This is a genomic window from Vagococcus fluvialis, from assembly GCF_003337315.1.
Taxonomy (GTDB): Bacteria; Bacillota; Bacilli; order Lactobacillales; family Vagococcaceae; genus Vagococcus; species Vagococcus fluvialis.
Genome location: NZ_QPJV01000010.1, coordinates 1 through 57,671, shown reverse-complemented (window position 1 = coordinate 57,671; position 57,671 = coordinate 1). Strand labels below are relative to the sequence as shown.

Below are 57,671 nucleotides of genomic sequence, written 5' to 3'. Positions count from 1 at the left end.
CTCGGTACAATAAATTCAAATGATTTTGCATTGAAATAAATTTTGTCCAACCATTTTTTTCGGCTACAGCTTGAGCTTTTGCAAACTGCCAGGCATACATAGCTGATGCACCGATATATCTAACTTTTCCTTGCGTAACTAAATCGTGTAAAGCTCTCATAGTTTCTTCAATGGGTGTATTGTAATCCCAACGATGAATAATATACAAATCAACATAATCCATTTGCAGTCTTTCTAGACTTTGATCAAGTTGATGAATAATTTCTTTACGAGAAAGTCCACTTCCGTTAGGTCCTTTTCTCATTTCAGAATAAACCTTAGTTGCAATAACGACTTCATCTCGCTTGGCATATTTTTTAATACCAGAACCTAATATTTTTTCACTGTCACCATACGAGTAAACATTAGCCGTATCAAAAAAATTAATCCCTAAATCAAGTGCTTGTTTAATCACTTTATGGCTTTCTTCTTCTTCGATTACCCATTCATGAAAACCACTTTCTGGTTTACCAAAGCCCATTGTTCCTAAACATATTCTTGAAACATCTAATCCTGAATTACCTAATTTAACATAATCCATGTGAATTCCTCCTATAGTTTAATTTTACAAATACATGATTTCTTTGTAAAATTAGTATAGTACCTAAAGTGAACTTTAGGTCAATAGTAAGGAGAGAAATTTATGTATTCTATTGGAGAAGTCTCTAAACAAACAGGTATTAGTATTTCAGCGATTAGGTATTATGATAAAGAAGGATTACTACCTTTTTTAAAAAGAAATGAAAGTGGTATCCGGTTGTTTGATGACAAAGATTTAGATCACCTAGAATTAATTGAATGCTTAAAGAAAACAAATATGCCTATTAAAGATATCAAACAATTTTTTGATTGGTATTTGGCTGGAGACAGCACACTTAAAAATAGACAGGCTCTATTTCATCAAGGCAAAAAAACAATAGAAGAAGAAATTAATAAACTGAATCACGTTCTAGAAACACTAGAATATAAATGTTGGGTTTACGATATTGCTGTTGAAAATGGTTCTCTTGATACCTATAAAACAATAGATAATTCATTAATTCCAGATCATATAAAAGAATATATGCAAAAAAAGAACCTTCCTAAATAAGAAAGTTCTTTTTCTTTTATGCTAAATTTTCATCAATAAACAATTGATAATCTCTTTTATTAACTAAATTTTCATTATTTTGATACCAAGTCCATGATTCTTTTAGACCTTCTTTAAAATCAATAGTCGTTTTAATCATTTCCATTTGATGATCAACATTCAATAAATACTGATAATCAGCAAAACTAAAATATTTTAATGGAGAGATATCATCCATGACTTCTATAAACTCAGGTGTTTCTCCAACTATTTCATAGCACATACTTACCCATTCTTTAATGGATGGAGCCTCTTCATTTCCCACATTGTATATTTTTTGTTTTGGCTGATTTGTCAGTAAGCTATCAACTAAGCGGCAAATATCATGCATGTGAATAAATTGTAATTTCATTTCACCTGTTTTTGGTAAGTAGAAGGGACGTTTATTTTTTGCGCAATCAAAAACAAAAGCTTCGCGGTATGCATTATTATATGGACCGTAAATATAAGCTGGTCTTAAAATAAAAGCATCTGGAATTCTACTAGTTAAAATATCTTCTGCTTCAATTTTATTTGTTCCATAATTTGTCCAATAGTTATTAAAGCCTACCTCTGTCTTTTCCGTAAAGGGTTGTTTGCTAACATCTGGATACACAGCACTGGTACTAATAAACACATAATCTTTAACAGTTGGTAAAGCATCTAGTAAAAGTGTCATCTCTTCCCCTGTATAAGAGTTAGCATCAATCACAACATCAAAGTCATAATTTTTTAAAGACTCACCTAAATTATAACGGTCTGCCTCAATTAAAATAACTCCTTTAGATTGAGGTTTATTATTACGATTTAATACATAAACCTCGTCTCCTTTAGCCACAAAATATTCAGCTAAGGTTCGGCTAACAAAAACTGTTCCACCAGTTACTAATATTTTTTTCATCCTATCAGTTCCCTCCATTTTTTATTTTGTTTAATACTCTATCCCGAAAGCATTTTTATAATCTACTTTTGACATCTCGCATAATTCAATGCCACATGTTTTATAGGCTGTTTCCCAATTTGGTGTTCTTATATCTTTAAATCCTTTATCTGCTAACACATAATTTTCAGGTTTAACAAGCCAAACAATTGCTTGTTTTTTAACTAATTCTTCTACTTTTGAAAAGATTTCCTGATCAGATGCTTGACTACTACTTAAAGTATCAATCATCTCCATTATATCTTCATTAAACATTTTACCTGTGTAAGCATGCTCCCAATGTAGTAACACATTCGCATTTAATGCTTTATCTTCTTTTTTCAAAGCTTTATTTAATTTCGCTAAATCTTGATCATTTAAATTTTCAGCAATAGAAAGAAAGTCAGGTTCTTCGATTTTTTTAATGATTTCATTCATTCCAAATTTCAAACTATAATCATGATTTCGTAAGTCTTCGATTCCTAAGCTTTTCCCTAATTTGTCAGCTTCTTTAGAAACAAATAAATTAAATGGTAACGTGTTTCTCCAAGACGAAGTTAGCATAGTCACTGTCTCTAACACTAACATTGATTTTAATTCTTTGACTTGTTCACTTGATTCATTTTTTATCTCATTAGTTAGCCTCACAGCAACTTTAACTAACTCAGTAAAATAGCTAACTCTTCCGTTAACTAATACTTCTTTATTTTCTCTAATTGTTTCCATTGCTACTTCGTTGTTCTGTTTATTTTTATTCAAGTAATCCAGCTCCATTTTTTCTATTTTTAAATTTAATTCATTATATCATTAATAGTCGGATTAAACTTATGATTAAATGGAAATATAAAAGGACTAAATAGTAGAAAAACTACCCTTTAGTCCTTTACAATTATTTATAATTCTTCACCATTTGTAGCAATGACTTGTTTGTACCACTCAAATGATTTTTTCTTCGTTCTTTTTAGCGTTCCATTCCCTTGATCATCACGATCCACATAAATAAAACCATAACGTTTTTTCATTTCACCTGTTCCGGCACTAACTAAGTCAATACAGCCCCAAGTCGTATACCCAAGTAAATCAATGCCATCTAACTCCATAGCATCTCTCATTGCTTTAATATGAGCTCTTAAGTAATCAATACGATAGTCATCAACCACATAACCATTTTCATCAGGGATATCAACAGCACCTAAACCATTCTCTACAACAAATAAAGGTTTTTGGTAACGATCATAAAGTTCATTCATAGTAATACGTAAGCCTAATGGGTCAATTTGCCAACCCCACTCACTTGATTCTAAGTATGGGTTTTTAATAGAATCAAAGGCATTACCATCTGTTTTATTTTCTTCACTCATTTTCTCTGCTTGAACGTGTGAAGAGTAATAAGAAAATGAAATAAAGTCTACTGTATTTTCTTTTAGAATGTCTAAATCGCCATCTTCTATTGGTAGTTCAATCCCTTTTCTTTCAAGTTCTTTTAATGCATAAGCAGGATATTCACCTCTTGATTGCACATCGATAAAGAAATAATTTTCTCTGTCTGTCTTCTTAGCTGCCCAAACGTCTTCTGGCTTACACGTATAAGCATAGTTGGCACCAGCTGCTAGCATACATCCAACTTGATTCTCAGGATCAACTTCATGAGCAATTTTAGTGGCAATAGCACTGGCTAGTAACTCATGGTGAGCCGCAGTGTATTTAACTTGCTCTTTGTTTTCTCCTTCTTCAAAATAAATGCCTGCACCCATAAATGGTAAGTGAAGAAGCATGTTAATTTCATTAAATGTTAACCAATATTTTACTAAGCCTTTATAGCGAGTAAATAAAACGCGACATAAGTTTTCATAAAAACCGACTAACTCTCTACTTCTCCATGAACCATAATTTTCTACTAAATGCATTGGCACATCAAAATGAGTGATTGTTACTAAAGGCTCAATGTTATATTTACGACATTCTTTGAATAACTCTTCGTAAAATTTTAATCCTTCTTCATTTGGCTCACTCTCGTCCCCTTTAGGGAAAATACGACTCCATGCAATAGACAGTCGATATGTTTTAAATCCCATTTCTGCAAATAACGCAATATCCTCTTTAAAATGTGTATACATATCAATCGCATTTTGAGCTGGATAAAAATGTTCATCATCAAAATTAAACATTTTTTTCTCTCCAGCAATTACTTGATGACGATCCGGGCCGGCTGGTGCTAAATCAACGTTAGCTAAACCACGGCCTCCTTGATCAAAACCACCTTCACATTGATTGGCAGCAGTAGCTCCGCCCCATAAAAAATCTTTTCTAAAACCCATTCTTATATCCCCTCACTAATCGTTAATTGCAGAGACGTACATTTCTGTTAGTAAATAATGATGTAACACTCGAGAGATACTAAATAATTCGCCATTAGCTAAAAATATTTTTTCATTGTTGACTAAAGCAGGATCTCCTATAGATACTTCTAAAAGTTCGGCTTCTTCTTTATTTACTTTTTCGGCTGTAATGTAGCGATCTGCAAAACCGATTTTTTTATTTAAATCTTTTTCGATATATTCAAAAACTGATGCTTCTAATATTTCGCGTCCTAAATAAGGAATTACTTTTTTATTATAGTAACAATATTCAAGTAAAAAAGGTTTCCCATCCTTTACTCTTAATCGCTCAAATTGATAGACTGGCGAGCCTACTGGAACTTTAAATTGATTCGCTAAATCTTGATCCGCTTCAATTAGTTCGTGGTTTAGTACTTTAGTTTCAATTTTGTGGTGATCAAAACTATTAGGTACTGATTTAATTAAACTTAAATTAATGGCATCTTCTCTTTCAATTTCTCTAATATAAACACCAGATCCTTGAACTCGGTACAAAATAGCTTGATCCACTAACATATTAACGGCACTTCGAATCGTATTTCTACTAACTTCAAATTCCTTTAGTAAATCATCTTCTGTTGGAAGTTTCTCCACATACTCACCTGTGTTAATTTTTTGTTTAATGTTCTCTGCTACTTTTTTATAGATGGCCATTTTTCTTACTCGCTTTCTCTTATGCTTCTTCAGCTCTGTATTCTTTATCTAGTCGTTTTACAAATGGGAAGTAGATTGCAACACTAGATGCTACTACCATCAATTGTACTATAACTCCCTGAACTCCACCTAATAAAAATCCAGAAACTAGAACTGGTGTTGTCCAAGGTACAGTTGCCGCAGAAAAAGGAGCCATAAAGCCAGTAATAATTGAGAAATAACAAATCAATACACCAACAACAGGTGCTAACACAAATGGAATTAACATCGTTGGATTAAATACAATTGGTAAACCATAAATAACTGGTTCATTAATATTAAATAATCCTGGCGTTAATGATAATTTTGAAATTTCTTTCATACGAGAAGATTTTGCGACAAGTAACGCTGCAATTAAAAGACCAATAGTTAATCCTTGACCACCAAACTTAACAAAAACATCTAGCAATTGAATAGTCATAATTTTAGCATTTTCACCAACAATCAACTCTTTACCACTATTAATAATTTCTTGGTTTTGCATAGCATTAGCTGTTAAGATTGGTCCCATAATTCCCATAACAATATTCGGTCCATGAATCCCTGCCCAGAATAAAACTGACATAACCACAGTCATGATTAATCCACCTGCTAATGTATCAGATAGATTTTGAAGAGGTGTTTGTAAAACTTTAAAAATTAATTCTGTTAATGAAGCATCCGCAAAAACATTAGATAAAATAAAGACTGTCATTGATCCCGCCATAATTACAAATCCTGGGATTAAAGCAGAAAAGGCATTACTTACTCCAGCTGGTACTGTCTCTGGTAATTTAATTGTAATATTTCGTTTAAGGAAAAACGTGAAAATTTTCGCTGTAATAATAGCTACTAAAATAGCTGTAATGATACCATTTCCACCAGTCCAAGCTTTCGGAATGACACCACCAATTTTTTCTCCACTCTCAGTTAAAACAAATGAATTAGTTACAATTAAAAATGAAACTAAAGATAATATGGCACTACTGAATCCATCTTGCTTCTCATTTTTAGCATAAATATATGAAATCGAAATAACTGCAACAATAGCTAAAATATCAAAAGTTGCTCCTGACACTTGATAAAAAGGTGTTTTCCAAGCATCTCCAAAAATACCAATCATAAATGTGTTCCATGCTGGCACTGGAAACTCAGCAATTAATAAAAAAATCGAACCTACTAGAGAAACAGGCATAGTTAATAAGAAACCATCCTTAATCGCTGTAATTGACTTTGTGTTAACTGCCTGTAAAAATTTGTCTAAAAATTTATTCATAACATCTTTCATTCTTAACTCTCCTTTTTATACTTATAAAATATATTCATTGGTATGAATTCGATTTCATTATAGTCCCTTGATTTTAATTTGTAAAGTAAAAAAATGAAAAAAGACACGAAAAAAATTTCTTTCCGTGTCTCTTTTTTTAATTATTATCAATTTTTTGCTTGATTTGGTAGGTTGCTCCTAACATTCCTGCATCGTTTTTTAATTTTGCCATAATGATTGGTGTATCAATAACAGGTAATATTCTATTAAGTGCTTCATGTCTTTTTTTCAATTCATTTACTTTAGTTTGAAGTCGTTCTTGGAACTCCTTATTTTGACTAATTCCACCACCAATTAAAATCGCTTCTGGATCAAAAAAACTAATTAAATTAATCAAACCTAATCCTAAATCTTCATAAAATTGATTGACTATTGTTCTAGCTAATTCTTCGCCATCTTTTTCTCTGTTAAATATTTCTTTCGCATCTAAAATATCTTCGTGATTAGTGTCTGTTTTTCTTTTTTCAGTATTATAATTTTGGCATAAACCACTTACAACGGCTGCTTTTCTGTTTAATGAGTAATCTTCAATCAACCCAGTTTCAGGAATTCCTGAAATAATTCCCCAACCAATCTCTCCAGCCATACCATTTGCTCCAGAGTAAACTTCATTGTTAATAACAATTCCGCCACCCATACCTGTCCCTAAAACTAAACAAATGTAATTTTTCATATTTGTTGCATTACCTAGCCATTTTTCAGCAATCGCCGCTGCATTAGCATCATTATCAATTGTCACTGGTAAGTGGGTGTTTTCTTCAAGAAATGTTTTAATGTTTTCTCCGTATAAGGACATAATTGCACCTGCTGTGGTCATATGTCCATTTTTTTCTATAATTCCTGGAGCACTGATTCCGATGCCTTCAATTTCATAATCCTTTTTAACCTCATGATAAATAGTTAATAAACTAGCTAGAAAAACTTCTTTATTATCTTCTGTTTTAACAGCAGATTTTTTGAGTATATTTCCTTGTCGGTCTACAATGCCACACTTTATTGTTGTGCCACCAATATCAATACTTAAAAACATCTTTTTTCCTCCTATTATTAAGATAAAAGAGGTTGTGACAGAAGTGTTCAGCTTCAAGAAATAAGAAGGAAACCACGAAAATTGCTTTTCAAATTTTTGTGGTTTTCGGGTTATTTCCGTAGAAGCTACTTCTGTGACACCGTTTAGTTTATAAATCAGGGAGTGTGACTTAATTTTGTCACACTCCCTTCAAATCTTTTATAGTTCCGCTCCATTTGTTGCGATAACATTTTTATACCAATCAAAGGACATTTTTTTGCTTCTTTTTAGAGTTCCTTCACCTTTGTTATCTTTATCTACGTATATCATGCCGTAACGTTTTTCCATTTCGCCACTTCCAAAACTTACAATATCAATAATGCCCCACGGTGTATAACCAATAACATCTACTCCGTCTTCCACAATTGCAAGTTCCATTTGTTCGATGTGTTTACTTAAATAATCTATTCGGTAATCATCTTTAATAAAATTGTTTTCATCTAATTGGTCATAAGCACCAAAACCATTTTCAACGATAAATAGTGGCACATTATATCTTTGATAGACAGTATTTAAAATATATCTTAAACCTACAGGATCAATTGGCCAACCCCAATCAGATGACTCAATGTATGGATTTCTAACCATTTGAGTTCCTTTAAAATCTTTATTAGGTATGCCTTCGATTGTCATATCTGTTGAAACTGTTCCAGACATATAATAACTAAAACCAATGTAATCGACTGTTCCTTCTTTTAATACAGCTTTTTCTTCTTCACTGATTTCAATGTTATAGTTATTTCTTTCCCAGTATTTTTGTGTGTAACTAGGTACCTCGCCACGTACATGAACATCACTATAAAAATATCTTCTTTCATTGATTTTTAGTGACGCAATCATATCATTTGGATTACATGAGTGAGGGTAAATTGGTACATAAGCCATCATACAACCGATTTTAAAATTAGGATTAATTTTCTTTCCTTCTCTTACAGCATAAGCACTAGCAATCAGTTCATTCATTGCTGCTTGAAAAACAACTTCTTCCTTGTTATCTGTTTCCTTTAAAATCATGGCTGAGTTAGTCCAAACATGTAAATCTTCTTGTCCATCAGCTTGATTATTAATCTCGTTAAAAGTCATCCAATGAGTCACTTTGTCTTTATATCTTGTAAACACACACTTAGCAAATTTTACAAATAATGGGATAACGTCTTTATTACCAAACCCACCAAATTCCTTATATAAATTATAAGGCATCTCAAAGTGAGATAAGGTAATAACTGGTTCTATACCATTTTTGATTAACTCATCAAATAAATCATCATAAAACTGTAAACCAGCCTCATTTGGTTCTTGTTCTGTTCCATTTGGGAAGATACGACTCCATGAAATAGAAGTTCGTAAACATTTTAATCCCATTTCTTTAAATAATTGAATATCTTCTTTGTAATGATGGTAGAAATCAATCGCTTCGTGATTTGGATAATACTCATTCTCAAGAATTCCCTCAGTAATTTTACGAGAAATTCCATTTCCACCAGCTGTCATTACATCAGCAATACTCATGCCACGACCAGCTTCATTCCATGCTCCTTCTACTTGGTGAGCAGCAAGTGCCCCACCCCATAAAAAATTCTTTGGTAATTCTTTTGCCATGATTAATCTCTCCAGTATCTTTAAATTTCGATTTTTTGTGCTCTGTTAGAAGCAATAACAAATGGTAAGTAAATTAAGACAGAAACTGCTAAACATACAACTCCCACTACTGCTCCCATAATATTTCCGCCTGTTCCAAGGAATAAATTAATAATTCCTGGAGTTGTCCAAGGTACACCGATTGCAGGCGTTGGCATAATTTTAAAGACAACTGTTGCAAAATAACCAACTAAAATATTAGCCATTGGTGTTATGATAAACGGAATAATTAAAATTGGATTTAACACAATTGGTAAACCAAAAATCATTGGTTCATTGATTTGAAAAATCCCTGGTACTAATGACATTTTTGCCACTTCTCTTTGATCTGCTCTTTTTGAAGCTATAAAGATAGCAATAATTAAACCTAATGTCATACCTGTTCCACCCATATTGGCAAACATATCATTTAAAACTCCCCAAGTTTCTTTATATGGAACATCCCATAAAGAACCACCATTGTTGATAAATTCTAAGTTAGCTAAATCTTGTTCTGTAAAGATTGCTGAACGAACGGCATTTAATGTATTTGGACCATGAATCCCTACTGAGAATAATAAGGTTTGTAAAAATGCTAAGATAAGAACACCAAACACATTTCCACCTAAATCTCTTAAAGGTGCTTGTAAACTCTTGTAGATTAACTCATTAATTCCACCTGGTGCAACCATTGAAATTAAGAAACTAAAAATAGCAGCAACAGCTACAACAATAACAATTGGTAACATTCCTGAGAATGAACGAGAAACTGCTGGTGGAACCATATCTGGCATTTTAATTTGTAATTTTTTAAATTGGAATAATTTAGATAAAAATTCTCCGACTAAACACCCTACAATAATAGCTACAAATAAACCTTGAGCACCTAAATATTGAGTTGATAAAACATTCATATCATTAGCGCTAAATGGTGATGGATATAATATCATAAAGACTGCAACACTTGTTAAACCAACTAATGTATCATCTGCTTTAAAATGTTTTGCTAAAATTTGTGCGACTAAAAAAGTAATAAAAATACTCATAATATTAATCGTTCCATTAGCTACAGGTGTCAGCACTTTTTGAGCTGTATCTAAGTTAGGAAAGATTTTTGATAATCCAAATAATTGCACGATAAAGCTATCATGAGAAAATAGTAAGTTGTTTACCAAAATTACAATTGATGACGCAATTGTTAATGGGAAGATTAACATAAAGGCATCCCTAACTGCTGCCACATGTCTTTGATTATTTAATTTTGTTGCTAATGGTACCAGCGTACGATCTAAAAAACTATTCATTTTTTCCATTTTGAAACCCCTTTCGATTTATGACTTCATCATAATATATTTTTTATCATTTTAAAGCGTTTTTATGCATTCTGATTTCTATTCCATCAGATAGAAATATATTCCTAAAAAGGAACAAGCTGTTCCAAACTTAATTGAGTAAATAAAAAAGTTGTTAATTAAGCTTTTGAAACTTAACTAACAACTTTATTTTATTCGACAGCTTCATTAATTTCTTTGACTTTATGATCATAGACATACCCAAAAACAGATTCAATAATCAGCATCGCTGGTATTTGACTCGATAAATCATAAAATACGTTTTTTCGATCTTCTTCAGTAAAGTATTCAATTGAATAGTCACATAAACGCGATAAGTTACTATTTTTCCCAGCTGTAATAGCATAGGAATAAACTGAAGCTTGTTTTTCGATATTGGCTATAGCCTCAATCATTTCCTTAGTTTCACCAGAAACACTTAAAGCAATAATGACATTATTTTGATGGCTCTTTAAAATGCTATGAAAAGGGTATGTTAATTCATGGAAGCTAACTGAAAAGTAATCTAGATTTGCAAATTTTCTAGAAGCATACTCAGCAATAGCACCTGATGCACCTAAGCCTAAAAAAATTAAACAATCTGCTTCTTGAATTTTTTTAGCCATTTGCTCAATTTGATATTCAATATCTGGGTGGAAAATATTTAAATTCAAATCTTCCATTCTTTGAGCAATACTAATTTTATGGCTCTCTCCAGGAAATTGTCGTTTTGATAAATTATTTTTAATATAAAGTTTAAATTCTGGAAAAGAAGCAAACCCTAATTTTTTTATAAACCGAAAAACAGATGTTGAAGACACATTTGCATTTAAAGCAATATCTCTAACTCTCATAAAAATAACTTTATCCAAATTGTTAACAATGTACTTATAAATTTCTATCTCAACGCTTGATAAGTCATTCATATTTATCTTCTCAAATATTGACATCTTAATCTTCCTCTAGCTTTTATTTTGGCATAATAGAAGAGAAATCATGACGAATAATTTCTTTTAACACAAAAATACCATCATCATACTCATATTTAAAAATAGAACAATTTGGGATTGCTCCTTCTCTTCTTACTTGACTATAATTTTCCCATTTTCTGTAAAAATTAGCAATAGCACCACCGTGAGAAACAATCAAAATTTGTTCATTAGAGCTTTCAGCCGCTATTTTTGTAATAGCTTCATTAAGTCTTTTTTCAACCTCAAGTTGATCCTCTCCGCCAAATTGGACAAAAAAATCATTATAAGGTAAGGGCGGATTTAGATGTTCTCCTTCACCTTCAAAGGTTCCAAAATTCCATTCTTTTAATTTTTTATGAGTTTTAAAAGGAAGTTCTGTTAATATCTCCAGAGTATCAACCGCTCTTTCTGATGTAGAACTATGAGCTTCTTCTAATTTAATTCCTTCTCTAATAAAATATTCTTTGGCAATTTTTGCTTGATTAATTCCTAACTCAGTTAAAGGTGAATCACAAAAACCTTGAATTTTATGCTGTAAGTTAAATAATGTTTGACCATGACGAGTTAAATAAATTGTTTTCATCTTTCATCCTCCTTGTTTTCTCTATCATACCTTCTAAAGTGTACTTTAGGTAAAGAAAAACTTCCCAGTATTTTTTACTGGAAAGTTTTCTATAGTAATTATTATTTATTTCGTTTTATCTTTTGCTAAAGATAAGCAACCTATAATTCCGGCTTCATTGCCTAATTTTGGTGTTACTATGTAGCTATCAATGTCCGGATACATTGTGTAGTCGTTCATTTTTTTCTCAAATAATTGTCTTACTTTTTCAATCATATGATTTTGCTGCATCACGCCTCCACCAAAAACAATTATATCAGGAGATAACATTAAAGTTGTATTGTATGCACATTGAGCAATATAGTCTGCTTCTATAGACCAGTAAGGATGATCTTCAGATAAATCCTGACCTTTAATACCTAATCTTTTTTCGATTGCTGGACCTGCTGCCATACCTTCTAAACAAGAACTATGAAATGGACAAGCACCTTTAAAATCATCATCTGGATGCTGTTTAACTAACATGTGTCCCATTTCTGGATGGGAAAAACCTTGAATAAATTGATCATTTTGAATGGCTCCCCCACCTATCCCTGTACCGATTGTAAAATAAACCAAGCTTTTATTTCTAATTCCATTGCCATGACGATACTCACCATATGCAGCCGCATTCACATCTGTTGTCCAAATGATTGGTACAGAAAAATGCTCTTTTAAAGTACCGACAAAATCAAAATATTGCCAAGCTATTTTAGGAGTTGATGTTATCTTTCCATAATCAGCTGAAGTTTCATCTATATTGATAGGGCCGAAAGAACCGACACCAATAGCCTTCATATCTAATTGAAATGGCTTAAAGAAAGAAATCACCTCAGCCATTGTTTCTTCTGGTGTTGTCGTTTTAAAACTACTTTTTTTTATGATATTAAGCTCATCATCTGATACAGCACAAACAAATTTTGTACCGCCTGCTTCAATTCCACCAAACATCTGTTTGTCCTCCTAATTCACATTAATGTCGTAAATTTCTAACACTTCAATTAAGGCATCACCAGTTGAGGTGATTTCAATAATTTCTGTAAAATTTTCTTCAAAGAAAGTTGTCGATAGTGTTTGCCCATCATGAGTGAATAATTCAATAGAAGAGGTATCTCCATACAAATCTAAACCTAATTTCCCTTTATTTAGAGGAACATAAGCACTTCTCTTATTCAAGTTAGGTTTTTCAGCTCCCGTAATAGGCTGACCAATCAGCTCTCGACTAATAGTTAATAGGGAATCCAAAACATTGTAACTAATTTCAAAATAATTTTCTTCGTTTTTCCCATAATGAATCGTAAATAATTCACCTTTGCTCAAATCTACTTCTAAATTAATTCGATTAGCTTTCTTTATCGGCTCTACTACTACTCTTGAGTCATTCACTAAAACATCAACTAGTTTTCTTTTTGATATTAATTGCTCTTTACTAAATTTAACAGGCTGCTGGATCAACTTATTATTTTTTATAGAAAGTTTTCTAGGTAGCGTCATCGATCCTGCCCAACCATGTTTTAAATCATTAGTTGGCATATTTCTATCCCACATTTGCATCCACGCTGTTAAATAGCGTTCACCCTGTCCATTAATAACTGTTTGAGGAGCATAAAAATCTAATCCGCTATCTATTTCATGGTAGTTATCAACATGCATTTTTCCAGTTTCCCAATTAATTTCACCAATAAATGCTACTGTTGAGCTACGATTTGCATATTTATGATCTTCTTTTGGCATCTGAATCGGAGACATTATCAAAACATCTTTTCCGTTTAATTGAAATAAGTCTGGACACTCCCACATAATACCCTGAGTTGAATTCCCCTCTAATAAAACCGAGTAAAAAAACCAATCTTTCAAGTTTTTTGATCTAAACATCAGGATTTGACCTCTTGAATCAGCCGTTTGAGAGGCAACAAGCATAAAATATACATCCTCTCTTGCAAACACTTTAGGATCTCTAAAATCTTCAGGTGAAGCAATATTTTCTATGTGAGTTTCATCTACAAGTGGATTATTCATTGACTTTTCAAAGTGTATGCCATCATCTGAAACTGCCATACATTGGACTTCTCTTTTCAAGGTCTCATTTTCCACATGACCTGTATAAAATAAATATAATTTATCATCTTTTACTAATGCGGTTCCTGAAAAACAGCCGTCAATATCATAATCTTCACTAGGAGCTAATGCTACTGGCAAGTCTTCCCAATGAATCAAGTCTTTTGACTTTGCATGTCCCCAGTGCATTGGTCCCCAAACACTATCATAAGGATAGAACTGATAAAACAAATGATACTCTCCTCTGAAGTAAACAAAGCCATTCGGATCATTAATCCAACCAATTGGTCCCATTAAATGATATTGGTTTCGAAACATTGGATTAACAGTTTTTTTATTATTTAGTATAAATTCATTTGCTTTTGTTAATGACGTCATTTTTTTCTCTCCTAATTATTTTATTCCTGTTCCAGAACCACCTAGTCCTTGAACTATGTATTTTTGTGCAACGATATAGACAATGATTAATGGAATCGTTGAGATAGTTAACACTGCCATTACTTGATTAATATAAACTGGTTGAGTTGTATTAATTGCAGTAATTGCTACTTGCATTGAAAATTTACTCTTATCCGTTAAAACCATTAACGGCCAAATATAGTCATTCCAACTACCAATGAAAGATAAAACCCCTACAGTCGCAATAGCAGGTTTTGACATTGGTAACATGATTTTAAAGAAAATTTGTAAGGTACTTGCCCCATCTAATTTTGCTGATTCAATAATTTCTTCTGGAATAGCAATAAAGAAATTTCTAAATAGATAAATATTGAATGCACTAGCAATTCCCGGTAATATAACCGCTAATCGATTATTTACTAATCCTAATTTAGTGATTATTGTAAATTGAGGTATTAAAACTGTTTCCATTGGGATAATTAACAGAGCTAGTAGTAAACCAAATATGACCTTTTTACCTGAAAAATTTATTTTCGCAAAAGCAAATCCTGCTAATGAATTAACTAAAATCGATCCAAAAGCAAACGTTAAACCATAAAATAAACTATTAAAAAGATATGTACCAACACTAAATCTACTTACAACTGCTTGATATGTTTTAAACCAGTTAGCAGGATTTAAACTTGGTAAAAAAGCTTTAAAAGAAGTCAAATTATTAAACACATCAGCTTCAGGCTTCATTGAAGAAACAATCATCCAAATCATTGGAAATAAAAAGATCATCGCTAACAAAATGAGTAAGGTATATTCTACAATAGTTAGCATTCTTCTTTTTCTTTTCATTAGTCTTCATCCTCCTTCACTAGTTTTCGTTGCCCTATCGTTATTAAACCAATTAAAGTCGTAAATATTAAAGCAATTGAGCTAGAATAACCAACTAGTCTATCTGTGAATCCTGTTTGATAAATGTAGTAAACCATAGTCATAGTTGAGTTCATCGGACCACCTTGTGTCATAACCATTGGCTGAACAATCAACTTAAATGCTGAGATTAAAGTTGTTAATAATACGAAAATGGCTGTTGGTTTTAATAAAGGTAAGGTAATATACCAAAACTGTTGGAATTTAGAAAACCCATCAATTTCCGCTGCTTCATAAACATCTTGTGGAATATTTTGCATACCACCTAAAAGTAATAACATTTGATAACCAGCTCCTTGCCAAGCTGATACAAAAACAATTGTATACATTGCCTGTTTAGGACTTGTTAAAAATGGCATTGAGCTAATACCTACTTTATTTAAAAGAGCGTTAATTAGTCCCTCATTTGGATTTAATAAATACAACCATAGAATAGAAATAACAACTAAAGACATGACCACTGGTGCAAAGAAAGCAACTTTAAAAAACATGTTACCTTTTCTTTGTTTATTGATCAGGAGTGCCATTCCTAAAGCTGCACCTAGTTGAACTGGAATAATCCAAACAACAAATTTTACTGTATTCAAAATACTCTTTCTAAAAATCGGATCACTCATGAGGCGTTTAAAGTTTTCTAACCCTACAAATTGTCTAGCATCCGGTGTTAATAAATAGTAATCGGTAAAAGCGTAATAAAATACCATACCTACTGGCACTAGTAGAAAAATAGTTAATAAAATAAGTGCTGGGGATAAGAAACTATATCCTAGTATGTTATCTTTTAATGTTGGCTTCGATTTCATAGTTATCCCTTCCTTAAAGGCTGCCTATAAAGACAGCCATTATATTTATTTAATTGAGTTATCGATTGCTTGTTGCATTTCTTTTGTTCTTGCTTTCAACACTTTAGACACATCAGGATTTTCTTCAAAATATGAAATATCTTGAATAGCTTGTTGGAAAGCTCGTGAGACTTGAGGGTAAGCAACAACAACTGGTCTTGCTTGACCAGAAATTTGATTCTGTTCCATTAACATTTTCATGCCATCGTTTACATCATCTTTGATTAATTCAATTGTTGAATTTCTAATTGGTAAAACACTGTTACTTAAACTAATGATTTTACTTGATTCGGTGTTTGTTGCAAATTTAATAAATTCAGCTGATGCTTCTTTTTCTTTCGTACTAGTTGTCATACCAAGTTGCCAACTTCCAGTAGGTGAAACTAATTTTTTCGTTTTATCAGATACCGGATAAGGTAGAATTCCGTAATCCACATCTTTATAATTTTCTTCTAAATCCGCCATTGTCCAAGATCCACTTAGGTACATAGGATATTTTTCTGTTTCAAATCCTTTTTCAATAGGTGAAATCGGAACATAGTCTTTCTTCACTAAATTTTGAATAAATTCAAATGCTTCAATCGTTTCTTTCGAATCAAAATAGCCTTCAGCTTTTTTTCCATCTTCGTTTACAACATTTCCACCATTTGACCAAACAAAAGGTGTATAACCATATGTCAACATTTCATCCTTATTAGCAATTTGCATATCAAAAACAGGGCCGTCATATTTTTTTTGCAGTTTTTCTGCTATTTGGTTAAATTCACTCCATGTCCATGGTTTTTCTAAAGTTGGAATTTCAGCTTCACTAATTCCTGCCTCTTTAAACATCTTTTTATTATAATAAATACCTACGTTAGATTCTGAAAAACCAAATGCATACATTTTACCATCGTAAGTTCCTTGCTGTTTAATACTATCTAGTACGTCATCCATATCAGCATCTTCTAAATACTCATCAAGTGGAGCGATCACTTTTGATTGAGCATAAGCTGCTGTATTTGGCCCGTCTAAAGTGATAACATCTGGTAAACTATTTGTTGAAACAGCAGCATTTACTTTATCTTCATATCCACCGCCACTCCCGCTTCTTGGAATGTATTCTGTTGTTGCTTTGTACTTACCTTCATTTTCTTTATTAAAATTCTCAACAACTTCTTGCCATGCTTTACCTTCAGCCGTTTCATCTGAAAATTGAACCCAAACTTTAATCTCACCTGGATTGCTGCTCTCTTTTTTTCACTATTACCACAGCCAGCTAGTATCCCCAAACTTAAAACACCGACTGTAATTAATCCCATTGTTCTTCTTTTCATCATGTTTTCCTCCCTCATATTTGAAACGTTTCCAAATTGTTTTAATAAAAGAAACGCCTCACACTTTGGAAACGTTTCCCGTTTTTACAAATTAAGATTAACATGCTTATTTTTAATTGTCAAGAGTTTTAGTTGTAGCACTTTCTTTAAAATAAACCGGTAACACTTTACGCTCTGATTTTTCTTGGAATAAAACAATATTTAATAAAGTTTCAACAGATACTCTCGCCATTTCTTCAATAGGTTGAACAATTGTTGATAGTAAATACTCTTTATTTTCAGAGATTCTAATACCATCAAAACCAATAATCTGATAATCTTCAGGTGCTTTTTTTCCTTGTCGTTCCATTGATTTTATTACATCTAATCCCATAAAATCATTGATTGTAAAAATACCATCAATATTAGGATTTTCACTAATAAACTTGTCCAATTGCGACGGTAGATCATCAATAGGTTCTGGCATAACCAAGCTAGTGACATTCATATTTAAATTACGACATTCACTAAAAAATCCTTCCTTTCGATTATTCGTTTCATTAGGATATGGTGATATACCACCAATATAAGCTAACTCTTTACAATCACGTTTAATCAATTCTTGAGCAGCTATTTGGCCGCCTAAAAAATTATCTGCAGTTACATAAGAAATTGGTTCTGAGAAATGTCGATCAATACTTACAAAAGGAATCTTTGAGGAGACAAATTTATCAATATCAGAGTAAGTAACACCAATAATGCCATCTACTTTACTTTGCTTCACCATCTCAATGTACTCTTTTTCTTTTTCAGGACTACCATCTGCATTACAAATTAATAATTTATAATTTCTTTGACTAAGAGTTTCTTCCAAATAATAGGCAAATTCAGAAAAAAACGGGTGCCAAATTGTTGGAATGATTAAAGCGACAGTATTTGTTCTATTTGTTTTTAATCCCCTTGCGTACTCATCAGGTGTATAGTCAAGCTCTTTTATCGCAGCTAAAACTTTTTCTTTTGTTGTTTCCTTTACATTCACGCCATTTATTACTCGTGAGACGCTTCCAACACCCACTCCAGCCAAGGAAGCCACGTCTTTCATCGTTGCTTTCATTTTATCCCTCTTTATCATTTTTCTTTTATAGTACCATTTTTTTGAAACGATTCCAATCTTTTGATATAAAAAAACAAAGCATTGAAATCAATACTTTGTTTTTTCAAATGGTTGCGAATATCCACTTTATTTTTTCTTCAATATTAATTTAGTCACTTCCATTAAAACAATAGCAGCTAAAGCTAACCCAACCGAAATACCAATTTGCGTTAAACCAAAAGTAGCTGGAATAGAGAATACTGAACGTAAACCTGGAATTAATGTGACTGTATAAAGAACTGCACATAAACTAACAGCTAAAATGACCATTCTATTTGAGAAGAATCCAGCTTTAATTGCTGATTGGCTATTTGATCTTGCTGGGAATGTTTGTAATGTACGACTCCAGATTAATGTTGAGAATGCCATTGCAACACCCATTTCTGGTGAAGTTTGCATACCAATGTACTGAGCGATAATAACAGCAATACCAATTAAAGAACCACGGTAAATCACTGAAGTTAATGTATCCCCTGAGAAGATTCCTTCATTTGGATCTCTTGGTTTGCGGTTCATAATTGTTGGTTCTTCCTTTTCCATTCCTAAAGCAATTGCAGGTAGAGAATCATTTACTAAGTTAATAAATAGTAACTGTAACGCTGTAAATGGATTTGCCCAACCAACTACAAGAGCAAATAAGATGGCAATGATTGCTCCTAAGTTACCTGAGAATAGATAAGCAATCGCTTTTTTAATGTTATCAAAGACATTTCGTCCAACTTTTACAGCACTAATGATTGAAGCAAAGTTATCATCAGTTAAAATCATAGCTGAAGCATCTTTAGCAACGTCAGTACCTGTTCCCATTGCAATCCCAATATCTGCTTGTTTAAGAGCTGGTGCATCATTTACACCATCACCTGTCATAGCAGCAATATTACCTTTATCTTGCCATGCGCGGACAATACGGATTTTATTTTCTGGTGAGACACGAGCATAAACTGTAATTTTTTCTAAATCTCGTTTTAGTTCTTCTTCTGTTAGAGCATCTAATTCTGTTCCTGTTAAAGCCATATGTCCATCCTCAGAAATACCAATTTCACGAGCAATGGCAACAGCTGTCGTTTTGTGATCCCCTGTAATCATAACTGTTTTAATACCAGCACTTTTAGCATCACGAACAGCATCTTTTACTTGCTCTCTTGGCGGATCAATCATCGCCATTAAACCAACGAAAATCAGTTCATTTTCATCTTCTAATGATAACACACGATTTTCTGATACAGGTTTATATGCAAAAGCTAATACACGTAGAGCTCGTTTTGAGAAGCCCTCATTTTTTTCTTGAATTGTTGCTAATAACTCTTTAGTTAATGGTACTACTTCACCATCAATCAATACTTTTGAACTACGACCTAATAAAACATCTGGTCCACCTTTTGTCATCATTAAAAATTCGCCATCAATTTCATGTAGCGTTGACATTAATTTACGATCTGAATCGAATGGCAATTCTTGTAGACGTGGATATTTTTGTCTTGTTTCACGATACGGAGAATTTAGTTTTTCACTGTAATCAAGAAAAGCAATCTCAGTTGGATCACCGATTTTTTCACCATCTTCAGTAATAGCTGCATCATTAGCTAACAAACTAATTTCCATAATACGCTTAATTTCTTTGGTCCAAGTTGATGGGTCTTCTGAAATTGTTTCAGCACCACTACTTGGTAAATAATGATCCACAACAGTCATTTTATTTTGTGTTAAAGTACCAGTTTTGTCAGTACATACAACACTTGTTGAACCTAGAGTTTCTACAGCTGGTAAATGACGGATAATCGCGTGTTGATTAGCCATTCTTTTAGTTCCAAGAGATAAAACAATTGTAACGATAGATTGCAAAGCTTCTGGAATAGCAGCTACAGCTACGGCTACGGCAAACATAAAAGCATTTAAAATATCTGTTGTTAAGTCAGTAGAGCCACCACTAATAAAGATACGAGCTACTTGAACTGCTAAAATAACAATTGATAAAACTAAAATCCAAAGACTTAATTTTTTACTGAATAAATCTAAACCACGTTGTAGTGGTGTTTTTTGTTCGCTAGTACTTTCTAAAAGACCAGCTACTTGACCAATTTCTGTGTCATTTCCTGTTGCTGTTACTATGAAAAGACCACGACCATAAGTAACGATTGTTCCACTGAAAACCATATTTGTTCTGTCACCAATTGGAACTGAACCAGATATAACTTCTAAGTTTTTTTCAACTGGCACTGACTCACCTGTCAGCATTCCTTCATCAATTTTTAAAGAACCTGCTTCTAGTAAGCGACCATCAGCCGGTACATAATCCCCAGCTTCTAAAATAACAACATCTCCAACAACTAATTCTTTTGCTAAAATAACAGTTTCTTTACCGTCACGAATGACATTAGCATCAGGAGCTGATAGACTTTTTAAAGCATCAAGAGAACCTTCTGCTTTTTTAGTTTGAATCACACTGACAACAGAGTTCATCATTAATACAATGAAGATAACAAGAGATTCAACGTAAGCTCCCATTAACATTTGAACAACTGCTACAACTAATAAGACAATTACCATAGCATCTTTAAATGTTTCTAAAAAGAGTGCCATTGTAGATTTTTTTGGTGCTTCCTTTAGTTGATTGTATCCATTTTTTTCTAAACGACTACCTGCCTCTTGTCCTGTTAAACCAGTTGACTGACTGCCGACTTTTTCCATGATTTCATCAAGGCTAGTTTGATACGTTTCCTTTTCCAATATGATTCTTCCCCTTCTTTTCTCTTTAGGTGAGTTACTAATAACAAAAAAGAGACCTAAGACAAGCAAAAAAACTTGTCTTAAGTCTCACCATTTCATCTAATACCAGAAAACGACAAGTCGTTAACTTACTGTTGACATTAGCGCAGCATATATTTGCTACTGGTTACTCCCCTAAGAGTTAAAAATTATATATTTATACTAACAAATAAATGTTCAATTAGCAATCAATATGAAATAAAAAATTAGCTAAACTTTTTTATTACGTTTTAAACCTAAAATTAACCACGCCACAAGTACAACTGATAAAATAGTTAATTGAATCCATCCATATACTTTATCAACCTTTGGTAAATTAATATTCATCCCAAAAAAACCGGTAATTAAAGTTGGAATTGCAATAGCTAATGACCAAACTGTTAAAAATTTCATCGTATCATTTAGGTTGTTATTCATAATACTGTCAAATATTTTAGCGATTTTATCAACAATTTTAGCTTCTAATTCTGCCATATGAACAATTTGTTCCGCTTCAATTAAAGCGTCCTCTAATCTTTCTTTTTCCACATCTGATAACTCTTTACCAAATTTAGATTTTTCTAAAATAGTTAATGCCTCAACATTACTTTCAGCAGCATTTAAAATAAAAGTTAAAGACTGTTGTAAATAGGCTAACTTAACTAGCTCTTTATTCGTTAGTTTCTTTGTTAACATATCGTCTAGTACATGACGTTGTCTTGTAACCTCTCTTAACACTGGAAAATAACTACTCATTAAAAAGTAAATTTTTTCTAGCATAAATGAAACAGGTGTATCAATTCTTTCTTGACCAGTTTCCTTATTCATATCATGGTTCATCAAAGAAAGATTACTTTCATTAAATGTAAATAAATTATTGTCTTTAATTAAGAAAGCGATTGGTTTAGTTGTATAACGATTATTTTCTTGAGATTTGGCAGGCATATGTAAAATAACTAATTCCTGTTCATCTTCTGGTTCATGAATATAGTTACTCTGTTCATAAGTATCCAAAACATATTCTAGTACTTCATCTGATATTTTATATTCATCAAGTAAGGTATTTTTTTCTCTCTCATTTAATTTTCTAGTTTCAATCCAGTTTAAGCTAGCATTAATATGATGTTTAACTAACATAAGATACCGTCTCCTTTCAACTGTTATCATCTAATTTTTTCATATCTCTCAGATAGTTGATAAAGTTCTCTAATCACTTATCTATTCTACCCTATTTAGACCAAAATAAAAAACCTCAAAAGATAAGTTTTAGACATATCTCTTGAAGTTTTAATAGTTATCCTAATTCAATGTTTCCACTAGCTAGGGCTTTATCGACTACTTCCATCACTAATTGACTGTGATCTAATTGTTTTTCAACTTCTTTCATATCATGCTCAGTTATCATGCGGTAAAATTCAGCAAATTCTTCGTACATACGATGAGGATGAGCATTATTTTGATAAACTACCGCTTCTTCACCATTTAATTGTTTTTCAACTTCTACAATTAAGCTAGATGAGCCATTAATTAAAATCGAACCCTTATTTCCTTGGATAGTTGTTCTAATTTCTGAGGTTGAATCTTTTGCTCCGATACATACTACTTTTACATTTGGATAATCTAAAATTAAAACACCAGAAGTATCAATATTTCTTTCAACATTTGGTAAATAATGAACTGAACTTGGTTTTCCTAAAAGTCCAACAGCAAAGTGAATATTATAAATATTAATATCCATTAAGGCCCCACCACCCATTTTAGGATTAAAGGCTGGTAAAATGGTTCCTTCTTTAAAGGCATCATATCTTGATGAGTATTGAGAGTAGTTACACTCCATAATTTTTAACTCACCTAATTCAGGCATAATCTCTTTAATCGTTTGATAGTTACCTAAATATTGATTAGTAATAGCTTCAACTAAGACTAAATCTTTAGCTAATGCCATTTCCTTAAGTTCCATAAATTCAGCTAAGGTTAATGTAAATGGTTTCTCACAAATAACATGTTTCCCTGCTTCTAAAGATTTTTTCGCATATTCATAATGAAGATGATTTGGTAATGCGACATAAACAGTATCCATATCACTTTTTTCTAAAAATTCATCAAAGTCTGTAAAAGCTTGGTCAATATTATTATCTGCTTGAATTTTCATTAATTTATCATAACTTCTCTTAGTTCCTAAAATCGATGTTACTTCTATTTCAGGTAAATCTTTAGCCATTTCTAAAAAGTGACCGACAATCATACCTGCACCTAAAATACCTAATTTCATGTTTACTCCCCCTCATATTTTATATTATGTAAATTATACCTTAATTTCTGATGAAAGTCGTGAAGTTGCGGTATTTAAAATTTCTATTTGTTTAATTGTCTCTTCCTCTGTTACTAGATGCGGTTTATTATTTTTTAAAGTATCATATAAATGTTGATAAAACATACTATAATCACCAACTTCAGAAACTACTTTTTCTTCATGATATGTACCTTCTTCATCAATATAAGATAATACGCCGTAGTGTTCTGGTAGGTCAATTCCAAAATCCGCATTAGTAGGCATGTAAAAGTGTTTCAGATGCTCTTCTTGTCTATCTTTCGTTGCTTTTACAAAACAGCCTTTAGTCCCATAAACAACAAAACTTGGCCTCTCTTTAAGCCTAAAGTAGCTTGATTTTATAGAAACTTTCACTTGATGATCGTAACACATATCTATATCAAAATAATCACTCATCCTACCAGTTCCTAAAATTTGTTTCACATCATAATGAATATTTGTTGGTTCTCCAAAATATGAAAGTACTTGATCAACAGTATGACAAGCATGAGTATAAACAAAGCTCTCTAACTTTGAATACGTATTTTTTTCTTCTGGTACCTCTGGACGAAAGTAATCATAGTGCATTTCTATTTCTAACAAATCTCCTAAAATACCACTATCAATAATTTTTTTCACAGTCAAAAAATCTGAATCAAATCGTCTATTTTGAAAACATTGAATCATCAATTTTTTAGATGCGGCTAGTTCAAATAATTCTTTTGCTTGGGCTACTGTTTCAGTAAAAGGTTTTTCTACAAGAACATTTTTCCCATTCAGTAAAGCTTCCTTAGCCAATTCATAATGAGATATTGGAGGTGTTGTAATCACAACTAATTCTATCTCAGAATCACTATAAATTTCTTCTTTATTACAAGTATACTCAACATCTGGAATTTTATCCCAAATTGATTCACTTCTCGAATAAACTTTTTTTATTTTAATATCTGATATTTTTTAGCAAAAGGTATATGATAACGATTAGTACTCTTTCCATTTCCAATATAAGCAATTTGTAACATCTATCTTCCTCCCTCATTTTTGTTGACTCCATTTAATCATAAGGGTTTAATAAGAGTAAACAAAATAACATTCTTTTAATATTTCATTCCAAAGAAATGATATTTATCAAAAAAATGGAAATATTATTCCAAAAGGAGCTCACTATTGGATATTATCTTAGCCTTAAATAAACAAGAAAACTTTAATACCACAGAAATTTTTATTGCCAATTACATCCTTAAAAATCCCAAAAATGCATTGACCACTTCTGTTCAAGAATTAGCGAATGCTACCTTTTCTTCAACTTCTAGTATTGTCAGACTTTGTCGAAAAATTGGATTAAAGGGGTTTGCTGACTTTAAAATTCAATTATCCGCACAACTTCAAGTGAAACCCAAAGAATTAATCGAAGTAGATCCAAGTTTTCCTTTCTCTGATAACGATACTAATGCGGATATTCTAAACAAACTTAAAGCTCTCTATACAGATTCTATTAACCAAACGTCTTTCCTTTATACAAATGAACTCTTGGAACAAGCTGTTAGTTCTATTATCGATGCTAATAAAATTGGTATATTTTCTTATGGAGATACGACTGTTCCTGCATTAAATTTCCAAAATAAAATGATGAAAATTGGTTTTCACATCCTAATGCCTAACCTTCCAGGTGAAAATAGACATCTTGCTAATAATTTTTCAGATGATGATTGCGTGCTAATTCTTTCTTACAGTGGTGAAAGTAAAAATAGTTACCGTATTGCTAAAATTTTAAAAAATAGACAAGTTAAATTAATTGTTGTTACTGCTTATCCTGAATCCCATATTGGTAAATTAGCTGATCTTATCTTACCTGTATCAGTGAGTGAAAATCAGACAATAAAACTATCAACATTTTCCTCACAAATAGGTATTGAATATGTTCTTAATTCTTTATTTTCTTGTATCTTTGTTTCTAACTATGATACTCATATGAAAAAAAGAATTGAATCAGAAGAGGATTTTTTGAATGATCGATTTATTTAATCACAACCTTTAGGAATAGTTAGTCTTCTCTTTCTGACTAACTATTCCTAAAGACATATTTTTTTGAATTATCCAAATATAACCATCACTAAGATTTCCCCAAACCTTTTTAGTAAACTAAAAAAGCTGTCGTCATAGACAACAGCTCAATTAACATTTAAAGATTTATTTTACGCAAAAATGTTTGACCATTCATTTCTTTTTTCTAAAAATTCTTTTGCTAAATTTTGTGCACCCTCTAAAGTATGACTACTAGCCCATCCACATTGGATTTCATTACTCGCAGGAACCTCAGTAGCTACTAAAACATCCTTCATCGTTTTTTCAAGAACTAATAAAACTTCATCTAAATCATCATGATTTAAAACTGTTAAATAAAAACCTGTTTGGCATCCCATTGGCGAAAAATCCACTATAAAGTCTGCATGATTTCTTATTAACTCCGCTGTTAAATGTTCTAAAGAATGAAGACTTGCCATCTCCATATGCTCTTTATTTGGTTGTTTAAAACGCACATCATATTTAACAATTAAATCGCCATTACTACCTATTTTTCTATCTGCCACTCTAACATAAGGAGCACTTACCTTAGTATGATCTAAATTAAAACTCTCAACATTCATTTTCATTTTTTATTACTCCAATCTAGTTTTTTACTGCTTCAATAATCCAAGCAAATTGATTTATTTGATTAAACTTTGTTCTAAAACCGGCTTCTCTGAAATAGACTTCCATATCTAATATCAAGGGATAGTATTCTCTCTCTAAATCTTCAAGTAAGTTCAATTTATTTGAATCATAAGATTCTTTTTTTACTAACTCGTAATTTTCATGTGATAAAAACATTGTGTCTCCAATGATTACTTTTCCTCTTTTAGGAAGTAGATTATAGTACATTCGAATAACCTTATTTTTTTCTGCTTCTGTTAAATGATGAAAAACAAAACTTGAAACAATCGTGTCTATCTCCTCACTAGGTTTTGGAAAATTTTCTAAATCACCTTCTATGAAAAGTTGATTTCTTAAAGCTGATTTTCTTTTAGCTATTTCGGTCATTTCTTTAGATGGTTCCACTGGAAAAACTTTTCTTTGGTGAGCTAATAATTTCTGTGTTAAATTGCCCGTTCCACTACCAAATTCTAAAACAGAAGCTCCTGAAAGCTTTGCTATTTTTTCTAACATGTCATCATAATTTTCAAAAACTTCTTTATACTCATCATCCTTACCTGCAACTGTCTCATCATAACTCTCAGCCCAACCAGTAAATATATCTAAAAATTCTCTTCCCATTTACTAAGCACCTACTTTTAGAAAAGCTTGTTCTAAGTCTATTAGTAAATCATCAATGTGTTCGATACCGACAGATAATCTAATTAAACCATCTTTAATGCCAGCTGCTTCTCTTCTTTCTTTTGTCATTGAAGAGTGTGTCATAACAGAGGGCACTTCAATTAAGCTTTCAACTCCACCTAAACTTTCACCTAATGTAAATAACTCTAATGATTCAACAAAAAGATGCGTATCATAAGTTTCTTTTAATTCAAAAGAAATCATGCCACTAAAACCACTCATTTGTTTTTTAGCAATTTCATAATTAGGATGTGTGTTAAGACCAGGGTAATACACTTTTTCAACAGCTGAATGTCTAGTTAAATAATCAACAACAGCTATTGCATTTTTTTCATGAGCTTCCATTCGAATACCGAGAGTTTTAATACTTCGTTGAACTAACCAACTATCATGAGGTCCTAAAACACCGCCAATGGCATTTTGGTTGAAAGCTATTTTTTCTGCTAGCTCTAATTTATTTGTGGCAACTAGTCCTGAAACAACGTCACTATGTCCACCAATATATTTAGTAGCACTGTGAAGAACAATATCTGCACCTAATTTTAATGGTTGTTGAAAATAAGGTGTAGCAAATGTATTATCAACAATTACAAGTAAATTATTTTTTCTAGCAACTTCCACTTGGTAGGAAATATCAGTAATTTTTAATAAAGGATTGCTCGGTGTTTCTAAAAATATTGCTTTTGTTTTATCAGTTACGGCTTCCTCTACCAATCCTTTTTGACTTGTATCAACAACTGAATAAGTTAACTGTTGATTGACTAATACATTTTCAAATAAGCGGAAAGTCCCACCATAAACATCATCTGCTAAAATCAAATGATCACCTGGTTGAAAAATAGATAACACGCTATGTATTGCTGCAAGCCCTGATGCAAAGGCAAAACCTTTAATCCCACCCTCAATATCTGCGATTAATTCCTCTAAAGCAAAACGAGTGGGGTTACTAGAACGAGAATATTCATAAGCCCCTGGTTGCCCTACTTTTTCTTGTTTAAAAGTTGAGGTTTGATATATCGGAACACTCACTGCTCCTGTTTCCTTATCTGTACTTATTCCACCATGAATTAATTGTGTATTTATTTTCATTTTAATACTTCCTAACTATAAATTTTATTTGATAAATAACGATCACCTGAATCAGGAAAAATGGTTACAACTTTGCTTCCATTTGGTAGGATTTCAATTTCTTCAAGGGCTGCAGCAAAAGCCGCTCCACTTGAACTACCAACTAATATGCCATGTTTTTTTGCTAATTCTCTTGTATAATAAAAACCTATTTCATCTGAAATTGTATAAAACTTGTTAACTGAAATAGTTTCAAGAAAAGGCGGTATAAATTCGACACCAATTCCTTCGATAGCATGTGAATGGCTTTTACCACCATTTAAAATCGAGCCTTCTGGTTCTACACCAACTAATCTAATAGCTGGATTTTTTTCTTTTAAATAAATAGAAACACCTGAAAAAGTTCCACCGCTTCCTATACCTGCAACAAATGAAGTAATATCCTCTCCTAATTCTTGATAAATCTCTGGGCCTAAAGTATCGTAATATGTTTTTGGATTGGTTTGATTTGAAAATTGTAAAGGTAAATAACTATTTTTTATTTTTTTCTGGATTTCCTTAGCCTTATTAATAGCACCACTGATGCCCAATCTAGTATCTGTTTGAACTATCTCAGCACCTAAAGCTTTTATGAGCTGTTGTTTTTCAATACTAAATTTATCTGGAATAACAAAAATCGTTTTTAGCTTATATTTTTGTGCTGCCAAAGCTATGCCTATTCCTGTATTACCCGCAGTTGGTTCAATAATCGTTGTTGCTTGATTAATTATTCCCTGCTTGATACCTTCTTCTATCAACTTGTGACCAAGTCGATCTTTGATACTCCCACCTGGATTGAAATATTCTAATTTTGCATAAATTAGAGAATCTCTTGGGATACGTTTGAAATGATGATGGTTAAAGGCCATCACCGGTGTTTGACCAATTAATTGGTCCACACTGGAAACAATCATATTTTTCCTCCTTTTAACCACAAAAAAAGAGGTACTGACTATTATGTCAGCACCTCTTGAAATGGTTGTTTTTAATTTATTCTAAAAAACAAAAAACTAAAAAAGCTAATTATTCTCTAAAATAATTCCATCTAAGATTGTTGGGCATCCCTTAATAGACATAGCAAAATAGTATGCTGCTTTTTGCACCATACAACAACAAGATGAAAATGTAACAAGTTGTTTGCTAGTCATGAAGATGACCTCCTCTAAGATTTGAAGTAATGATATGCTTTTTAAATAACAATGTCAATTGCATTTAAATATATAATCTAATTAACGTTAGTAAGTGAACATATTTAAACTAAATCATAAAAAACGTATCAGCCTTGCTATTAAAAGCACAGTGATACGTTTTTTTATGATTTACTTCATCTCTTTTTCATCTGTTCTTTTAAAAAGATAGTATCTAATGATTTTAATATTCCTCCTTCATGTTGATGACTTTTAAAGTAGCTTTGTCCAAGAATTGCTAGGGGTAATATCGTTTTTTCTTCCTCTTTGCAGTCTTTAATAAAAGCCTCCATCAAAAGGTCCATTGACTCTTTTGATTGAATATCTGTTAAAATTCTAACACCACCACCAGCCATACTCCATTTCAATTCATTCACTACCTTTTCATTTTCAATTAATTCATAAGTATACTCTGTTCGATTAATCATCTTTACTTCTCCTTTTTGTGAAATTATCTGAAAATTTCATCTTTTTATTTTGACTTAATTATAATAATATTATAAAATCATTAAAATACAAGGAGGGGATTATCATGAAAAAGATTTTATGGGGAAGTGTTGGATTGGTTTTTCTATTAGCCGGTTGTCAGTCTAACACAACAAAAAAAGAAGAAACTAATAAAACACCTGAACAAAAAGTAACAATGGCTGTTAACCAAGAACTTTCTTCACTAGATAGTACATTAGCCACGGATACCTACAGTATCACTGTTTTAAATAATGTCATGGAAGGCCTTTATCGATTAGATGAAAACAATCAATTAGTTCCAGCAAGTGCTAAAGATGTACCTACAGTTTCCGACGACAAATTAACTTACACAATCAATTTAAGAGATGATTTAAAATGGTCAAATGGTGACAAAGTAACTGCAGATGATTTTGTTTACGGATGGCAAAAGGCTGTTAATCCAGATACAGGTTCAGAATATAGTGGATTATTTGCTGGTATTAAAAATGCTACAGAAATTATTGAAGGAAAACTACCTGAAACTGATTTAGGCATTAAAGCTGTGGATGAAACTACTATTGAAGTAACTATGGAGCGCCCTGTTCCCTATTTCGAAAGTCTACTTGCTTTCCCAACGTTCTTTCCACAAAACAAAGCCTTTGTTGAAAAAGAAGGAAAACAATACGGAGCAACTAATGAAAACTTAATTTATAATGGTCCTTTTGTTTTAGAAGATTTTGACGGAGCAGGAACAGATACTGAATGGAAACTAACAAAAAATCCAACTTACTGGGATAAAGATAAAGTAAAACTAGATACGATTGTTAATCAAGTAAGTAAAGAACCTTCAACAAGTGTTCGCTTATTTGAAGCTGGTGAATTAGATGATGTTACCTTATCTGGTGAGCTAGCTAAACAATATCAGGAAGATGAAGCTTTCACGCCACTACCAAAAGCTGGAACAACTTATTTAACTTTTAATCAAAGCGAAGATTTCTTTAAAAACAAAAAAGCGCGTCAAGCTGTATCACTTGTTTTAGATCGAAAAAATATCACAGAATTTATTTTAGCTGATGGTTCAAAAGAACCTAAAGGACTTGTACCAAATGGCATGTCTTTCTCTCCTACCGATAAAAAAGATTTTGCGGATATCTCAAAACCAATGGTCAAAACAGATATTGAGGAAGCTAAAAAGCTTTGGGAAGAAGCTAAAAAGCTTTGGGAAGAAGCTAAAAAGGAAACTGGGACAAAAGAAATTACTTTTGACTTATTATCTTATGATGATGAGGTTATCAAAAAATTAGCTGAAGCTATTCAATTTGATATTGAAGACAAACTTTCGGGATCTAAAGTCAACGTTAATATTGTTCCTTTAACAGCTGCTATTGAAAAAGGCCGTAACGCTGAATTTGATTTATTCTTATTTGGTTGGGGTGCTGATTACCCAGATCCAAGTAGTTTCATGGAACTTTTAACAACTGACTCTCCTTATAACTACGGAAAATATTCAAACAAAGATTTTGATGAATTAGTAGAAAAAGCTTCAACAACTGATGTTACAGATGATGAAAAACGCTGGAATGATTACATTGAAGCTGAAAATATTTTAACTGATGATGCAGCAGTTAGCCCTATTTTCCAAAAAGCTGAAGCTAAATTACGTAATCCAAAATTAAAAGGAATCGTAAACCATTCAACTGGTGCACAATTTGATTTTAAAGAAGCCTATTTAGAGGAATAAATGTAAAAGGGAGTGTGACAAAATTAAGTCACACTCCCTTGTTTATAGTGAATATTTCTTTATTGCTAATTCTATCATCCCATAGACTTCTTCTACAATAGACATATCTTCTGAAGTAATACGTGGTAAAGGTGCTCTAACTGAGCCTATCGTGATACCTCTTTTAACTAAAACAGCCTTCATGACATCATATAAATTGCCTTTAGCTTCTAACATTTTAAAAATAATATCATCTATCATAATTTGAATTTCTTGTGCTTTTTCTATTTCACTATCTTCAATTGCTTGATTGGCAGCTAAAAATAACTCTGGCATAACACCATAAGTTCCACCGATACCAGCATCAGCACCCATTATTCGCCCTGCAACAAATTGCTCATCAGGACCATTAAAAACAACAATCTCTTTCCCGGCATTACGCTTAAATAGATAAATATCTTGTACAGGCATAGATGAGTTTTTTACACCAATAACTTGATCAAATGACATCATCTCTTTCAGCATGTTAACTGATAAAGCATACCCTGTTGTTTGAGGTATGTTATAAATAATAAAATCTAATGATGAGGCATTCATCATAGCTGTCCAATAATCTCTAATCGCAAACTCTGGTAAACCAAAATAAATAGGTGGAATTGCTGCTAACGCATCTACTCCTAAGCTTTCAGCATGTTTAGCAAGTTCAACACTATCTCTAGTTGAAGGTGCTGCAACATGGGCTATAATTGTCATTTTTCCACCTACAGCAGCCATAACGTTTTCTAATACTTCTTTTCTCTCTGTAACATTTTGATAGATACACTCACCTGAGCTACCACCTACATAAAGTCCTTTAACACCCTTATCTAAATAAAATTTCGCTAATTCTTGGACTCTTTCTCCACTAATATTTCCATTTTCATCGTAGCAAGCATAAAAAGCTGGAATAATTCCTTTATATTTTTCAAGTTTTGTCATTTTTGCCTATCTCCCTGTGTTGATTACCTCTTGTAATCACTTTAATTGTTTGGCTCATTCTTTCATTTAATTTTTCATCTTCTAAAAGCATCGTTGAAATAACATCTATTTGATACATAATTGCAAATTGAGAATTTACAAATCTTTTATTATCTACAAAAACACTACTGTAAGCAATTAAAGATGTATCTGAAATTTTTGATAGTGTACTTTCTGGAAAACAGGTAATACTCAATACGTTAGCTCCATTTTCTTTAGCATGCATAACAGCATCGTTCACTTCAACAGTTTCTCCAGAGGCAGAGATACCAATTACAAGGTCATTTTTCATTGCCATAGCACTTGTTATAAGCATCATATGTGAATCTGTTGTTGAAATAACATTTAATCCCATTCTAAGTAATCTCTGAGTTAATTCTAAAGCTGTTAATCCAGAACTACCCACACCAAAAATAAAAATTCTAGGCGCTAGTTTAATGCTATTGACTGCTATTTCTAAGTCACTTTTTTTGACTATTTTTTCTGTATTTTCAATTACCTTTGTATAAAAATGATATACTTCACTATGAAGATCTTCATTCATATTACGATTATTTTTTAACATACTTAATTGAATTTTTAAATCTACAAATCCATCTTGATTTAATTTTTTAGCAAATCTTGTAATGGTTGATGGAGATGTTTCTGTTTCTTTAGCAAGAGTTGAAATATTTATATTACTAATAACATCATTATTTTTTAATAAGTATGTAGCAATTCGTTTCTCTTTCTCAGAAAATGATGGAAATTTATTTTGTATTTCTTCTAAAATAGTCATAATTCAACCTCATCTATGTCGTTTCTTAAAATTATACAACGCCCCAATCATTCCTGCATCATTTTTAAGTGTAGCAAATTGAATTTTAGTTTTATTAAATCTGTCTGCTTCAATTAGCATACTTACTTTCTTCTTAATTAAAGGTGAGATGTAAGCTTCTTGGGCCATAATTCCGCCACCTAACACTATAACTTCTGGATTAAGTAAATACATCATATTAACTAATCCAATAGATAAATTAGTTATCATTTTATCTATCTCTTCAATGCAGACTTGATCACCAGAAATTGCTAAATCAAATATTTCTTTTCCTGTTATTTTTTTATCTAACCTTCGAGATACTTGTTCTACAAGAAATGTCGTTGAGGCAATATCCTGGTAATTACTTCCGTTAACCTTAAGATAACCAACTTCACCAGCTGTGAAACCAACACCGTGTTGAATCTTACTATCAATTAATATTGATCCACCAATTCCTGTCCCAACAGTTAAACAAATACCATTGGCTATATTTCTAAGACTTCCCTTCCATAATTCCCCTAGACAAGCTGCATTAACATCATTCTCAACTTCACACGGTATATTGAATTCTTTTTCAACCATTTTTTTTAGAGGTGTATTAGAATAATTAGGTATTGTATATCCTGCATAAACAACTTCACCTTCATTTGGATCAACGACACCAGCAGTTGAAATACATACTCCTTGAACATTATATTGGTCTCTACTTTTTTTTATCAAATATTTAACAGAATTAACTATATTTAGACTTTCGTCTGCATTATTAGTCTTGAGAAGCGGAAATTTTTCTAATATATTTCCGTCAGCGTTAAAAATTCCTGACTTTATAGTTGTTCCACCAATATCAATACATAAATAGCCTTTCATATCACAACACCCTAATCTTAAAAACTATTTTTCGGACTTTCTTTTTCGTTGTTCTAATTCCAGTACGATGAGGTTCATTTGGGGTTAATAAGAGCAATTCACCTGCTTTTAAAATAACTATCTCTTCTTCGACACCATGAAGAAGATAATAATCATCTTCTTCGTGGTAGTCCTCTTTTTTCATATGATTAGGATCAGCTAAATCTATCATTTCTTCTCCGTCATACATATAATGCAAATCAAAATCTACTTTGTGTGCTTCCCAAACTCTTTCATCTCTTGTTGCGGTATCGTATTCTAAAAAATTAGCACGTATATTTTCATTTATTTTAACTTGTTTCACTTCAAATGAAGACAGTGAATCAATGAAACCTCTAATGGTTGGTAAGAGAGAATATATTTTTTCACTTTGATCAAGTGACTTTAAACTTGTTTTTAACATGTGCTCACCTTACTTTAAAATTACTGATTTACTTTTATTTGTTTCTATAATTCTATTTCCTTGCTCTGTAAAATTGTCCAAAGCTTCTTTAGGAGTTTTGGCACCTGTAAACACAGCTTGTAATTCCGGGAAGAAAGCATTTCTTAACTCTGCATAACCTGGCGTATTGTTAGAAAAGTTGATAACATTATCAGAATTTTTATTGTAGGCTTCAAGATATGGTAATTCTGATGATACTTCTTTTGATACACTTTCTCTTACTGGAAGTGTATTTTTAGATGCCTTCACTAATTCAGGATCTGTAGAATAGAACTTAACAAAATCTTTTGCTGCTGCCATCTTACCTTCATCACCTGTATTAAATACAACAGAACTTGTTACATAAGTGAATGACACTGGTTTTTTCTCACCTGGGATATTCGCTAATCGCATATCAAATTTTTCTACTTTCCCATCACTCATATCTTTTTGAATTCCTGAAAATAGAACACTATTTGTAAAGTTAATAGCTGTTTGTTTATTTTGGAACATCGCATTTACATCGTTACTTGTTAATGATTCTGCACCCTTTGTTGTATATCCTTTTTCTCTAATATCATTGATAAATGTCAATGCTTTTTCACCAGTTTCTTCATTAACGACAATATTTCCTTCTTTATCGAAAAATGGGTTTCCAAACATTCTCATATAAGACATATTCCAAGTATCACCTTGATTATTCTTAGCGAATAATCCCATAGGTGCTACATCACTATTTTTTTCTTTTAACGTTTTTAAGATTGTTGAAAAATCATCCAAACTCCAAGTAATAATATCATGTTCACCACCAACATATTTGTCTAAGCCTGCTTCCTTAAACATATCTGCATTATATGCTAATGTTCCAGGATTATGACCAAATGGATAGAAATATACATTATCATTGATTGTAACGTTATCCCAAATAGCTGGTGCAATATCTTTTTGGCTTTCCTCATCCACAATATCGTCTAATGGTGCTAAAACACCCATATGAGCATATTCACTTAAAGCAAAACTTGAGTCAAAAAATACATCTGGTAATGTTTTCGTTTGAATAGCTACACTTAATTTGTCAGATCGCTGTTCTCCAGGAATAACTTGCACATTAACTTTAACATCAGGGTTTTTCTCATTATATCGTTTAGCAGCCTCTTTAAAGAAACTATCATAATCAGCTCCTTCTTCTGATGGATCCTGGATACCTTTCCATTGTGGTGTTAGCCACACTTCAATTTCTTGTGACTCACCTTTAGCAACTTCTTTATTTTTTTCTTCTTTTCCTTTACCGCAACCAGTAAGTAATAATCCTACCGCTCCAACAACTAATAACGTGCTTAATACTTTTTTCTTCATTTTCTTCTCTCCTTTATTCTTTTACAGCTCCCGCTGCTATTCCTTTAGTAAAATATTTTTGGAACATAATAAACACAATAATCATTGGTAGAGCGGCTACAGCTGCACCTGCTACTCTCAAACCAATATTAGGATTAATTTCCTGCATTAGTCCTGCAACTCCTACAGTTAAGGTATTCATCCCCTTACTTCTCGCCATAAGTAATTGCCATAGATAGTCATTCCAAAATGTGACAAAGTTTAAAATAAATAATGCGCCAATCCCTGGTTTTGCAATAGGTAGCATTAGTTTCCAAAAAATGTACCATTCGCTTGCGCCGTCTAATTTTGCAGATTCTCTAATAGAATCAGGTATTGATTCAAAGAATGATTTCAACATAAACACACCAAAGCACATAGCTAAGTTAGGTATAATTAATGACTGATATGTATCCACCCAGTCAAAAGCTACTACTATCTTAAACAACGGAACAATAAAAGTTTCTTTTGGAACCATTAAAGATGCTATAAACATTGCAAACAAAATCTTTTTTCCTTTAAAATTTAATTTTGCAAAAGCATAAGCTGCTGCTGATGATAAAATAACACTCAAAATCGTTGTTACAATCGATACAAAGAAACTATTAAACGTCCACTTTAATGCAGGTTGATTCTGGAATAGTTCCTTAAAATTCCCTAAGTATAAACTTTTAGGAAGTATCTCTGGTGGCATTTTATAAATATCTGCAGATGTTTTAAATGAATTGGTAATCAACCAATAAATAGGAAACAAGCTCAACAACGCTAAGATAAAAACAATAATATTCGTTATTTTGTCATAACGTTCCATAGCTTTAAATCGTTTAAACGCTTTCATTATTCACCCTCCTTATTTTTTATCTCCAAATGCTTTAAACTGTGGAACTGAAAGTAGTAAAGCCACAATAAACATGATAACTCCTACTGCTGCTGCTACACCTGTATTGTTATAAACAAACGCATTTTGATATAAATAATACATCATAGTAACTGAAGAATTATTAGGTCCGCCACCTGTTAATAACTGAATTACGACAAATATTTTTAACACAGCAATAATGTTAATAACTATCAAATAAAGAGTCGTAGGTCTTACTAGTGGAACAAGTATTTTGGTCATTCTTTGCCATCTCGTAGCACCATCAATTTGGGCTGCTTCGAAATAATCTTCTGGAATACCAATCATAGCTGCAATATATAAGATAATAGACTGCCCAACATTTCCAACAAATGTAACGAAAATAATAGTAGGCATTACCCAAGTAGAACTTCCCAAAAGATTAACTTCTTCAACACCCGCATTTCCAAGTAAATAACTGATTAATCCGTTAGCTGGATTTAATAAAAAATTCCACACCATACTCATAACTACCATAGATACCATAACAGGTAAATAAAAACTACCTCGTATAAAAGAGATATACTTCGATGATTTATCGTAAACTGTTGTAGCAACAAATAACCCAAATACGATAGTTAAAAAAACAATGGCTACAACAAATATGACGGTATTAAAAACTGATTTCATAAAAACTGGATCTGCAAATAATTCCTTATAATTATCTAAACCAACAAAAATATCCTCTGTATAAGTTTGTCTATAAAGACTCATTTTAAAGCCTTCAAAAACTGGATATACAATAAATAATAAGAATAATATTAATTGAGGCCCCACAAATAAATAACCTGTTAATGATTCTTTAAATTCTTCTCCAAATTTTTTTTTCTTTGTTTTTAATTCCATTATTTCCCCACCCCTTACTTAATTTGTTCGATTTCATCAATAAAACGTTTAGTTATTTCTTGTGGTCTTGTAATCGCCCCACCACAAACAACACTATATCCTCCTAATTCAATGGCTCTCCTAGCTTTTTGCGGAGTATCGATCTTCCCTTCTACAATTACTGGAAGCTTGGTTTGATTCAGCACATCTTTCAAATGTTTGAAATCATTATCAGCTATGTTTTCTCCTTTAGTATCTTCTGTATACCCGTAAAGTGTTGTTCCAATAAAATCAAAACCTAATTCTTCTGCGTAAGCAACATCTGCTAAACTTGCTGAATCAGCCATTAGTAAAACATCTGGATATTCATCTCGTATGATAGAAACAATCTCATCTAATTTCTCATCATTCGGTCTTTTCCTAACTGTTGCATCCATTGCAACTATCTCTACTCCAGTTGCACAAACTGCTCTTACTTCTTTTAAAGTTGGCGTAATAAATACATCACTGTCAGAGTATTCTTGCTTAATTATTCCAATAATTGGTAAAGAAATAGTGTCTTTTATTGCCTGAATATCTACTACAGAATTTGCTCTTATACCTATTGCACCAGACTCTTTTGCTGCTCTTGCCATTCTTGACATAATAAATGAGCTATGCAAAGGTTCGTTTTCTAGGGCTTGACATGATACTATTAAGCCTTTATTTATTTCTTCTAAAATTTTCATTTTAATTCTCTCCAATTCTCCCACCTGTTATCCAATTCATTATTAAATCATTCATTTCTACATTCAAAGCTTCATGACCATACTCTGGTAAAATAAGATGTTCTTTTTTCCCTTCTACCCTATTGTAAAAAGCATACTGTGTAGAAGGTGCACAAATTTCATCTCTTAAGCCAGTTATAAGCTTTAAATCTCCCTTAATAAAAGTAGCAAAATTTTTTACATCAATATAATCTAAAGCTTTTAAAACGGAATCCTCTGTTCTATACAAAGGATCTGTATATTTAAAATATCTAAATAATTCATCATAAGGTTCACAGGTTAATTTTAAATCTAAAACTCTTTTAAAATCTGATAAAAATGGATAGATACTTATAATTTTATTGATTTTAGGATTTAAAGCACCTCCGATTATTGCTAATGCTCCTCCTTGAGAAGCTCCTAGTGTAATCATATTTTTTTCATCAATTTCATCAAAGTTTGCTACTAACTCTATTAATTGATAGACATCTAAGAAAATTTCTTTAAAAAATAGATTTTCTCTTCCTTCAGTCATACCTCTTATCAGTTGTCCCTTAACTGTATTACCTGAAAAAATGCCACAATCTGTCGACTGACCTGCTTGACCTCTAACATCCATCGCCACAACTGCAAATCCTGCTAAAATATATTTAAAATACTCTGACCAATCACTACTTCTTCCTTGATAACCATGAAAATGAAAAAGAACTGGTACTTTATTTTTTGTTTTAGGCTTCAAATATTTTGCATAAATCAACGAACCATTTAAACTTTTAAAAGTTAAATCAGAACAATCTACAAAGTCTACATCAAAATTCTTTTTGTTTACTTTATATTCAGTTATAGTACCAACTTTTTTTATTTGCGAATTCCAAAATTCTTTAAAATCTTTCGGAGTATCTCTTTTCCCTAAATATTTTTCAAGTTCTTCAAGAGATATATTTTCAATCAATTTACTCCCTCCAATCATTGTTATCGCTTTCAGTTAAAAATATAACACAAGAAAATAATTTTATCAATATATTTTAAAAGAAAATTATTTTCATAAAACAACAAAAAAATACTTTGAATTTAATCAAAGTATCTAATCCGTTGTTAATTCTATTAAATTTTCTTCTGGGTCTTGTACGACTGCTTCATAATAACCGTCCCCTGATGTTCGTGGACCACTTAATAATGGATATTTAGCAGTAACAAATTTTTCAGCAAAACAATCCACGTCCTCTTTCTCTTTTTATGGCACTTATCAATGGTGAATTAAGCCATTATATGTCGGTCTTTGAAGTGCAGTATTAGCTGATTGATAAATCGGGATAACCCCAGCATCTTTTAGTAACAAATCTTCTGCTTCTACTAGTTTATTCCAACGCTCTTCAAGTTGTGTCGCAAGTTTTTCTGCTTCTTTTAATAATTCATCATAGGATTTATTTTGATAACTAGCCACATTACTATCAGAAGTTGACATATATTGATTCATAAAAGTTAATGGGTCTTGGAAATCTGGTCCTACACGATTTAAAATTAAATCGAAATCTCCTTTTTCTCTTCTTTCCAATAAGTTTTTTTCTGGCATCAATTCAATAGTGATCTTAGTATTTGGAAGAATCCTCTCTAAACTAAATTGAATAAATTCTGTAATGTGTTTGTTTTCGTCTTGATCTGAAGCAAGTAAGGTTAAATTAACTTCCTTTGTGCCTGATTTACTTGAGAATTTTTGCCAAATTTGAGTTCCTTATTTTGGATTAAACTCATTAACAAGTGGTTTTTCATCTCTAAAATCTTTTTTGGTCACAGGGCTAAAATGATTATTTTGTTCATAACTCCAAGTTTGATTACTACCTTTCCAATCCGCTAATTTAAAAACACCATTATAAATTAAGTGCTCGCTGTCTTGAGCGTATTTCTCTCCCTGTTTCTCAACGTAGTTTTTATTCAAAGGAAATAGAGTTGGAAAAGTTAACATTGATGTAAAATAAGGAACTGGATGTTCTAAGGTTATTTCAAGCTCGTATTTACTAACTGCCTTAATTCCTAATTCATCAACTGCTACTTTTCCTTGATTAATTTCTGTCGCATTTTTTACCACATCTAGTAATAAAAATGCACCTGTTGCACCTGATTTTGGATCAACAATTTGTTGCCAAGCGTAAACAAAATCATCAGCTGTGACTTGTTCCTCATTAGACCAGTAGGCATCCTCTCTTAATGGGATTTTATAGACTAATCCGTCTTCACTAATTGTTGGTAATTCTGTCGCAACACCTGGTACTAATTGATCCTTCTCATCTAAATTATATAATCCTTCCATAACTTGAGTAATAGCTATGAAACTTCCTCCGTCAAAAGCTTTTCTTGAATCCATACTAGGAATTTCATTGATTTCCATCATTTGAAGTGTTTTTGCTTCAGTTGTATCACTTGCTTTCTTTTCAGATTTGGAATTAGTTCCACATCCAGTTAAAAGAATGCTAATACTTAATAAGACAACAAACCATTTTTTCTTCATTTTATTATTCGACTCTCTTTTTATGATTTTAGTTAATTTCTGCCATACGTTTTTTCACGTCTTCAATGATATTTTTAAGTTCCGCTTCTTCTAAATACGGCACTCGACCATAAAATTAATAACCATAGTTTGCTCAATTTGACTCCAGTGAACATCATTTAATAACGTGACTTCAATGACATTTTTTCTTTCATTAAAAGAAATATCACATAAATAAATTTTTTCTTCTAACTTAAAGGCTCGGCGTAATGTTTTATCATTAATCTTATACATTACTTCATTTGGCTCTCGATTTAAGTAAACTAATATTTCATCTCAAGAAAAAATATTAGATACTTTTATCTCTAACTTGTTCGGTTCAATCATCATTAGCACCACTCCTTTGTTCTCCTTATTTTATCAAATAATTGATTAAGAAAATGTCACTATCTGGCTTTTTGTATGGACTCAATAAAAAAATCCTCAGAAAACTCTAAGGATTTTTACTAATTATTTAATTAAGACAAAGGCCATCTCATATTCAAGAGATATTTTTTCTCGTATTTTTTCGCTAATTCTTTTAAAAAAACTTCTAATTCCTTACTATCTATAGGTGATTTCTTTATTAATTCTATATAAGTGTGGATTTCTTTTAATGTTGCTTCTTTTTTGAAATACCCCCAAATATGTTGGTAAGCATTTCTTAAGGTTTTTTCTGTTGGTTCTGTAGTTTCTAAATCTTTTAAAAGAGTTTCATATGTTTCATTCTTTTCTTGATTCCATTTATTACCTTTAGCGAGCTCTCGTATTTGATTATATGCTTGTTGAGTGCGTGACATCACCCAATATTTATGTTGTGCCCAAGACACTTGAAATTCTTTTAATAATTGTTTGTCAGTCTCTGTCATCAAAACAACTCCTTATAAACCTTTACTCACAGTCTATCGAAATTTTAACTGACTGTAAAACATTCTATCACTAAAACAATCGTCTTTTTCTTTCAAATTCTAACTATTCAGATTAGAATATAGTAGACAGCAAGTTTAACTTGTTTTAAATTTTTTGAATCAAAGCTCTTGCAAACGATAAAACTTCAAGATAGTTCAAATAACTATTTATCAACTGCATTGTTTTCTGGTGAGGAAAGGCTTTGTAGCTATATTTTAGATGGCTCTTATAAACATCATTTCCAAGATAACTTAAGAGATGTATCTGAAACATTAGGTTTAAGTTATCGCCATGTATCAAGATTACTCAAAAAATTAGTTGATGAGCAGATTATAGAACGGCAAACAAGTGGCTATTACATAACAAACGAAGATGTCTTACGAAAGTTATCAATGACTCATAAACGTGATTAAAAGGAGATGGATAATGAAAAAGTCAGATTTAGATCGACTAAACCCTAAACAGGATGATATGCATGGATTCGATTTTTTTAATCGAGGTAATCTAAGTAAAGATGTCACTAATTACAATAAACAAAAAAACAATCTATTATTTTATCTAACTTTTATTGTAATAGCAGCTATCTCACTTTTAATCTTACTTAACTCTGCTAGTTATTTAAAAAATTATGGAGACTCTCTAATGGCACTAGCTATTACTTTAATTGGTATTATCTTATTTAGTTTGTTGATTGCTACGTTAATTACTTTTATTTATAAAAAAATAAAATATTCCTCAAACTAATATGAACTACTTCCCGTCAAGTAGAAAACTGAACAAGAATGTATAGAAACTTAAACAGAAAGAATTAGTAATCTGTTTGAGTTTCTTTTTTGATTTTTTTGACAACAAATGTCATTTATTGCCTAGAAAGTGTATAATATTAGGTAATAAATTCGAAAAATGGGGTTGTTTAATATGATTATATTCGAAAATGTACAGAAAAAATATGGAACAAAGGAAGCGTTAAAAGGTTTAACATTAACAATACCGGAGGGGAAAATATTTGGTTTTTTAGGTCATAACGGGGCTGGTAAATCAACCACAATTAAAAGTTTGGTAAGTATTATTATGCCGACATCTGGTGAGATTACCGTTGATGGTAAGTCATTAAAGGAAAATCGTTTAGAAATTAAGAAAAGAATAGGTTATGTTCCTGATACACCTAATATGTTTTTACAACTAACTGCAATGGAATATTGGAACTTAGTCGCTGCAGCTTTTGATTTAAGTGAAGTAGAAAAAAATCAGAAAATAAATAACTTAGCATCACTTTTTGAAATTAGACAGCAAGTTAATAATGAAATCGATAGTTTTTCTCATGGGATGAGGCAAAAAGTAATTGTCATTGGTGCTCTTTTATCTAATCCAGATATTTGGATTTTGGATGAACCAATGCAAGGATTAGATCCACAAGCAGCTTTTGATTTAAAACAACTTATGCGAGAACATGCAGCTCAAGGAAACACGGTTATTTTCTCGACACATAATTTAGATACGGCTGAGCAGTTATGTGATGAGTTAGCAATCTTGAAGAAAGGTGAATTGATTTATAACGGCTCTGTTGAAGACTTGTTGAAAGAATATCCAGAGGAATCACTTGAAACGATTTATTTAGAGATGGCTGGACGCAAACAAGAAGAGAAGGAGTTGAATGTTGATGACACTCTTTAAAAGACAATTACTTTCTTTGTTTAAAGTGAATTTAATATATGCCAATCCTCAAGTAACAGCTCAACTTAGAAAAAAGGGAAAACAAGGAGATGAAATTTTTAAAAGTATTATGATTCAACAAGTGATGCTAAGTTGTATATTTACTTTTGTTTATGGCATGAACATGTTTATGATTAATTTTAGTCAGTTTCCTGGATACTTTACTTATTATTTAGGCATATTTAGTATTTTAGGATTTTCTCAAGGTGTCTTTGTTGTTTATAATGTCTATTTTGATAGTAAAGACATTGAAGATTATTTACCTTTACCTTTTTCCGAGCGAAGTGTTTTTTTAGCTAAGTTTTTATCTGTGGGATTTTTTATTATTCCATTTATGCTACCAATTTTGGCATTATTTATCTTAACAGCATTTAGAAGTTCAATTTCAATTTTCTTAATGTTACCATTTAGCTTACTTTTGTTCGTTTTGTTTTTTATCCTTTATTTAGAGTTAGTCACTTATTTTGTTTCACTGTTAATTCAGACCAAGGTGTTTCAAAAGTTTAAAACAACATTAACAACACTACTCATGTTTATTCCAACAGTAGGAATGTTAGTTGGTATTCTGTATATGAACCAAAAGCAATCAACAATTAGTGATATGAGCCAGTTGAAAGACCAACAAGTAATTTCTATATTAAAACCATTTCATCAATTAATTGTGGCACCATTTTCTTTAGATGCACTAATAGGATTTCTAATTATTGTTGCCTTAGTTGCCTTGTTTGGTATGTTAATTAAAGAAAAAACACTACCTAAAATCAGAAATCAAGTAACAACAAATACTCAAAAAAAGAAAAAAACAGTCTATAAATCATTAAGAAAACAACTAATTTCTTATCATTTTAGTTTAATTAAAAATCCAACGCTACAACTGCAAATTTTGTCAGGTTTATTTATCTTTCCAATAGTTATTATTTTCCCATTTTTTGCGAATGGCACCGAATTTTTAGCCGAATTAGGGACTCATTACTTTGCTTTATTCTTTGTTATGGGAATCATTTTTGCCATAATGACATTAGGAATTAATTCTTTAGCAAGTGTGATTATCTCTTTAGACCAAGATAACCTAATGTTTATTAAGTCCTTACCTATTTCTTTTAAAAACTATATTAAACTGAAATACTATTTTGCTTTTGCGGTCCAATTTGTCTCACTCTTTTTGATTATGTTAGTAGGCGGTTTAGTGTTAAAATTGTCAATTATTTTAATTATCGCCTTAATCTTCGGTGCTTTTATGGGTTGCTTAGTAGGTACTTCTCATTTTATTCGTGATGATTGGAGACATCTCTCACTTAATTGGACTAATATCAACCAATTATTTAACCGAGGTTCAGGTACTTTTAAAATTATGGGAACTATGTTTGGAACCATGATTATAGGTGGAATTAGTATCTTCCTTCTTTATACTGTAACAAGCACAGTAGATGATCCTAGGTTCCTTAATGTGGTAATTTTAGGTGCAATAAGTCTGTTAGTTGTATTGTATCAACTGCGAATTAAAAAAATCTTTTGGGATAAAATAGAGGGATAAAGGAAACGACGGAAAAAGATATTTTGAATTTATTAGATTTTCAAAATAAAATTATGTTAAATGTTTTTAGATTTAGTTTCTAAAAGTCGTAGATGGTACAGTGTCAATGAAATTAGCATTTAGCTAAATGTAAACTTAATTCTTTTGGTCATAGAAAAAAACTCCCTTTAAAATAGTCTAGAAATTTTTGTTTTTCTAGTGTCTACTTTTAAAGGGAGTATATCAATGTGAGGAATAGTTTTTACTAGTTTTCCAGCAGTAATTTATTATCATAAACTGTATAATCGCATCGGTAAACAAACAGACGTTTTCCATCAATTAAAAAATTAGTTGATGATGGGACATCTGTGTCTGACATTCGAATACTATCTCCCGTAAAGGTTGCCAGTGGTGAACCATTTTGACTTCTAATTAAGATAGTTTTTGATTTTCCTGTAAAATCATTTTGAAATTCATTTACCATGCTATTTAACATTGGAACCGACTTGTTTTGGTTATCAATTTTAACTGTTTTAGCATATTCTTCAAAGACATTGGTCATACCGTCTTCGTAAGCAATTAAAGAAGATCCCACATGAGTCATATTCTCTCCACCAACTGTGATAGAAAGTACTTTCGATTCTTTTCTTGTTTCTCCTTCTGAATCTTTACGATCAAAAGTTGTATCTTTTTCAATTTTGACAGACTTTCCTTTAATTGAATCAATTAACTGTGAGTCATTATCATAAGTTTGAATCACCATGTCCAATCCTTTAAAATCCTGTTTGAAATCTTTTCCCCAATTAAGAAGATCAGTACATCCTGAGAGTAATACTGTCAATAAAACTAATACTGGTAAAGTTTTTAATAGTTTAGATATTTTTTTCATTGTTATTAGTTACCTCCATTTTATATACAAGTATTATAACTGATTAGTAGTAGGTACTCTATGTCTTTTTAGTTTTCCAATATCTCATGAACTTTTTCTCTTAGAACTGGGACAATCTTTTCTTCAAAATTAGGATTATTCTTAAACCAGCGAAAATTTAAAGGCGATGAGTGAACAATAGGAAAATATTTTGGTAAATATTCTTCATAGGCAAACACTGTTTCAGTTAAATTCTTATGCACATTTTTACCAAGATAGTATTTTTGGGCATATGAACCCATCAAGATAATTAATTCCACATCGGGCATCTCTTTTAGTAACAATGGATGCCATTTAGCAGCAAAAACTTTCCTTGGAGGTAAATCTCCAGCTTTAGCTTTTCCTGGAAAATAAAAATCTAAAGGTAAAACAGAAATTTTTCCTGACTCATAAAAAATTTCTTCTGATACACCCATCCACTCACGCAATTTTTCACCACTTTTATCTCTAAATACTTCCTTACGTTCTTGTGTTTTGATTCCTGGTGCTTGACCAATTATCACTATTTTTGCTTTTGGGTTGGCTAGAAAAACAGGTTGCCATCCCTGTTTTAAAAAGTTTTGATTAGCAGGATCATTTATTATTTGTTCTCTGATAAAATCTATCTGATTCATAATATAACCTCCATTACTAATTTTAATTTAGATTTTATTATCTACTAACCAACCTACTCCTTAATTATATTTTTGTCCATAAAAAAGAAAATAAATTCCTTACATTTTTATTTTTAGTACTATATAGTTCTAGTACGACAAAACATAAAGTATTAAACAAAGAACATGTCGTTGAAGTTGCTGCTCGATTATTTTTTGAAAAAGGATTTATTTATACCAGCATGGATGAAATTGTGAAAGTTAGCAATGTTTCTAAATCCAATGTTTATTATCATTTCGCTAATAAAGATGAACTCTTAGATGCTGCCATTGATTATTGGATTAATTCTTATCAAAAAGATTTAGAACTTATCCTCTCTCAAACCAAATTTTCCGTTGAACAGAAAATTTTACTTTTTCTAGAAAATCTTTCAACAGGAATAAAAAAGTAGAGATTCACAAGGCGGTTGTCTTTTCATTACATTAGCCATTCAAGCTCCTAATGAAGCAAATTCTGTAAAAGAAAAAATGGCTTATTTTTTTTACAGGACTAACCTCTATTTGCGAAAATTTGATTAGAGAAGGAATTGAAAAGAAAGAATTTAAACAAGAGGTAAATCCTTAAGAAATTGCTAACTTGTTTATTACAAATTTAGAAGGAGCTCTATTTTTAGCAGAAATAAAAAAAGATAATAGCATCATAACAACTACAGCTAAACAATTATTTAAATTACTCGTTTAAGAGTAATTTTTTTAAACTAAATTAGTACTTATCAGTACTAAAAGGAGATTTAATTATGAATGTATTAATTATTGGATCTACAGGATTCATCGGTAAAGAGGTTGTTAAACAACTAGCTGACAAAGATATCAACTTACCCCTCCTTGTTAGGAACAAGGAAAAAGCTAAGCATCTACAAAAATTCAATAAATCTAAAATACAATTAATTACTGGAGATTTAACTTTACCAAATTTAGGTTTAAGTTTTAAAGACAAAGAAATAGCTCTTTCTTGCAACTCCATTATTCATTGTGGTGGACCTATGGATATAACTTTAACGAAAGAGGATGCCAAAACAGCCTTTTTAAATGGAGCTAAACATGTAGCAGATTTAGCAAAAGTAATTCATAAAAAAATGGAATAAAACAATTTATTCATATAGTTGGATATATGAGTCCTTTTTCTGATAATCCAAATAACTGGTTAGATCTCAACGTTTTTGAAGAAACTCATCCATTACTACTAAATGATTCTTACTATGAGCAGATGAAATTTCAAGCTGATATTTTAATTAGACAAATTACTCTAGAAAAGAATATCCCACTTATTGTTATTAATCCTCCGACTGTTATCGGTAATAAAGACACTGGAGAAACTGAGCAATTAGCTGGATTTGGACTATTTATGAAAATAATTCGAAAAGGTTTACTGCCGATTATTCCTGGTAGAGAAGATTATCGTTTACCTGTTATTCATCGAGATGTGCTAGCAAATTTCATCGTTGATTCTTTACTCAAATCAGTCAACGAATCTGCTACCTACACTTTAGTTCAAAATAAAAATGAAGACATAAAGCTACCAGAATTGATGTCAATCGTATCAAATACGATGAATATGAAAGCACCTAAATTAGTTGTACCTATGCCACTCTTAAAAACCGTAATGACACTTGGTGGGAGTAGAGTAACTGGTGTTTCTAAATCAAGTTTAAATTTCATGACTAAAAGACAATTTAATAATCATCAAGTAACAACTGATTTCCCAGCTATTTTAGTAAAGGAGTTATCAGCTAAGGAATCACTTCCACTTGTAATTGCAGATATTGATTACACTCTTACATTTGGAAACAGAGAGATTGCACCCTTTACACGAAAATCAATTAACCAAACATGTTTTTATTCGTTAAATGGATTAGGAAAAACAATTGTTTTAGTTCATGGTTTACTTAGTGAGGCTTCTGACTTATTTTCATTAGGAATTGAATTAAACAAAAAAACTGGTCGTCCTATTTTGATAGTTGATTTACCTGGATTTGGACGCTCACCATTTAAATCAGATAAAAATATTTTAAATTCATACTTAGATATTATTAAAATAATTCAACAAGAAACTGGAAGTGAATCAACATTTATAGGTCATTCTTTTGGTGCTGCTCTCTTGCTTTATGCTTATGAAAATAAAATTTTATTACCTAATCAACAACTTATTTTATTACAGCCTCCTGTCCAAAAAATAGCGGCTAGTCTTCCACTTTGGATGAACAGAATAGTATTAAAAGCAGCAAGCACAAAACAATTATCAAAGCATTTTATGAAACAAGGGTTGTTTTCAGTAGAAGAAGAAATTCCTGATACTTACTTTCAGAATTTAAATAAAAGTTTTAGCTCCCCTAGAATTTTAAATACTAATTTACTACTTAATAATAAACTGCAAGAATTGACTTTTAACCTATCTCTAAGTGAAAATATTTACAGTATTTGGGGAACAGAAGATAAAAGTTACACTAAGCCAAATAATTTTAATGTTATTGCTACTCTTTTTTCTGGACATCATTTCCCCATTAGCCAACCCTTAAAAACAGCAGCAATTATTGAAGAGTTGGTTTAAAAAATACAAAAAGTGATTAGTCGATGACCTATTAATCACTTTTTATAAACATTAAAATTGTTCCTTTTCATAATCTTGTCTATAGTTTAGGCTGTATAATTTTATTTTCCATTACTTTTAATAGAGCATAATATCGATAATTATTTAGTAACCTAGCTTTATTATTGATTTATAAAAACCTCATCATTTATGATATGCATGTCCATTAATTATCCTAAAACAACGATAAATTTGTTCTGTTAAGATAAGTCGCATTAATTGGTGTGGATAAGTTAGTCTACCAAATGAAATTTGAGCATTACTACGTTTCATAACTTCATCTGATAAACCTAGTGAACCACCAATAACAAAAGCAAATGAACTTGTTCCTCGTGTTGACAAACTATCTAATTGTTCTGCAAATCCTTCTGATGTGATTTCTTTTCCTTGAATAGCTAGAGCGTAAACATAATCACCATCTGAGATTTTAGATAAGATTTTTTGCCCTTCTTTTTCTTTTACTTGTAACATCTCTGCATCGCTTAGGTTTTCTGGTGCTTTTTCATCAGGTACTTCAATAATTTCAAACTTACAGTACTTACCTAATCTTTTTTCATATTCAGCTATTCCTTGTTTTAAATATTTTTCTTTTAATTTTCCTACTGCAATAATCTTAATTTTCATAATTGTTCGTCCTTCTCATTTATTTTTACTTATGCACAAAGTTATACACATTCATCCACAGTTTTATCCACACTAATATGACTTTTTTACGGCTCTTCATCCTAGTTATCCACTAACTTGTGGATAAACCATGTGTATAAGTCTTAATTTGTGTTTCTCAATTTCTACATTTTTCATGGTTAATTCATTATTTTTAAGTTAAAAAAGTGTAATTTAACAAAAGTTCTTCACTTTTTTTTCAAAATTGAGAGTTAGACTATAGTCAATAAACAAATTATAATAAATATAGATAAGTAATTAAAGGAGGAAAGGTGTTAATCACCGAAAAATATGAGAAAAGACGTTACCCCTGAAAAACAAAATAGAAAAGCACAAGACAAAAATCAATTTGTGCGTAACAAACGTAGTAATGATTCTTACATGAAACGCTTTGGTGTTTCTTTACTTGCTGGTGCTTTAGGCGGAATGCTTGTATTAGGTGGTTATTCTGTCATTGATAGTAATAGTAATAACTCTAATAAACAACAAGCTTCTGAAACAATTAAAGACACTGGTAAAACAAAAGTTCAAAGTACTAATGTTGATTTAAAAACTGATGTAACTGAAGCTGTGAATAAAGTTTCTGACGCTGTTGTATCTGTAACAACTCTTCAAAAACAACAATCTCAATTATCTGATTTAGAAAGAATTTTTGGTCCTGCCGGAGATAGTAAAGAAAATGACGGACAACTTGCTGAAGCTAGTGAAGGTAGTGGTGTCATTTATCGTAAAGATGGTGACAAAGCTTATATCGTCACTAATAATCACGTTGTTGCTGGTGCTGATGCTATAAGTATTCTTTTAAACAGTGGACAAAAAGTAGATGCTAAAATTGTTGGCACTGACGTTTATAGTGATTTGGCTGTTCTTGAAATTCCTTCTGAATATGTAACTGCTGTTGCTGAATTTGCTGATTCTGATGAAGTGAAAGTTGGTCAAACTGCTCTTGCTATGGGGTCTCCACTTGGTTCAAGTTTCTCTAACTCAGTTTCTCAAGGGATTGTTTCTGCAAAAGATAGAATGATTAGTAACCAAACTGATGATGGTCAATTAATTAATAGTAATGCTATCCAAACAGATGCTGCCATTAATCCTGGTAACTCTGGTGGTGCTTTGGTTAACATTAACGGCCAAGTAATTGGTATCAACTCAAGTAAAATTGCTCAAGCTGCTTCTGGTGTTTCTGCAGAAGGAATGGGATTTGCGATTCCAAGTAACGATGTGGTTAAAATTATTAACCAACTAGAACAAGGTAAAGCTGTTGTTCGCCCTATGCTTGGTGTTTCAATGATTGATTTAACTGCTATTAGTTCTGAAGAAAGAGCAAGTGTTTTAGGCCTTAAAGGTAATGAGGTAGAAAACGGTGTGATTGTCGGTTCTGTGGAAAAAGATTCTCCTGCTGAAAAAGCTGGTATCAAAAAATACGATGTCATTACAGCACTTGATGGTCAAGCAATTAGTTCAAGATCTGAACTCCAAGCTGTTTTATACCAAAAACAAATTGGTGATAAATTAGAAGTGACTTATTACCGAGACGGTTCTAAAAAAACTGCTAACGTCACTCTTGATCAAGACTCAAGTAAATTATTAGAAAAACAAGAAAAACAAAAAGAAGAAGCTGCTTCTAGCGAAAAAAGTATCTTCAATCAATAACAAAAAAAGAGAAGCTTAAGTATTTTGATTACTTAAGCTTCTCTTTTTATTTAAATTGCAAATAAGTCACAAGCTTTATCTGGATCTGTGTCCAAAACTTTAACTTGTTTATAAACATCCACATCATGCTTAATCAAAGCATCTGTCATTGTCATATGAGCAATTTCTTTTAAGTTGTTTTCACGACTTAAATGTCCTAAATAAATTCGTTTGGTTTTATCTCCAATGACATCTGTTGCTACAAGAGCCCCGTCTTCATTAGACAAATGTCCCTTATCACTCAATATGCGTTGTTTAGTGCTCCAAGGATAACTTCCCATTCGAAGCATACCTAAGTCATGATTGCTCTCCATTAGATAACCGTCAGCATTTTTAATAATACCACGGACTCTGTCACTACAGTAGCCAGTATCAGTTAAGACAACAAATGACTTATTATCTTTATGGAATTGATAAAATTGAGGTTCAGCAGCATCATGAGACACCCCAAAACTTTCAATATCTAAATCACCTAATGTCATGACTTGTCCCATATTAAAGATATTTTTTTGTTCGAAATGAACATCTCCAATTAGGGGCTCCATTGCTTGCCATGTTTTTTCATTAGCAAAAATATCTAATTTATATTTACGTGCAAGTACTCCAACTCCGTGAATATGATCTCGGTGTTCGTGAGTTACTAAAATTCCATCTAAATCTTCTGGTTTTCGGTCTATTTGTCCTAATAAAGTAGTTATTTTTTTTCCACTTAAACCAGCATCTACTAATAGTTTCTTTTTACCTGTTTCAACGTACAAGCAATTTCCAGAACTACCACTTGCAAGGACACTTATTTTAAAATCACTCATCGCTTTCAAGGGCCTTCCTTTCTAATTTAACTGACACCTAGTATATAATACTTTTCCTAATTTTTCACTTCCGACACGTTACCTGATAGAACCGCATTAGAAAAAGCATCAATTCTTTCTACTTGAACGTTATTTTTATTTGTCTCAACTGTAATAAACCAAGCTGGAATATACACATTTTTTTCTCTAACTGTAAAAATCCTTGTATAGCCTAAGTTAATAGATTTAATTTTATTTCCTGATTGTAGCCTATTATTAGTATATAAACTAATCACAGCTTCTCTTTCAGAAATTAAATTTTGAGGATCTCTAAGTGGTTCAATATTACTTAAATGCGTTTGCTCATAGTTATCAATTTCTAAATGCTCAAAATCATTTTTTTGTAATCTTAAAGTCAGCTGAGAGGTCTCATCGTAAAAGGGAATATCTTCCCATTCTTGATGGAATACATATTTTTCTCCCTTTTGGTTTTCAAATTCACTTAAGACATACTCTGAATTATTAAGAACATTTCCTTTTTGAGACACAAATTTCTTCGCTTCTTTTTCCTCGTCAGAATCAGAAATATTATTATCAAATTTTGTCACTAAACTACTTGTTAATTGATTATCACTTACTTGCCATTCTTGATTTTTTAAAGATTCTTTTGCCTCAGCGAAAAGATTTGTTTCCTCAGCAGATAAATAGTAACCTTGCTCAATTTTTTCTGATAAAGAATGAGGAACCTCAATATCATCAGCTCTTAATCTCTCTTCAATGTTTTCTGAAATTGTACCAGTTGAAACAATCTTTTGATCCTTTTCACCTTCTTGATACACATAAAATAAAAACATATTTAAAAACAAGAAAACAACAAGAAAAATTCCTTCTACTCGTTTAAAATCCATTACTCAGCACCCCCTTTTTCAATTAAGGTTGCTGCTGGATACCATGTATCTTCATATTTTACATACCAAGCTGGAACTAAATCCACCACTTGTTTTGTTTCCGCATTAGTTTGCCACTCATAAGCAATTTGAATGTCATCAATTAATGACAAGTCAATGCCTGCTAGAGTTAGATTTTCAATTAATTGCTCAGTTGGAATTAACGTAACAGTTTCCTCAGACGGGATAGGTACTTGGATTGTTTCTTGATTAGTTCTAACAAAAACCGTTTTATTACTTACACCAACTTCTAAACGACCTTTCATATCCTTACCAAAAACTGGGAATCCTTCGATGTAATTTCGGTAGATAATATCTCCCTCTTTAGCATCAAAGTATCTCAATGTCCCTAAAGTGTTTCCTAGGTTTTCAACATATTGGAATGTATCGTAATAGATACTATTTTTCCCTCTATCTTTTCCTGCTTTTAACTTACCAAAATAAGCAACTTCACCTGTATTGGAATGAATATTAAGAGACTCTCCCTCACCATTAAATAAATTTAGGTTATCACTTTCATTAGAGTACAAATCGTTTGGTTGATTGAAAAAAGCACTTGAAAAGGTAGTGAAAGACTGAGTCGCTATAATATAACTATAAGTTTTAAGCTTGACGTCTTCCTGTAAATAATAAACTCCTGCTACATTTTCTGGTGTTAAATTAACTGGTAAATAACTACTTTTCTTATCATCTTCCAGTAATGTTTTAATAGAATTACTGTCTCCTGAAACATCATATTCTACTCCTTGAGTTAGTTCATGATTAACAAAGTAAACTTTATCATTTTCAAGTGAAAAAATAATTCGATTCATCATAAAGTCAGTCATCTTACTAGGAATAGCTAAATCTAATTGACTCATTTCTTCATAGACTTTCAAAGGAAAAGCCTCTGGGAAAAATAAGTTAAAAGAGTTTCCTGCGTAAAGAGCCTCTTGAACCATTTTTTTATCCATTTCTTTTCCATCTTTAAACTCAAAAGCAGTTATCTTTTCATTAATATCTAAAATCACACTCTCTTTATTAGAGTACAAAAACTTATCTTTAGTTTGATGATAAAATAACTTAGTTGGCACATATACATCTGTCATTTTTTTAGCATGAATGACTTTTTCGCTATTGTCTTTAGCTTTATCCGTCAAAGAGCGATTAGCTGGTTTGGTCCAGATTTTATATGACAGGAGTAGACTAAGTAGGATCATCAAGATAAGGCTAATTTTTACAATTCGATCTATGACATGATTCATTCCCACAAGTCCTCCTCATATGGCTCATATGGTAGTGATATAAAGAAAGTTGATCCTCTATTTTCTTCACTCTCTACCCAAATATTTCCTCCATGAGCTTTTACTGATTCTTTTGAAATCGCAAGTCCTAAACCAGAACCACCCATGGCTCTTGATCTAGCTTTATCCACACGGAAAAATCGGTCAAAAACTTTTCCTAGGTTTTGTTTTGGAATACCTAAGCCTTCATCAGATATACTCACAATGACATTTTTATGGGTTTCCAGTAAGCGACATGTAATAGTCCCACCAGCTGGAGAATATTTCATAGCATTATTTAAAATATTATCAAATACTTGAATCATACGGTCGGTGTCAATATCTACCCAAATAGAACGTTTCGTAAATTCACGTTTGATTTCATAATTTTTATCACTATCTTTTATCACCATATCAAAACGGTCTAATACATAATTAAACAACTCATTTAAATTAACTAATTCGCGTTTTAGCTCAATTTTATTAGCATCCATTCGTGATAATTGAAGTAAGTCATTAATCATACGAATCATTCGATTAGTTTCTTCTTGAGTAACTTTTAAAAAGGCTGGCGCCACTTCTGGATCTTGCCAAGCACCATCCACTAAAGCTTCGATATAACTTCTCATACTTGTTAATGGTGTTCTTAATTCGTGAGATACATTCGATACGAATTGTCGGCGTTCTTCTTCGTCTTTTTCTTTTTTGGTTACATCATGAAGTACACACACCAAACCGCTAATAAAACCTGACTCACGCCTAATCATAGAAAATTCAGCTCTTAATAACATTGCCTCATCGATTTTGTCAGAAAAATCAATTAAGATTTCTTCTTGTTCTTCTAAAAGAGTTCTGAAAGTATAATCTTCTTCAATATCTAAAAGAGTTAAGATGGACGTTCCTAAAACATCTTCCATTTTAATTTGCATCAAGTTTAAAGCTGTATCATTGATTAAAATAATATTTCCACGACGATCCGTTCCAATAACACCATCTGTCATATGAGAAAGAACACTATCTAAACGACGTCTTTCAGCATCCATAGTTTCTTGAGCTTCTTCAATTCTTGCAGATACTTCGTTAAAGGTTTCCCCTAATTGACCTAACTCATCTTTTCCGTAAACTTCAACTTGTCTTGAATAATCACCGTTGGCAATCCGAACTGCTTGTTGCTTCATCTCTCCAATTGGTTTAGTGATTGTTCTTGCCACTAAAAGAGCAATAATCAATGAGAAAATAAGGGCAATCATTGAAGCATAGAAAAAGATTAAAGCAATATCACTTACTTGGCGATATTTACTTTCGATATCACTTTTAACATAAAGAAACCCGATTACTGCGTTTCCTGTGGGTGAATAGATTTGTTGAATATTCACATACACACGGTCCCCAGTTACCGGATCTCTTCGCTCTTCTCTTTTTTGAGTGTAAGCATTAAAAGATTCGTAATCATTCTTTTTCCCAACATCTCCTTGAAGACTTGGATCACTTGTTCCAATGACAATACCCTTATCATCAACTAAACGAGCTTCTAAAATATCACTTTTAGAAAACTCAACCAATGTACGTTTTAAGTTATTATCTTTCGGGTTTTCTTTGTATTTGGTTAACTCACTGCTTAAATTCGTTGCTAGAGAATCAACTTGAGAAGTTATGTTATCCTCAAAAGTTTGAATCGTTGAAGACTCTAACTCACGAATAAAAATAGCACCAATAATTTCAATGGAAATCATCAATAACAATACAAAGACTAAAGCAATTTTAAAGTGTACTGAAGAAAAGAAGCGTAATTTTTTCTGCTTCATCATTATCCCACTCTCTAATCTTGCTCAGGGTTACGTAAGTAATACCCTACACCACGACGAGTTACTAACCAAGTTGGATGACTTGGATTATCCTCGATTTTTTCTCTTAAGCGTCTAACTGTAACATCAACTGTACGAACATCACCAAAATAATCATAACCCCATACTGTCTGTAGTAAATGCTCACGAGTCATAACTTGACCAATATGCTTCGCTAAATAATGTAATAATTCAAATTCACGGTGGGTTAATTCGATTGTTTCACCGCGTTTAGAAACCACATACGCATCAGGATGAATCGTTAAAACACCAATGTTTAATTCATTGTTATTTTCCTCTTCAACCTTTGCTGATGTGTTTCCGTGACGTCTTAAGTTTGCTTTCACACGAGCTACTAATTCACGATTTGAGAAAGGTTTTGTTACATAGTCATCAGCACCTAATTCTAGACCTAGTACTTTATCAATTTCTGAATCTTTTGCCGTGACCATAATAATTGGTGTGTCGTAATTTTTACGTACTTCACGACAAACTTCTAAACCATCCATTTTAGGTAACATTAAGTCTAATAAGATTAAATCAGGTTCAACCTCACTTACCATCTCAACTGCTTCTTCCCCGTCAAAGGCTGTAAAAACTTCATAACCTTCTTTACTTAAATTAAATTTAACAATATCTGAAATTGGTTTTTCATCGTCAACTACTAATATTTTCTTCATTATAAAAACCTCCTTGAATTTAACATTCTCTTTTGACTCATTATTATTATACAACATTTTTCAATCTATCAAAAATTTTATCACATACTGCTCTAGCTTTCCTTTGTTTCTCCTATTTCTTTGTCTCTTTTTTGTCAAAAAAGCCATTTTCTGCTTATAGATGAGTAAAATATGAATTCGAAATAATGTTGATTTAACAAGCTTTAACTTTAATTAATTTCTCATTAATTAAAAAAACAAGCTTTTATGTTGTCAGTTTAATAGTTATGTTTTAAGCTATTGGTATAAGTTAATTGGTTGTATAATTTTTGATGTGGATGAAGAAATTCATTCGCATCTATTTTTTTACAAAATAATAGAAACATACGAACTTTCCCGTTAAAATTAAAG

General features: G+C 31.7%; 57 protein-coding genes and 3 pseudogenes (1 of these 60 running past the window's edge). 11 read left to right on the top strand and 49 right to left on the bottom strand.

Going from position 1 to position 57,671, the window contains the following annotated elements; all coding sequences use genetic code 11:
- Positions 1–580, bottom strand: partial view of an aldo/keto reductase gene (locus tag DFR54_RS09990; RefSeq protein WP_114290096.1) — the 5' portion only. It extends 401 nt beyond the left edge of the window; the window shows 580 of its 981 coding nt (coding positions 1–580); the start codon lies at positions 578–580; the stop codon falls past the left edge of the window.
- Positions 581–682: 102 nt separating this feature from the next.
- Between DFR54_RS09990 and DFR54_RS09985 the strand changes: the two genes are divergently transcribed.
- The gene (locus tag DFR54_RS09985; protein WP_114290095.1) at positions 683–1,129 is read left to right on the top strand and encodes a MerR family transcriptional regulator; all 447 of its coding nucleotides are present in this window, start codon (positions 683–685) and stop codon (positions 1,127–1,129) included.
- Positions 1,130–1,145: 16 nt separating this feature from the next.
- On the opposite strand, the gene DFR54_RS09980 is transcribed toward DFR54_RS09985, so the two are convergent.
- The 20 genes and pseudogenes from DFR54_RS09980 to DFR54_RS09885 all read right to left on the bottom strand — a co-directional run bounded on the left by DFR54_RS09980 (position 1,146) and on the right by DFR54_RS09885 (position 24,778).
- A complete protein-coding gene (locus DFR54_RS09980; RefSeq protein WP_114290094.1) occupies positions 1,146–2,048 on the bottom strand; it encodes an NAD-dependent epimerase/dehydratase family protein in 903 nt (300 codons plus the stop codon).
- Positions 2,049–2,078: 30 nt separating this feature from the next.
- Positions 2,079–2,825, bottom strand: coding sequence for a hypothetical protein (locus DFR54_RS09975; RefSeq protein WP_114290093.1), 747 nt, complete (start codon positions 2,823–2,825; stop codon positions 2,079–2,081).
- Between the two features lie 134 nt (positions 2,826–2,959).
- Positions 2,960–4,384 (bottom strand): 6-phospho-beta-glucosidase, encoded by a 1,425-nt coding sequence (locus DFR54_RS09970; RefSeq protein ID WP_114290092.1) that lies wholly within the window; start codon positions 4,382–4,384, stop codon positions 2,960–2,962.
- 15 nt (positions 4,385–4,399) lie between these two features.
- Positions 4,400–5,098, bottom strand: coding sequence for a GntR family transcriptional regulator (locus DFR54_RS09965; protein WP_114290091.1), 699 nt, complete (start codon positions 5,096–5,098; stop codon positions 4,400–4,402).
- Between the two features lie 19 nt (positions 5,099–5,117).
- On the bottom strand, positions 5,118–6,404 hold the full coding sequence (locus DFR54_RS09960; protein WP_086342184.1) for a PTS sugar transporter subunit IIC: 1,287 nt from the start codon (positions 6,402–6,404) through the stop codon (positions 5,118–5,120).
- Positions 6,405–6,540: 136 nt separating this feature from the next.
- A complete protein-coding gene (locus DFR54_RS09955; protein ID WP_114290090.1) occupies positions 6,541–7,473 on the bottom strand; it encodes an ROK family protein in 933 nt (310 codons plus the stop codon).
- A gap of 198 nt (positions 7,474–7,671) precedes the next feature.
- On the bottom strand, positions 7,672–9,111 hold the full coding sequence (locus DFR54_RS09950) for a 6-phospho-beta-glucosidase (protein WP_114290089.1): 1,440 nt from the start codon (positions 9,109–9,111) through the stop codon (positions 7,672–7,674).
- Positions 9,112–9,131: 20 nt separating this feature from the next.
- A complete protein-coding gene (locus DFR54_RS09945) occupies positions 9,132–10,442 on the bottom strand; it encodes a PTS sugar transporter subunit IIC (RefSeq protein WP_114290088.1) in 1,311 nt (436 codons plus the stop codon).
- Between the two features lie 191 nt (positions 10,443–10,633).
- Positions 10,634–11,410, bottom strand: coding sequence for a MurR/RpiR family transcriptional regulator (locus tag DFR54_RS09940; protein WP_114290087.1), 777 nt, complete (start codon positions 11,408–11,410; stop codon positions 10,634–10,636).
- Between the two features lie 19 nt (positions 11,411–11,429).
- Positions 11,430–12,014, bottom strand: coding sequence for a histidine phosphatase family protein (locus DFR54_RS09935; protein WP_114290086.1), 585 nt, complete (start codon positions 12,012–12,014; stop codon positions 11,430–11,432).
- A gap of 105 nt (positions 12,015–12,119) precedes the next feature.
- Entirely contained in the window at positions 12,120–12,983 is an 864-nt protein-coding gene (locus tag DFR54_RS09930) for an ROK family protein (protein WP_114290085.1), read from the bottom strand.
- A gap of 12 nt (positions 12,984–12,995) precedes the next feature.
- On the bottom strand, positions 12,996–14,468 hold the full coding sequence (locus tag DFR54_RS09925; protein ID WP_114290084.1) for a glycoside hydrolase family 32 protein: 1,473 nt from the start codon (positions 14,466–14,468) through the stop codon (positions 12,996–12,998).
- Positions 14,469–14,483: 15 nt separating this feature from the next.
- A complete protein-coding gene (locus DFR54_RS09920) occupies positions 14,484–15,332 on the bottom strand; it encodes a carbohydrate ABC transporter permease (RefSeq protein WP_114290083.1) in 849 nt (282 codons plus the stop codon).
- Positions 15,332–16,213 carry a carbohydrate ABC transporter permease gene (locus tag DFR54_RS09915; protein ID WP_114290082.1) on the bottom strand — a complete coding sequence of 294 codons (882 nt, stop codon included), beginning with the start codon at positions 16,211–16,213 and terminating at the stop codon, positions 15,332–15,334. The genes DFR54_RS09920 and DFR54_RS09915 overlap by 1 nt, the downstream gene beginning before the upstream one ends.
- Positions 16,214–16,258: 45 nt before the next feature.
- Positions 16,259–17,568 (bottom strand): annotated as a pseudogene (locus tag DFR54_RS09910) (ABC transporter substrate-binding protein).
- Positions 17,569–17,680: 112 nt separating this feature from the next.
- Positions 17,681–18,661, bottom strand: coding sequence for a LacI family DNA-binding transcriptional regulator (locus DFR54_RS09905; RefSeq protein ID WP_114290081.1), 981 nt, complete (start codon positions 18,659–18,661; stop codon positions 17,681–17,683).
- Between the two features lie 126 nt (positions 18,662–18,787).
- Positions 18,788–21,427 carry a cation-translocating P-type ATPase gene (locus DFR54_RS09900; protein WP_114290080.1) on the bottom strand — a complete coding sequence of 880 codons (2,640 nt, stop codon included), beginning with the start codon at positions 21,425–21,427 and terminating at the stop codon, positions 18,788–18,790.
- A gap of 249 nt (positions 21,428–21,676) precedes the next feature.
- A complete protein-coding gene (locus DFR54_RS09895; RefSeq protein ID WP_170126955.1) occupies positions 21,677–22,582 on the bottom strand; it encodes a magnesium transporter CorA family protein in 906 nt (301 codons plus the stop codon).
- Between the two features lie 157 nt (positions 22,583–22,739).
- Positions 22,740–23,717 (bottom strand): Gfo/Idh/MocA family protein, encoded by a 978-nt coding sequence (locus tag DFR54_RS09890; RefSeq protein WP_114290079.1) that lies wholly within the window; start codon positions 23,715–23,717, stop codon positions 22,740–22,742.
- A 33-nt stretch (positions 23,718–23,750) separates the two neighbouring features.
- A pseudogene (locus tag DFR54_RS09885) lies at positions 23,751–24,778 on the bottom strand (Gfo/Idh/MocA family oxidoreductase).
- Positions 24,779–24,923: 145 nt separating this feature from the next.
- Here DFR54_RS09885 and DFR54_RS09880 point away from each other — a divergent pair.
- On the top strand, positions 24,924–25,781 hold the full coding sequence (locus DFR54_RS09880) for a MurR/RpiR family transcriptional regulator (RefSeq protein ID WP_114290078.1): 858 nt from the start codon (positions 24,924–24,926) through the stop codon (positions 25,779–25,781).
- Positions 25,782–25,951: 170 nt separating this feature from the next.
- On the opposite strand, the gene DFR54_RS09875 is transcribed toward DFR54_RS09880, so the two are convergent.
- From DFR54_RS09875 to DFR54_RS09855, 6 genes are all read right to left on the bottom strand, one after another.
- Complete coding sequence (locus tag DFR54_RS09875; protein WP_114290077.1) at positions 25,952–26,410, bottom strand: S-ribosylhomocysteine lyase; 459 nt, start codon at positions 26,408–26,410, stop codon at positions 25,952–25,954.
- 16 nt (positions 26,411–26,426) lie between these two features.
- The gene (locus DFR54_RS09870) at positions 26,427–27,071 is read right to left on the bottom strand and encodes a class I SAM-dependent methyltransferase (RefSeq protein WP_114290076.1); all 645 of its coding nucleotides are present in this window, start codon (positions 27,069–27,071) and stop codon (positions 26,427–26,429) included.
- Positions 27,072–27,074: 3 nt separating this feature from the next.
- Positions 27,075–28,220, bottom strand: coding sequence for a cystathionine gamma-synthase (locus tag DFR54_RS09865; RefSeq protein WP_114290075.1), 1,146 nt, complete (start codon positions 28,218–28,220; stop codon positions 27,075–27,077).
- 11 nt (positions 28,221–28,231) lie between these two features.
- A complete protein-coding gene (locus DFR54_RS09860; RefSeq protein ID WP_114290074.1) occupies positions 28,232–29,152 on the bottom strand; it encodes a PLP-dependent cysteine synthase family protein in 921 nt (306 codons plus the stop codon).
- 105 nt (positions 29,153–29,257) lie between these two features.
- Complete coding sequence (locus DFR54_RS13485) at positions 29,258–29,386, bottom strand: hypothetical protein (RefSeq protein WP_264478149.1); 129 nt, start codon at positions 29,384–29,386, stop codon at positions 29,258–29,260.
- Between the two features lie 176 nt (positions 29,387–29,562).
- Complete coding sequence (locus DFR54_RS09855; protein ID WP_114290073.1) at positions 29,563–29,853, bottom strand: hypothetical protein; 291 nt, start codon at positions 29,851–29,853, stop codon at positions 29,563–29,565.
- A 104-nt stretch (positions 29,854–29,957) separates the two neighbouring features.
- On the opposite strand from DFR54_RS09855, the gene DFR54_RS09850 reads away from it, so the two are divergent.
- On the top strand, positions 29,958–31,613 hold the full coding sequence (locus DFR54_RS09850) for a peptide ABC transporter substrate-binding protein (protein ID WP_114290072.1): 1,656 nt from the start codon (positions 29,958–29,960) through the stop codon (positions 31,611–31,613).
- A gap of 42 nt (positions 31,614–31,655) precedes the next feature.
- On the opposite strand, the gene DFR54_RS09845 is transcribed toward DFR54_RS09850, so the two are convergent.
- The 14 genes and pseudogenes from DFR54_RS09845 to DFR54_RS09780 form a co-directional block, all read right to left on the bottom strand.
- Positions 31,656–32,570 carry a dihydrodipicolinate synthase family protein gene (locus DFR54_RS09845; protein ID WP_114290071.1) on the bottom strand — a complete coding sequence of 305 codons (915 nt, stop codon included), beginning with the start codon at positions 32,568–32,570 and terminating at the stop codon, positions 31,656–31,658.
- Complete coding sequence (locus tag DFR54_RS09840; RefSeq protein WP_114290070.1) at positions 32,557–33,387, bottom strand: MurR/RpiR family transcriptional regulator; 831 nt, start codon at positions 33,385–33,387, stop codon at positions 32,557–32,559. Before DFR54_RS09840 ends, DFR54_RS09845 begins: the two co-directional genes overlap by 14 nt.
- Positions 33,388–33,396: 9 nt before the next feature.
- The gene (locus DFR54_RS09835; RefSeq protein WP_114290069.1) at positions 33,397–34,275 is read right to left on the bottom strand and encodes an ROK family protein; all 879 of its coding nucleotides are present in this window, start codon (positions 34,273–34,275) and stop codon (positions 33,397–33,399) included.
- A 1-nt stretch (position 34,276) separates the two neighbouring features.
- Positions 34,277–34,717, bottom strand: a complete 441-nt coding sequence (locus DFR54_RS09830; protein WP_114290068.1) for a NanQ anomerase/TabA/YiaL family protein — start codon at positions 34,715–34,717, stop codon at positions 34,277–34,279.
- A gap of 9 nt (positions 34,718–34,726) precedes the next feature.
- On the bottom strand, positions 34,727–36,091 hold the full coding sequence (locus DFR54_RS09825) for an ABC transporter substrate-binding protein (RefSeq protein ID WP_114290067.1): 1,365 nt from the start codon (positions 36,089–36,091) through the stop codon (positions 34,727–34,729).
- 13 nt (positions 36,092–36,104) lie between these two features.
- Positions 36,105–36,947: a carbohydrate ABC transporter permease gene (locus DFR54_RS09820; RefSeq protein WP_227276627.1), complete on the bottom strand. Its 843-nt coding sequence runs from the start codon at positions 36,945–36,947 to the stop codon at positions 36,105–36,107.
- Between the two features lie 12 nt (positions 36,948–36,959).
- On the bottom strand, positions 36,960–37,853 hold the full coding sequence (locus DFR54_RS09815) for a carbohydrate ABC transporter permease (RefSeq protein ID WP_114290066.1): 894 nt from the start codon (positions 37,851–37,853) through the stop codon (positions 36,960–36,962).
- Positions 37,854–37,867: 14 nt separating this feature from the next.
- Positions 37,868–38,566 (bottom strand): N-acetylmannosamine-6-phosphate 2-epimerase, encoded by a 699-nt coding sequence (locus tag DFR54_RS09810; RefSeq protein ID WP_114290129.1) that lies wholly within the window; start codon positions 38,564–38,566, stop codon positions 37,868–37,870.
- The gene (locus DFR54_RS09805; RefSeq protein WP_170126954.1) at positions 38,562–39,530 is read right to left on the bottom strand and encodes an acetylxylan esterase; all 969 of its coding nucleotides are present in this window, start codon (positions 39,528–39,530) and stop codon (positions 38,562–38,564) included. Before DFR54_RS09805 ends, DFR54_RS09810 begins: the two co-directional genes overlap by 5 nt.
- A gap of 132 nt (positions 39,531–39,662) precedes the next feature.
- Positions 39,663–39,809, bottom strand: a pseudogene (locus DFR54_RS09800) (VOC family protein); the annotation flags it as partial.
- A gap of 15 nt (positions 39,810–39,824) precedes the next feature.
- Entirely contained in the window at positions 39,825–40,301 is a 477-nt protein-coding gene (locus DFR54_RS09795) for an ABC transporter substrate-binding protein (RefSeq protein ID WP_114290064.1), read from the bottom strand.
- A gap of 9 nt (positions 40,302–40,310) precedes the next feature.
- Positions 40,311–41,084, bottom strand: coding sequence for an ABC transporter substrate-binding protein (locus tag DFR54_RS09790; protein WP_114290063.1), 774 nt, complete (start codon positions 41,082–41,084; stop codon positions 40,311–40,313).
- 90 nt (positions 41,085–41,174) lie between these two features.
- Positions 41,175–41,357, bottom strand: a complete 183-nt coding sequence (locus DFR54_RS09785) for a hypothetical protein (protein ID WP_114290062.1) — start codon at positions 41,355–41,357, stop codon at positions 41,175–41,177.
- 224 nt (positions 41,358–41,581) lie between these two features.
- Positions 41,582–41,971: a DUF1722 domain-containing protein gene (locus DFR54_RS09780; RefSeq protein ID WP_114290061.1), complete on the bottom strand. Its 390-nt coding sequence runs from the start codon at positions 41,969–41,971 to the stop codon at positions 41,582–41,584.
- Between the two features lie 168 nt (positions 41,972–42,139).
- Here DFR54_RS09780 and DFR54_RS09775 point away from each other — a divergent pair, with 168 nt between their 5' ends.
- The 4 genes from DFR54_RS09775 (at position 42,140) to DFR54_RS09760 (ending at position 45,258) form a co-directional block, all read left to right on the top strand.
- Positions 42,140–42,424, top strand: a complete 285-nt coding sequence (locus DFR54_RS09775) for a helix-turn-helix domain-containing protein (RefSeq protein ID WP_114290060.1) — start codon at positions 42,140–42,142, stop codon at positions 42,422–42,424.
- Positions 42,425–42,437: 13 nt separating this feature from the next.
- Positions 42,438–42,755, top strand: a complete 318-nt coding sequence (locus tag DFR54_RS09770) for a hypothetical protein (RefSeq protein WP_114290059.1) — start codon at positions 42,438–42,440, stop codon at positions 42,753–42,755.
- Positions 42,756–42,929: 174 nt separating this feature from the next.
- Positions 42,930–43,685 (top strand): ABC transporter ATP-binding protein, encoded by a 756-nt coding sequence (locus tag DFR54_RS09765; protein WP_114290058.1) that lies wholly within the window; start codon positions 42,930–42,932, stop codon positions 43,683–43,685.
- Positions 43,672–45,258, top strand: a complete 1,587-nt coding sequence (locus DFR54_RS09760) for a hypothetical protein (protein WP_114290057.1) — start codon at positions 43,672–43,674, stop codon at positions 45,256–45,258. The genes DFR54_RS09765 and DFR54_RS09760 overlap by 14 nt, the downstream gene beginning before the upstream one ends.
- A gap of 244 nt (positions 45,259–45,502) precedes the next feature.
- Here DFR54_RS09760 and DFR54_RS09755 read toward each other — a convergent pair whose 3' ends face one another.
- On the bottom strand, positions 45,503–46,126 hold the full coding sequence (locus tag DFR54_RS09755) for a DUF5052 family protein (protein WP_114290056.1): 624 nt from the start codon (positions 46,124–46,126) through the stop codon (positions 45,503–45,505).
- 68 nt (positions 46,127–46,194) lie between these two features.
- Complete coding sequence (locus DFR54_RS09750; protein WP_114290055.1) at positions 46,195–46,779, bottom strand: uracil-DNA glycosylase family protein; 585 nt, start codon at positions 46,777–46,779, stop codon at positions 46,195–46,197.
- A gap of 221 nt (positions 46,780–47,000) precedes the next feature.
- Between DFR54_RS09750 and DFR54_RS13405 the strand changes: the two genes are divergently transcribed.
- The 3 genes from DFR54_RS13405 (at position 47,001) to DFR54_RS13475 (ending at position 49,366) form a co-directional block, all read left to right on the top strand.
- A complete protein-coding gene (locus DFR54_RS13405) occupies positions 47,001–47,210 on the top strand; it encodes a TetR/AcrR family transcriptional regulator (RefSeq protein WP_240929140.1) in 210 nt (69 codons plus the stop codon).
- A gap of 345 nt (positions 47,211–47,555) precedes the next feature.
- Positions 47,556–47,903, top strand: coding sequence for an SDR family oxidoreductase (locus DFR54_RS13480; RefSeq protein WP_282957107.1), 348 nt, complete (start codon positions 47,556–47,558; stop codon positions 47,901–47,903).
- Between the two features lie 26 nt (positions 47,904–47,929).
- Positions 47,930–49,366 carry an alpha/beta fold hydrolase gene (locus DFR54_RS13475; protein WP_282957106.1) on the top strand — a complete coding sequence of 479 codons (1,437 nt, stop codon included), beginning with the start codon at positions 47,930–47,932 and terminating at the stop codon, positions 49,364–49,366.
- A gap of 183 nt (positions 49,367–49,549) precedes the next feature.
- Here DFR54_RS13475 and rlmH read toward each other — a convergent pair whose 3' ends face one another.
- Complete coding sequence (rlmH, locus tag DFR54_RS09735; protein ID WP_114290054.1) at positions 49,550–50,029, bottom strand: 23S rRNA (pseudouridine(1915)-N(3))-methyltransferase RlmH; 480 nt, start codon at positions 50,027–50,029, stop codon at positions 49,550–49,552.
- 330 nt (positions 50,030–50,359) lie between these two features.
- Between rlmH and DFR54_RS09730 the strand changes: the two genes are divergently transcribed.
- Entirely contained in the window at positions 50,360–51,721 is a 1,362-nt protein-coding gene (locus DFR54_RS09730; protein WP_114290053.1) for a S1C family serine protease, read from the top strand.
- Between the two features lie 50 nt (positions 51,722–51,771).
- On the opposite strand, the gene DFR54_RS09725 is transcribed toward DFR54_RS09730, so the two are convergent.
- Genes DFR54_RS09725 through yycF form a run of 5 tightly spaced genes read right to left on the bottom strand, consistent with a single transcriptional unit; the run spans position 51,772 to position 57,281 of the window.
- Complete coding sequence (locus DFR54_RS09725) at positions 51,772–52,569, bottom strand: MBL fold metallo-hydrolase (protein ID WP_086342140.1); 798 nt, start codon at positions 52,567–52,569, stop codon at positions 51,772–51,774.
- A 56-nt stretch (positions 52,570–52,625) separates the two neighbouring features.
- Entirely contained in the window at positions 52,626–53,456 is an 831-nt protein-coding gene (locus DFR54_RS09720) for a two-component system regulatory protein YycI (protein ID WP_114290052.1), read from the bottom strand.
- On the bottom strand, positions 53,456–54,739 hold the full coding sequence (locus DFR54_RS09715; RefSeq protein WP_114290051.1) for a YycH family regulatory protein: 1,284 nt from the start codon (positions 54,737–54,739) through the stop codon (positions 53,456–53,458). The genes DFR54_RS09720 and DFR54_RS09715 overlap by 1 nt, the downstream gene beginning before the upstream one ends.
- Positions 54,736–56,562 (bottom strand): cell wall metabolism sensor histidine kinase WalK, encoded by a 1,827-nt coding sequence (walK, locus tag DFR54_RS09710; protein WP_114290128.1) that lies wholly within the window; start codon positions 56,560–56,562, stop codon positions 54,736–54,738. Before walK ends, DFR54_RS09715 begins: the two co-directional genes overlap by 4 nt.
- 14 nt (positions 56,563–56,576) lie before the next feature.
- On the bottom strand, positions 56,577–57,281 hold the full coding sequence (yycF, locus tag DFR54_RS09705; RefSeq protein WP_086342136.1) for a response regulator YycF: 705 nt from the start codon (positions 57,279–57,281) through the stop codon (positions 56,577–56,579).
- Positions 57,282–57,671: the final 390 nt, after the last annotated feature.

Coding starts and splice junctions, on each gene's coding strand:
- DFR54_RS09905 (WP_114290081.1), bottom strand. CDS start 18,661: ATGAAAGCAACGATGAAAGACGTGGCTTCCTTGGCTGGAGTGGGTGTT.
- DFR54_RS09835 (WP_114290069.1), bottom strand. CDS start 34,275: ATGAAAGGCTATTTATGTATTGATATTGGTGGAACAACTATAAAGTCA.
- DFR54_RS09760 (WP_114290057.1), top strand. CDS start 43,672: ATGACACTCTTTAAAAGACAATTACTTTCTTTGTTTAAAGTGAATTTA.
- DFR54_RS09970 (WP_114290092.1), bottom strand. CDS start 4,384: ATGGGTTTTAGAAAAGATTTTTTATGGGGCGGAGCTACTGCTGCCAAT.
- DFR54_RS09985 (WP_114290095.1), top strand. CDS start 683: ATGTATTCTATTGGAGAAGTCTCTAAACAAACAGGTATTAGTATTTCA.
- DFR54_RS09725 (WP_086342140.1), bottom strand. CDS start 52,569: ATGAGTGATTTTAAAATAAGTGTCCTTGCAAGTGGTAGTTCTGGAAAT.
- DFR54_RS09720 (WP_114290052.1), bottom strand. CDS start 53,456: ATGGATTTTAAACGAGTAGAAGGAATTTTTCTTGTTGTTTTCTTGTTT.
- DFR54_RS09755 (WP_114290056.1), bottom strand. CDS start 46,126: ATGAAAAAAATATCTAAACTATTAAAAACTTTACCAGTATTAGTTTTA.
- DFR54_RS09890 (WP_114290079.1), bottom strand. CDS start 23,717: ATGAAATTAGGTATTTTAGGTGCAGGTATGATTGTCGGTCACTTTTTA.
- DFR54_RS09860 (WP_114290074.1), bottom strand. CDS start 29,152: ATGATTGTTTCCAGTGTGGACCAATTAATTGGTCAAACACCGGTGATG.
- DFR54_RS09770 (WP_114290059.1), top strand. CDS start 42,438: ATGAAAAAGTCAGATTTAGATCGACTAAACCCTAAACAGGATGATATG.
- DFR54_RS09940 (WP_114290087.1), bottom strand. CDS start 11,410: ATGTCAATATTTGAGAAGATAAATATGAATGACTTATCAAGCGTTGAG.
- DFR54_RS13405 (WP_240929140.1), top strand. CDS start 47,001: ATGGATGAAATTGTGAAAGTTAGCAATGTTTCTAAATCCAATGTTTAT.
- DFR54_RS13480 (WP_282957107.1), top strand. CDS start 47,556: ATGAATGTATTAATTATTGGATCTACAGGATTCATCGGTAAAGAGGTT.
- DFR54_RS09965 (WP_114290091.1), bottom strand. CDS start 5,098: ATGGCCATCTATAAAAAAGTAGCAGAGAACATTAAACAAAAAATTAAC.
- DFR54_RS09920 (WP_114290083.1), bottom strand. CDS start 15,332: ATGAAAAGAAAAAGAAGAATGCTAACTATTGTAGAATATACCTTACTC.
- DFR54_RS09865 (WP_114290075.1), bottom strand. CDS start 28,220: ATGAAAATAAATACACAATTAATTCATGGTGGAATAAGTACAGATAAG.
- DFR54_RS09925 (WP_114290084.1), bottom strand. CDS start 14,468: ATGACGTCATTAACAAAAGCAAATGAATTTATACTAAATAATAAAAAA.
- yycF (WP_086342136.1), bottom strand. CDS start 57,281: ATGAAGAAAATATTAGTAGTTGACGATGAAAAACCAATTTCAGATATT.
- DFR54_RS09930 (WP_114290085.1), bottom strand. CDS start 12,983: ATGTTTGGTGGAATTGAAGCAGGCGGTACAAAATTTGTTTGTGCTGTA.
- DFR54_RS09820 (WP_227276627.1), bottom strand. CDS start 36,947: ATGAAAGCGTTTAAACGATTTAAAGCTATGGAACGTTATGACAAAATA.
- DFR54_RS09895 (WP_170126955.1), bottom strand. CDS start 22,582: ATGTTAGTTAAACATCATATTAATGCTAGCTTAAACTGGATTGAAACT.
- DFR54_RS09815 (WP_114290066.1), bottom strand. CDS start 37,853: ATGGAATTAAAAACAAAGAAAAAAAAATTTGGAGAAGAATTTAAAGAA.
- DFR54_RS09750 (WP_114290055.1), bottom strand. CDS start 46,779: ATGAATCAGATAGATTTTATCAGAGAACAAATAATAAATGATCCTGCT.
- DFR54_RS09845 (WP_114290071.1), bottom strand. CDS start 32,570: ATGACAAAACTTGAAAAATATAAAGGAATTATTCCAGCTTTTTATGCT.
- DFR54_RS09840 (WP_114290070.1), bottom strand. CDS start 33,387: ATGACTATTTTAGAAGAAATACAAAATAAATTTCCATCATTTTCTGAG.
- DFR54_RS09730 (WP_114290053.1), top strand. CDS start 50,360: ATGAGAAAAGACGTTACCCCTGAAAAACAAAATAGAAAAGCACAAGAC.
- DFR54_RS09715 (WP_114290051.1), bottom strand. CDS start 54,739: ATGAATCATGTCATAGATCGAATTGTAAAAATTAGCCTTATCTTGATG.
- DFR54_RS09765 (WP_114290058.1), top strand. CDS start 42,930: ATGATTATATTCGAAAATGTACAGAAAAAATATGGAACAAAGGAAGCG.
- DFR54_RS09945 (WP_114290088.1), bottom strand. CDS start 10,442: ATGGAAAAAATGAATAGTTTTTTAGATCGTACGCTGGTACCATTAGCA.
- rlmH (WP_114290054.1), bottom strand. CDS start 50,029: ATGAAAATTAAGATTATTGCAGTAGGAAAATTAAAAGAAAAATATTTA.
- DFR54_RS09855 (WP_114290073.1), bottom strand. CDS start 29,853: ATGATTAATCGAACAGAGTATACTTATGAATTAATTGAAAATGAAAAG.
- DFR54_RS09780 (WP_114290061.1), bottom strand. CDS start 41,971: ATGACAGAGACTGACAAACAATTATTAAAAGAATTTCAAGTGTCTTGG.
- DFR54_RS09875 (WP_114290077.1), bottom strand. CDS start 26,410: ATGAAAATGAATGTTGAGAGTTTTAATTTAGATCATACTAAGGTAAGT.
- DFR54_RS09830 (WP_114290068.1), bottom strand. CDS start 34,717: ATGTTAAAAACAAGTTTAAAGTCACTTGATCAAAGTGAAAAAATATAT.
- walK (WP_114290128.1), bottom strand. CDS start 56,562: ATGAAGCAGAAAAAATTACGCTTCTTTTCTTCAGTACACTTTAAAATT.
- DFR54_RS09850 (WP_114290072.1), top strand. CDS start 29,958: ATGAAAAAGATTTTATGGGGAAGTGTTGGATTGGTTTTTCTATTAGCC.
- DFR54_RS09935 (WP_114290086.1), bottom strand. CDS start 12,014: ATGAAAACAATTTATTTAACTCGTCATGGTCAAACATTATTTAACTTA.
- DFR54_RS13485 (WP_264478149.1), bottom strand. CDS start 29,386: ATGACTAGCAAACAACTTGTTACATTTTCATCTTGTTGTTGTATGGTG.
- DFR54_RS09950 (WP_114290089.1), bottom strand. CDS start 9,111: ATGGCAAAAGAATTACCAAAGAATTTTTTATGGGGTGGGGCACTTGCT.
- DFR54_RS09980 (WP_114290094.1), bottom strand. CDS start 2,048: ATGAAAAAAATATTAGTAACTGGTGGAACAGTTTTTGTTAGCCGAACC.
- DFR54_RS09785 (WP_114290062.1), bottom strand. CDS start 41,357: ATGTATAAGATTAATGATAAAACATTACGCCGAGCCTTTAAGTTAGAA.
- DFR54_RS13475 (WP_282957106.1), top strand. CDS start 47,930: ATGAGTCCTTTTTCTGATAATCCAAATAACTGGTTAGATCTCAACGTT.
- DFR54_RS09870 (WP_114290076.1), bottom strand. CDS start 27,071: ATGGGAAGAGAATTTTTAGATATATTTACTGGTTGGGCTGAGAGTTAT.
- DFR54_RS09790 (WP_114290063.1), bottom strand. CDS start 41,084: ATGAAGAAAAAATGGTTTGTTGTCTTATTAAGTATTAGCATTCTTTTA.
- DFR54_RS09915 (WP_114290082.1), bottom strand. CDS start 16,213: ATGAAATCGAAGCCAACATTAAAAGATAACATACTAGGATATAGTTTC.
- DFR54_RS09955 (WP_114290090.1), bottom strand. CDS start 7,473: ATGTTTTTAAGTATTGATATTGGTGGCACAACAATAAAGTGTGGCATT.
- DFR54_RS09825 (WP_114290067.1), bottom strand. CDS start 36,091: ATGAAGAAAAAAGTATTAAGCACGTTATTAGTTGTTGGAGCGGTAGGA.
- DFR54_RS09960 (WP_086342184.1), bottom strand. CDS start 6,404: ATGAAAGATGTTATGAATAAATTTTTAGACAAATTTTTACAGGCAGTT.